The 57,671-nt window shown below is 58.8% G+C and carries 50 protein-coding genes and 2 pseudogenes (2 of these 52 only partly in view); 31 read left to right on the top strand and 21 right to left on the bottom strand.

Going from position 1 to position 57,671, the window contains the following annotated elements; translation table 11 throughout:
* From K290_RS0112000 to K290_RS0111940, 13 genes are all read left to right on the top strand, one after another.
* Positions 1 to 563 carry the 3' portion of a GntR family transcriptional regulator gene (locus K290_RS0112000; RefSeq protein WP_028752155.1) on the top strand. It extends 133 nt beyond the left edge of the window, so only the last 563 of its 696 coding nucleotides appear in the window; the start codon falls outside the window, past its left edge; the stop codon is at positions 561 to 563.
* 448 nt (positions 564 to 1,011) lie between these two features.
* Entirely contained in the window at positions 1,012 to 1,614 is a 603-nt protein-coding gene (locus tag K290_RS0111995; RefSeq protein WP_028752154.1) for an amino acid synthesis family protein, read from the top strand.
* Between the two features lie 16 nt (positions 1,615 to 1,630).
* Positions 1,631 to 2,467, top strand: a complete 837-nt coding sequence (locus K290_RS0111990; RefSeq protein ID WP_028752153.1) for an alpha/beta fold hydrolase — start codon at positions 1,631 to 1,633, stop codon at positions 2,465 to 2,467.
* Between the two features lies 1 nt (position 2,468).
* On the top strand, positions 2,469 to 3,404 hold the full coding sequence (locus K290_RS0111985) for a flavin reductase family protein (protein ID WP_028752152.1): 936 nt from the start codon (positions 2,469 to 2,471) through the stop codon (positions 3,402 to 3,404).
* Positions 3,401 to 4,441 carry an LLM class flavin-dependent oxidoreductase gene (locus K290_RS0111980; protein ID WP_028752151.1) on the top strand — a complete coding sequence of 347 codons (1,041 nt, stop codon included), beginning with the start codon at positions 3,401 to 3,403 and terminating at the stop codon, positions 4,439 to 4,441. The genes K290_RS0111985 and K290_RS0111980 overlap by 4 nt, the downstream gene beginning before the upstream one ends.
* Positions 4,442 to 4,446: 5 nt before the next feature.
* Positions 4,447 to 5,910 (top strand): aldehyde dehydrogenase, encoded by a 1,464-nt coding sequence (locus tag K290_RS0111975; RefSeq protein ID WP_028752150.1) that lies wholly within the window; start codon positions 4,447 to 4,449, stop codon positions 5,908 to 5,910.
* Positions 5,911 to 5,915: 5 nt separating this feature from the next.
* Positions 5,916 to 6,248: an NIPSNAP family protein gene (locus K290_RS0111970; protein WP_028752149.1), complete on the top strand. Its 333-nt coding sequence runs from the start codon at positions 5,916 to 5,918 to the stop codon at positions 6,246 to 6,248.
* 37 nt (positions 6,249 to 6,285) lie between these two features.
* Positions 6,286 to 7,296 (top strand): polyamine ABC transporter substrate-binding protein, encoded by a 1,011-nt coding sequence (locus K290_RS0111965; protein ID WP_028752148.1) that lies wholly within the window; start codon positions 6,286 to 6,288, stop codon positions 7,294 to 7,296.
* Positions 7,297 to 7,415: 119 nt separating this feature from the next.
* Positions 7,416 to 8,288 (top strand): ABC transporter permease, encoded by an 873-nt coding sequence (locus K290_RS0111960; RefSeq protein WP_028752147.1) that lies wholly within the window; start codon positions 7,416 to 7,418, stop codon positions 8,286 to 8,288.
* A gap of 1 nt (position 8,289) precedes the next feature.
* The gene (locus K290_RS0111955) at positions 8,290 to 9,090 is read left to right on the top strand and encodes an ABC transporter permease (RefSeq protein WP_028752146.1); all 801 of its coding nucleotides are present in this window, start codon (positions 8,290 to 8,292) and stop codon (positions 9,088 to 9,090) included.
* Positions 9,087 to 10,163: an ABC transporter ATP-binding protein gene (locus K290_RS0111950; RefSeq protein ID WP_028752145.1), complete on the top strand. Its 1,077-nt coding sequence runs from the start codon at positions 9,087 to 9,089 to the stop codon at positions 10,161 to 10,163. Before K290_RS0111955 ends, K290_RS0111950 begins: the two co-directional genes overlap by 4 nt.
* A 10-nt stretch (positions 10,164 to 10,173) precedes the next feature.
* On the top strand, positions 10,174 to 11,628 hold the full coding sequence (locus tag K290_RS0111945; protein ID WP_028752144.1) for an NAD-dependent succinate-semialdehyde dehydrogenase: 1,455 nt from the start codon (positions 10,174 to 10,176) through the stop codon (positions 11,626 to 11,628).
* A gap of 277 nt (positions 11,629 to 11,905) precedes the next feature.
* Positions 11,906 to 13,552 carry an acetolactate synthase large subunit gene (locus tag K290_RS0111940; RefSeq protein WP_028752143.1) on the top strand — a complete coding sequence of 549 codons (1,647 nt, stop codon included), beginning with the start codon at positions 11,906 to 11,908 and terminating at the stop codon, positions 13,550 to 13,552.
* A gap of 54 nt (positions 13,553 to 13,606) precedes the next feature.
* On the opposite strand, the gene K290_RS0111935 is transcribed toward K290_RS0111940, so the two are convergent.
* Together K290_RS0111935 and K290_RS0111930 are read right to left on the bottom strand one after the other, a co-directional pair.
* A complete protein-coding gene (locus K290_RS0111935; protein WP_028752142.1) occupies positions 13,607 to 14,989 on the bottom strand; it encodes an ATP-binding protein in 1,383 nt (460 codons plus the stop codon).
* The gene (locus tag K290_RS0111930; RefSeq protein WP_028752141.1) at positions 14,986 to 15,708 is read right to left on the bottom strand and encodes a response regulator; all 723 of its coding nucleotides are present in this window, start codon (positions 15,706 to 15,708) and stop codon (positions 14,986 to 14,988) included. The genes K290_RS0111935 and K290_RS0111930 overlap by 4 nt, the downstream gene beginning before the upstream one ends.
* Before the next feature lie 377 nt (positions 15,709 to 16,085).
* Here K290_RS0111930 and K290_RS0111920 point away from each other — a divergent pair, with 377 nt between their 5' ends.
* Positions 16,086 to 16,703, top strand: a complete 618-nt coding sequence (locus K290_RS0111920; protein ID WP_028752140.1) for an outer membrane protein — start codon at positions 16,086 to 16,088, stop codon at positions 16,701 to 16,703.
* A gap of 206 nt (positions 16,704 to 16,909) precedes the next feature.
* Here K290_RS0111920 and K290_RS0111915 read toward each other — a convergent pair whose 3' ends face one another.
* Positions 16,910 to 17,569: an EF-hand domain-containing protein gene (locus K290_RS0111915; protein ID WP_245276523.1), complete on the bottom strand. Its 660-nt coding sequence runs from the start codon at positions 17,567 to 17,569 to the stop codon at positions 16,910 to 16,912.
* A gap of 653 nt (positions 17,570 to 18,222) precedes the next feature.
* Between K290_RS0111915 and K290_RS0111910 the strand changes: the two genes are divergently transcribed.
* Entirely contained in the window at positions 18,223 to 18,981 is a 759-nt protein-coding gene (locus K290_RS0111910) for a hypothetical protein (protein WP_028752138.1), read from the top strand.
* 31 nt (positions 18,982 to 19,012) lie between these two features.
* On the opposite strand, the pseudogene K290_RS36195 reads toward K290_RS0111910, so the two are convergent.
* Positions 19,013 to 19,367: pseudogene (locus K290_RS36195) on the bottom strand (iron chelate uptake ABC transporter family permease subunit); the annotation flags it as partial.
* Positions 19,368 to 19,730: 363 nt separating this feature from the next.
* On the opposite strand from K290_RS36195, the gene K290_RS0111890 reads away from it, so the two are divergent.
* The 3 genes from K290_RS0111890 (at position 19,731) to K290_RS0111880 (ending at position 23,747) form a co-directional block, all read left to right on the top strand.
* Positions 19,731 to 20,114, top strand: a complete 384-nt coding sequence (locus tag K290_RS0111890; protein ID WP_028752137.1) for a response regulator — start codon at positions 19,731 to 19,733, stop codon at positions 20,112 to 20,114.
* Positions 20,115 to 20,307: 193 nt separating this feature from the next.
* Entirely contained in the window at positions 20,308 to 23,337 is a 3,030-nt protein-coding gene (locus tag K290_RS35855) for a PAS domain S-box protein (RefSeq protein ID WP_161631243.1), read from the top strand.
* Positions 23,338 to 23,345: 8 nt separating this feature from the next.
* Positions 23,346 to 23,747: a response regulator gene (locus K290_RS0111880; protein ID WP_245276522.1), complete on the top strand. Its 402-nt coding sequence runs from the start codon at positions 23,346 to 23,348 to the stop codon at positions 23,745 to 23,747.
* A 52-nt stretch (positions 23,748 to 23,799) separates the two neighbouring features.
* On the opposite strand, the gene K290_RS0111875 is transcribed toward K290_RS0111880, so the two are convergent.
* Both K290_RS0111875 and K290_RS0111870 read right to left on the bottom strand, forming a co-directional pair.
* On the bottom strand, positions 23,800 to 24,603 hold the full coding sequence (locus K290_RS0111875; RefSeq protein WP_028752135.1) for a dimethylarginine dimethylaminohydrolase family protein: 804 nt from the start codon (positions 24,601 to 24,603) through the stop codon (positions 23,800 to 23,802).
* Positions 24,604 to 24,934: 331 nt separating this feature from the next.
* Complete coding sequence (locus tag K290_RS0111870) at positions 24,935 to 25,144, bottom strand: dodecin (protein WP_028752134.1); 210 nt, start codon at positions 25,142 to 25,144, stop codon at positions 24,935 to 24,937.
* A gap of 309 nt (positions 25,145 to 25,453) precedes the next feature.
* On the opposite strand from K290_RS0111870, the pseudogene K290_RS34090 reads away from it, so the two are divergent.
* The 3 genes and pseudogenes from K290_RS34090 (at position 25,454) to K290_RS37895 (ending at position 27,934) form a co-directional block, all read left to right on the top strand.
* Positions 25,454 to 26,183, top strand: a pseudogene (locus K290_RS34090) (response regulator).
* Positions 26,180 to 27,448, top strand: a complete 1,269-nt coding sequence (locus K290_RS0111860; protein ID WP_028752133.1) for an ATP-binding protein — start codon at positions 26,180 to 26,182, stop codon at positions 27,446 to 27,448. The pseudogene K290_RS34090 and the gene K290_RS0111860 overlap by 4 nt, the downstream one beginning before the upstream one ends.
* A 315-nt stretch (positions 27,449 to 27,763) precedes the next feature.
* The gene (locus K290_RS37895) at positions 27,764 to 27,934 is read left to right on the top strand and encodes a hypothetical protein (protein WP_154668583.1); all 171 of its coding nucleotides are present in this window, start codon (positions 27,764 to 27,766) and stop codon (positions 27,932 to 27,934) included.
* Positions 27,935 to 28,032: 98 nt separating this feature from the next.
* On the opposite strand, the gene K290_RS34085 is transcribed toward K290_RS37895, so the two are convergent.
* A complete protein-coding gene (locus tag K290_RS34085) occupies positions 28,033 to 28,944 on the bottom strand; it encodes a hypothetical protein (protein ID WP_051264016.1) in 912 nt (303 codons plus the stop codon).
* Positions 28,945 to 29,165: 221 nt separating this feature from the next.
* Positions 29,166 to 29,429 carry an invasion associated locus B family protein gene (locus K290_RS38295; RefSeq protein ID WP_425337591.1) on the bottom strand — a complete coding sequence of 88 codons (264 nt, stop codon included), beginning with the start codon at positions 29,427 to 29,429 and terminating at the stop codon, positions 29,166 to 29,168.
* Between K290_RS38295 and K290_RS37705 the strand changes: the two genes are divergently transcribed.
* The 5 genes from K290_RS37705 to K290_RS0111820 all read left to right on the top strand — a co-directional run bounded on the left by K290_RS37705 (position 29,310) and on the right by K290_RS0111820 (position 33,095).
* Positions 29,310 to 29,735 (top strand): curli assembly protein CsgF, encoded by a 426-nt coding sequence (locus K290_RS37705; protein ID WP_425337590.1) that lies wholly within the window; start codon positions 29,310 to 29,312, stop codon positions 29,733 to 29,735. The two genes, K290_RS38295 and K290_RS37705, sit on opposite strands and share 120 nt — an antisense overlap.
* A 271-nt stretch (positions 29,736 to 30,006) precedes the next feature.
* A complete protein-coding gene (gene queC / locus K290_RS0111835) occupies positions 30,007 to 30,717 on the top strand; it encodes a 7-cyano-7-deazaguanine synthase QueC (RefSeq protein WP_028752132.1) in 711 nt (236 codons plus the stop codon).
* On the top strand, positions 30,717 to 31,073 hold the full coding sequence (gene queD, locus K290_RS0111830; protein ID WP_028752131.1) for a 6-carboxytetrahydropterin synthase QueD: 357 nt from the start codon (positions 30,717 to 30,719) through the stop codon (positions 31,071 to 31,073). The genes queC and queD overlap by 1 nt, the downstream gene beginning before the upstream one ends.
* Positions 31,070 to 31,807 (top strand): 7-carboxy-7-deazaguanine synthase QueE, encoded by a 738-nt coding sequence (gene queE, locus K290_RS0111825; protein WP_028752130.1) that lies wholly within the window; start codon positions 31,070 to 31,072, stop codon positions 31,805 to 31,807. Before queD ends, queE begins: the two co-directional genes overlap by 4 nt.
* Positions 31,808 to 32,051: 244 nt before the next feature.
* Positions 32,052 to 33,095, top strand: coding sequence for a FecR family protein (locus K290_RS0111820; protein ID WP_028752129.1), 1,044 nt, complete (start codon positions 32,052 to 32,054; stop codon positions 33,093 to 33,095).
* A gap of 83 nt (positions 33,096 to 33,178) precedes the next feature.
* Here K290_RS0111820 and K290_RS0111815 read toward each other — a convergent pair whose 3' ends face one another.
* The 7 genes from K290_RS0111815 to K290_RS0111785 form a co-directional block, all read right to left on the bottom strand.
* The gene (locus tag K290_RS0111815) at positions 33,179 to 35,350 is read right to left on the bottom strand and encodes a CHASE2 domain-containing protein (protein ID WP_210311489.1); all 2,172 of its coding nucleotides are present in this window, start codon (positions 35,348 to 35,350) and stop codon (positions 33,179 to 33,181) included.
* Between the two features lie 170 nt (positions 35,351 to 35,520).
* Entirely contained in the window at positions 35,521 to 37,728 is a 2,208-nt protein-coding gene (gene glgB, locus K290_RS0111810) for a 1,4-alpha-glucan branching protein GlgB (protein ID WP_028752127.1), read from the bottom strand.
* On the bottom strand, positions 37,728 to 41,006 hold the full coding sequence (treS, locus tag K290_RS0111805; RefSeq protein ID WP_028752126.1) for a maltose alpha-D-glucosyltransferase: 3,279 nt from the start codon (positions 41,004 to 41,006) through the stop codon (positions 37,728 to 37,730). Before treS ends, glgB begins: the two co-directional genes overlap by 1 nt.
* The gene (locus K290_RS0111800) at positions 41,007 to 44,237 is read right to left on the bottom strand and encodes a maltotransferase domain-containing protein (RefSeq protein WP_028752125.1); all 3,231 of its coding nucleotides are present in this window, start codon (positions 44,235 to 44,237) and stop codon (positions 41,007 to 41,009) included.
* Between the two features lie 296 nt (positions 44,238 to 44,533).
* Positions 44,534 to 45,361 carry a nickel-binding protein gene (locus tag K290_RS0111795; RefSeq protein WP_028752124.1) on the bottom strand — a complete coding sequence of 276 codons (828 nt, stop codon included), beginning with the start codon at positions 45,359 to 45,361 and terminating at the stop codon, positions 44,534 to 44,536.
* Between the two features lie 98 nt (positions 45,362 to 45,459).
* On the bottom strand, positions 45,460 to 46,281 hold the full coding sequence (locus K290_RS0111790; protein WP_028752123.1) for an SDR family oxidoreductase: 822 nt from the start codon (positions 46,279 to 46,281) through the stop codon (positions 45,460 to 45,462).
* 94 nt (positions 46,282 to 46,375) lie between these two features.
* Positions 46,376 to 47,569 (bottom strand): phytanoyl-CoA dioxygenase family protein, encoded by a 1,194-nt coding sequence (locus K290_RS0111785; protein WP_028752122.1) that lies wholly within the window; start codon positions 47,567 to 47,569, stop codon positions 46,376 to 46,378.
* 94 nt (positions 47,570 to 47,663) lie between these two features.
* Here K290_RS0111785 and K290_RS0111780 point away from each other — a divergent pair, with 94 nt between their 5' ends.
* On the top strand, positions 47,664 to 48,686 hold the full coding sequence (locus tag K290_RS0111780; RefSeq protein ID WP_028752121.1) for a LacI family DNA-binding transcriptional regulator: 1,023 nt from the start codon (positions 47,664 to 47,666) through the stop codon (positions 48,684 to 48,686).
* 4 nt (positions 48,687 to 48,690) lie between these two features.
* Here the strand turns inward: K290_RS0111780 and K290_RS0111775 are convergent, their stop codons facing one another.
* The 3 genes from K290_RS0111775 to K290_RS0111765 form a co-directional block, all read right to left on the bottom strand.
* Positions 48,691 to 49,365 carry an HAD family hydrolase gene (locus K290_RS0111775; protein ID WP_028752120.1) on the bottom strand — a complete coding sequence of 225 codons (675 nt, stop codon included), beginning with the start codon at positions 49,363 to 49,365 and terminating at the stop codon, positions 48,691 to 48,693.
* Between the two features lie 111 nt (positions 49,366 to 49,476).
* On the bottom strand, positions 49,477 to 50,457 hold the full coding sequence (locus K290_RS0111770) for a mannonate dehydratase (RefSeq protein WP_028752119.1): 981 nt from the start codon (positions 50,455 to 50,457) through the stop codon (positions 49,477 to 49,479).
* Between the two features lie 107 nt (positions 50,458 to 50,564).
* On the bottom strand, positions 50,565 to 51,638 hold the full coding sequence (locus tag K290_RS0111765) for a LacI family DNA-binding transcriptional regulator (RefSeq protein ID WP_028752118.1): 1,074 nt from the start codon (positions 51,636 to 51,638) through the stop codon (positions 50,565 to 50,567).
* Between the two features lie 185 nt (positions 51,639 to 51,823).
* Here K290_RS0111765 and K290_RS0111760 point away from each other — a divergent pair, with 185 nt between their 5' ends.
* The 3 genes from K290_RS0111760 (at position 51,824) to K290_RS0111750 (ending at position 55,495) form a co-directional block, all read left to right on the top strand.
* Positions 51,824 to 52,651, top strand: a complete 828-nt coding sequence (locus K290_RS0111760) for an ABC transporter substrate-binding protein (protein WP_028752117.1) — start codon at positions 51,824 to 51,826, stop codon at positions 52,649 to 52,651.
* 101 nt (positions 52,652 to 52,752) lie between these two features.
* Positions 52,753 to 54,294, top strand: a complete 1,542-nt coding sequence (locus K290_RS38730) for an amino acid ABC transporter permease/ATP-binding protein (protein ID WP_028752116.1) — start codon at positions 52,753 to 52,755, stop codon at positions 54,292 to 54,294.
* A gap of 73 nt (positions 54,295 to 54,367) precedes the next feature.
* Positions 54,368 to 55,495, top strand: a complete 1,128-nt coding sequence (locus K290_RS0111750) for an NAD(P)/FAD-dependent oxidoreductase (RefSeq protein WP_028752115.1) — start codon at positions 54,368 to 54,370, stop codon at positions 55,493 to 55,495.
* Positions 55,496 to 55,553: 58 nt separating this feature from the next.
* Here K290_RS0111750 and K290_RS0111745 read toward each other — a convergent pair whose 3' ends face one another.
* On the bottom strand, positions 55,554 to 55,949 hold the full coding sequence (locus K290_RS0111745; protein WP_028752114.1) for a hypothetical protein: 396 nt from the start codon (positions 55,947 to 55,949) through the stop codon (positions 55,554 to 55,556).
* A 216-nt stretch (positions 55,950 to 56,165) separates the two neighbouring features.
* Between K290_RS0111745 and K290_RS0111740 the strand changes: the two genes are divergently transcribed.
* Complete coding sequence (locus K290_RS0111740; RefSeq protein WP_028752113.1) at positions 56,166 to 56,528, top strand: hypothetical protein; 363 nt, start codon at positions 56,166 to 56,168, stop codon at positions 56,526 to 56,528.
* A 12-nt stretch (positions 56,529 to 56,540) separates the two neighbouring features.
* Here the strand turns inward: K290_RS0111740 and K290_RS0111735 are convergent, their stop codons facing one another.
* Positions 56,541 to 57,605, bottom strand: a complete 1,065-nt coding sequence (locus tag K290_RS0111735) for an ABC transporter ATP-binding protein (RefSeq protein ID WP_028752112.1) — start codon at positions 57,603 to 57,605, stop codon at positions 56,541 to 56,543.
* A 23-nt stretch (positions 57,606 to 57,628) separates the two neighbouring features.
* Positions 57,629 to 57,671 carry the 3' end of a DUF5060 domain-containing protein gene (locus K290_RS0111730; protein ID WP_028752111.1) on the bottom strand. It continues 1,472 nt past the right edge of the window, so 43 of the gene's 1,515 nt are visible here — the last part of the coding sequence; its start codon lies beyond the right edge, outside the window — the gene reads right to left on this strand; the stop codon is at positions 57,629 to 57,631.

The raw sequence follows: 57,671 nt of genomic DNA, 5'->3' as shown, positions 1-57,671 counted from the left end.
GCGACATGTGTGCTCAGCTCGGCGTGAGCCGGACGATCGTGCGCGAAGTTCTGCGGCATCTGGAATCGGAAGGGCTGGTTGCCAATCTGCCAAACAAGGGTCCGATTGTTGCCCAGCTCGATCTCGACGAGGCCAAGCAGATCTACGAGATCCGCGGCGTGCTCGAAGGCATGGCGGCGCGATTGTGCGCGCAGCGCGGAAGTCCCGAGATCGTCACAGCGCTGGAAACGTCGCTGCAGGGAATCCGCGACAGCTACCGCGACAAGGACATGCCTGGAGTGCTCTCGCACACATCTTCTTTCTATCAAACACTGTTCACCATGGTCGACAGACATGTCGCCTGGGGCGTCGTCAACCTTCTTACGGTCCGCATAAACCATTTGCGGTCAATGACGATCAAGACGAAGAACCGCGACATCGAAGGTCCGCGTCAAATGGCAAAGATCGTGGACGCGATCCGCAATGGCGACGGCGAAGGCGCCTACAAGGCTGCCATGGACCATGTTGCAGCCGCCAGTGCTATCGCGGAAGCGGTTCTGTCCGCAAAGGACTCCGCAGAATAAAGCGGTGACAGCTCCCCGCATATAGCCGGAACGACTGAAAACCTCTTCGACCATCTCTTTCGATCTGCTTCCGCACGCGGGTTTCCTCGCGGGCGTATTGGCGACTCCGGAAACGACGGCAAGCAATATTGCAAGCTTGACACCTAACTTTGCTCAATGTGATGGTATGCCATATTAAGTAATAAGGTGGAGCATCGTATGAAATGCATTGCCGTGCCTCCGAACACCCGCCCGCATTAAGGATATCCGAGCAGACAATACCGGCGCCGGCTCTAACGCCCGCGTCTGGAACGATTATGTTGGAAGGCGCATTGGGAGCCCGGGCAATCCTCTGATTTCACGTCGCTATTTCGAAATCCCTCTTGAATCTTTGTAGCAAGAAGGAATCGGCTTGACACTTTCATATTATGGCATACCATAATACATGACGTCAAAACTGAGGTGTTCGATGACCATTCAAATTCGCAAGACCGGGCTGCAGATCGAGACGACGCTGATCGAGGGTGGCAAGCCGGCACAGGTGCCGCTGAAGCTGTTTACCGCCTACGCCGTCGTGAAGAATCCCTGGGCAGGGCGCGGCTTCGTCGAAGACCTGAAGCCCGAAATTCACGCCGCCGCTCCAATCCTTGGCGAACTGCTCACCAAGATGATCATCGAGGCCGTCGGCTCCGGCGATGCGGTTGAAGGATATGGGAAATCCGCAGTGGTTGGTCTGGATGGCGAGATCGAGCATGCCTCGGCGCTGATTCACACGCTTCGCTTCGGCAATCATTATCGCCAAGCGGTCGGCGCAAAGTCCTATCTCGCCTTCTGCAACACGCGCGGCCCTGCCAATGCGCCGATCATGATCCCGCTGATGGACAAAAACGATGAAGGGCGCCGCTCGCATTACCTGACGATCCAAACGGCAATCCCGGATGCACCGGCAGCCGACGAAATTGTCATCGCGCTTGGCGCGTCCGTCGGTGGGCGTCCGCATCATCGCATTGGTGACCGCTACCAGGATCTCAAGGATCTGGGCCAAGACGTCGCCAACCCTGCCGGCGTTTGAAAGGCCGGGCGCTGACATGCTGACCGTTGGATCAACGACGCCGGGTGCTTCTGCAAAGACCGATTGGGTCTTTGCAAGGAACAAGACTGCAGGTGGAACGGCCTATCATGAAGCCGGCAATGGCGAGCCGCTTGTCCTGATTCACGGTGTCGGCATGCGGCTTGAAGCCTGGGCGCCGCAGATTCTGGCTCTGTCTGCAAGCCATCGTGTGATTGCAGTCGATATGCCTGGCCATGGCGAAACTGCCCGTCTGCCGGCCGGAAGCCGTCTTGAGCAATTCGTCGCCTGGTTCGGGCAATTCCTAGACGAAATGACGATCGAGACCGCAAATGTCGCCGGCCACTCGATGGGTGCTCTGGTATCCGGAGGTGCGGCGGCAACGTTCGGCAGCCGTATCAAGCGTGTGGCATATCTCAATGGCGTCTACCGGCGTGACCCGGCGGCAAAAGCGGCGGTGCTGGCGCGTGCCGCGGCCATACCGCTGACAGGTGTCGATAAGGAAGGCCCGTTGCTTCGATGGTTCGGCGACGATCCCGATAGCGTTGTTGCGCGCGACCTGACGCGGAACTGGCTGAACCTTGTCGATCCGGAGGGGTATGCTGTCGCTTATTCGGCATTTGCCGAAGGAGACGCGACCTATGCGGATCGCTGGAAGGACGTGGCGGGCCCGGCGCTGTTTCTGACGGGATCGGATGATCCCAATTCGACGCCGCTGATGGCGACCCAAATGGCGGCACTAGCGTCCAACGGCTGGGCGCGGATCGTCGAGGGCCACCGTCACATGGTCAATCTGACGGCACCCGACATCGTAAATGCGCTGCTCGCCGAATGGCTTTCAGTAGGGAGGATGTAAAATGACCTTACAGATTGCGGATCCAAGGGCACTGCGCGATGCTTTCGGCGCATTTGCGACAGGGGTAACGGTCGTGACTGCCCAGGATGCCGACGGAAAACCCATCGGCTTTACGGCAAATTCGTTCACGTCGGTGTCGCTCGACCCGCCCCTTTTGCTGGTCTGCCTGGCCAAGACCTCCCGCAACTACGCGACCATGACGGGTGCGAAGCATTTCGCCGTCAACGTTCTCTCGGAAGGTCAGAAGGATGTATCCAACACCTTTGCCCGGCCGGTCGAAGACCGGTTCGCCACGGTCGACTGGCAAGCAGGCGCTGCCGGCTGTCCAATCCTGGGGAATGTCTCGGCATGGTTCGAATGCGCTACCGAAAAGCTGGTCGAGGCGGGTGATCACGTCATCCTGATGGGGCGGATCGAAGCCTTCGAAAACAACGGACTGAACGGATTGGGTTATGCCCGCGGCGGCTACTTCACGCCCATTCTTGCCAGCAAGGCCGTTTCGGCTGCAGCGGAAGGTAACATCGAACTCGGAGCCGTTCTGGAACGTCACGGCGAGGTTCTTCTGATCGGCGATGACGTCTTTTCACTGCCGACCTGCGACGGCAAGGAGGGAAGCCCTGCTGACATACTTCGGGATTATCTGGAGGAACTCACCGGTCTTTCGGTGACGATCGGCTTCCTCTACTCGGTCTACGAGGGCAAGAGCGACGGAAAGCAACACATCGTCTACCGCGCCTTCGCCTCCGAAGGCGAGCCGCGTAGCGGCAGGTTCCTGAAGCCCGACACGCTGGCCAAGAGCCATTTCAAGACAAGTTCGACCGCCGACATCGTTGCGCGCTTCGCGGTGGAAAGCCAGCTCGGCAATTTCGGCGTTTATTTCGGCGACGAGACCGTCGGCACGGTCCGCTCGGTTCCAACAAAGGCAGCACAGCCATGAAATTCTCTCTTTTCGTTCACATGGAGCGCCTCGACGCCGGCCAGAGCCACAAGAGCCTCTATGAGGAGTTCATCGCTCTCTGCGAGATCGCCGACAAGGGTGGCATGCATGCCATTTGGACGGGCGAGCATCACGGCATGGATTTCACCATTGCACCCAATCCGTTCGTGACCATCGCCGATTTGGCGCGCCGCACATCGCGGGCAAGGCTGGGTACCGGGACGGTGATCGCGCCCTTCTGGCATCCGATCAAGCTCGCAGGCGAGGCGGCCATGACCGACATCATCTGTGACGGGAGGCTCGATATCGGTATTGCGCGCGGCGCTTACTCCTTCGAATACGAGCGCTTGCTGCCGGGTCTCGACGCCTGGGGTGCCGGCCAGCGGATGCGCGAGCTCATCCCAGCGATCAAAGGCATATGGGAAGGCGACTACGCCCATGATGGGGAGTTTTATAAATTCCCGTCGACCACTTCTGCGCCGAAACCTTTGCAGCAGCCGAACCCGCCGATCTGGGTGGCTGCGCGCGATCCGAATTCGCATGAGTTCGCCGTCGCCAATGGCTGCAATGTTCAGGTGACGCCGCTTTGGCAGGGCGATGAGGAAGTCGTGGCGCTGATGGGCCGCTTCAACGATGCCTGCGCCAAGAATCCGGATATCGACCGGCCCAAGATCATGCTGCTGCGCCATACCTATGTCGGCTCGACAGAGGCGGACATAGCGCAGGCGGCCCATGAACTGAGTGTCTACTACAACTACTTCTTCGCCTGGTTCAAGAACGAGAAGCCCATTAAGCAGGGCCTCATCGAGCGGATACCCGAAGAGGAGATCGGCGCGAACGCGATGCTTTCCGATGCGGTCATGCGCAGCAACAACGTCGTCGGCAATGCCGAGACCGTCATTGCCCGGCTCAAGGCCTATGAAGCCATGGGCTACGACGAATATTCCTTCTGGATCGATACGGGCATGTCCTTCGAGCGGAAGAAAGCGTCACTCGAGCGCTTTATCGCCGAGGTCATGCCGGCATTTGCGGAGTAAACCCCATGCAGCGTTTCCAGTGTTACATCGATGGCGAATTTCTGGACGGCGAAGCCCGATATCGGAGCATCGATCCCGCCACCGGCAAGGACTGGGCGGATATGCCGGAAGCGCGGGAGGGGGATGTCGATCGCGCGGTCAACGCGGCCGAAAAGGCACTCTATGACGGCCCCTGGCCGAAGATGACCGCCACGCAACGCGGCAAGCTCCTGTATAAGCTTGCCGATCTCGTTGCTGCCAATGCCCAGAAGCTCGCCGAGCTGGAGACGCGCGACACCGGCAAGATCATCCGCGAGACGTCAGCGCAGATCGCCTATGTCGCCGACTACTATCGTTACTATGCCGGCATCGCCGACAAGATCGAAGGATCCTATCTCCCGATCGACAAGCAGGACATGGACGTCTGGCTCCGCCGTGAGCCGATCGGCGTCGTGGCCATGGTCGTGCCCTGGAACAGCCAGTTGTTTCTCTCCGCCGTCAAGATAGGTCCCGCGCTGGCGGCTGGCTGCACGATGGTCGTCAAGGCTTCCGAGGATGGACCGGCGCCGCTTCTGGAATTCGCGCGCTTCGTTCATGAAGCAGGCTTTCCCGCTGGTGTCCTCAACATCATCACCGGTTTTGGCGCATCGTGCGGCGCTGCCCTTAGCCGGCATCCGAAGGTCGCCCATGTCGCCTTCACCGGCGGGCCTGAAACGGCGCGCCACATCGTGCGAAATTCGGCCGAAAACCTTGCCTCGACGTCGCTTGAGCTGGGCGGCAAGTCGCCTTTCATCGTCTTTGCCGACGCCGACCTCGAAAGCGCCGCCAATGCCCAGGTCGCGGGGATCTTCGCTGCCACCGGACAAAGCTGCGTCGCCGGTTCGCGGTTGATCGTGGAGCGAAGCATCAAGGAAAGATTCCTTGGCCTGTTGAAGGACAAGGCCGAAGCGATCCGCATCGGCTCGCCCTTGGACATGGCGACCGAAGTCGGTCCGCTGGCGACGAAGCGCCAGCAGGATCACGTTACAGCGCTCATCCATAAATCCGTTCAAAGCGGCGCCCACATTATCACGGGTGGACAAACGCCAAGCGGCGAGGGCTTTTACTTCCCGCCGACGATTCTCGACTGCGACGGTGTTGCATCGCCCTCGCTTGCCGAGGAGTTCTTCGGTCCGGTGCTGTCGGTCGTGGCGTTCGACACCGAAGCCGAAGCGCTGAGCCTTGCAAATGATACGCGCTACGGCCTCGCGTCCGGTGTCTTCACCCAGAATCTCACGCGCGCCCACCGCCTGATGAAAGGCATTCGCGCCGGTATCGTCTGGGTCAATACCTATCGCGCCGTATCGCCGATCGCTCCCTTCGGCGGCTTTGGCCTTTCCGGCCATGGCCGGGAAGGCGGCTTGGCCGCGGCGCTCGATTATACCCGCACAAAGACGATCTGGCTGAGGACGTCCGACGATCCGATCCCCGATCCTTTCGTCATGAGGTGATGGCGATGTTCTATGAAATCCGGACCTATCGGCTGAAGAACGGTGCGATCCCGCAATATCTGAACGTCGTGGGGGACGAAGGGATCGCCATTCAGAAAGCGCATCTCGGCAATCTGGTCGGCTATTTCTATTCGGAAATAGGGACCATCAACGAGATCGTTCACATCTGGGCCTATGAGAGCCTCGATGATCGCGAGGCAAGGCGCCAGAGATTGGCGGCCGATCCGCAATGGCAGGCTTTCCTGCCGAAAATACGCGACCTGATCGAAGTGGCCGAGAACAAGATTATGAAGCCGGCAAGCTTCTTCCCTCAGGGGACGAGCACGCCAGCCGCATAAGGCATGCCTGTAAGACAACAGACAAGGATAAGGGAACATGAAAAGAAGAATTGCACTCGCGGCTGCTGCCGCAATAATCGCGATGTCCGGGGCTGCGAAAGCCGACACGCTCGTCTTCACAAGCTGGGGAGGGACCACGCAGGACGCGCAGAAGGCCGCCTGGGCCAATCCGTTCACGGATAAGACGGGCATCGTCGTCGCACAGGACGGACCCACCGATTACGGCAAGCTGAAAGCTATGGTCGAAGCCGGCCAGGTCAGTTGGGATGTCGTTGACGTCGAAGGCGACTATGCCGCTCAGGCGGGCAAGGACGGGCTGCTGGAAAAACTGGATTTCTCCGTCATCGACAAGTCCAAGCTCGATCCCCGTTTCGTCACGGACTATTCGGTCGGCAGCTTCTACTATTCCTTCGTGATCGGCTGCAATGCGGATGCCGTGAAAGCCTGCCCCAAGACCTGGGCCGATCTCTTCGATACGGCGAAATTTCCCGGCAAGCGCACCTTCTACAAGTGGTCGGCGCCCGGCGTGATCGAGGCGGCATTGCTAGCTGATGGCGTTCCTGCCGACAAGCTTTACCCGCTCGATCTCGATCGGGCCTTCAAGAAGCTGGATACGATCAAATCCGATATCATCTGGTGGTCCAGCGGTGCGCAGTCGCAACAGCTTCTCGCATCTGCCGAGGCTCCCTTCGGCAGCCTGTGGAATGGCCGCATGACCGCGCTCGCCGCCAGCGGCATAAAGACGGAAACCTCCTGGGACCAGAACATCACGGCTGCCGACTCACTGGTCGTGCCAAAGGGAGCGCCGAACTTTGAATCGGCGATGAAGTTCATCGCGATTGCAACGTCCGCCCAGCCCCAGGCCGATCTGGCGAAGGCGACCGGCTACGCGCCCATCAATCTCGACTCGGCCAAGTTGATGGATCCTGCAACGGCCAAGACCTTGCCGGATCAGCAGACCGCCAGCCAGGTCAATGCGAGCATGGCTTATTGGGCTGAAAATCGCGATGCCATCGGCAAGCGGTGGTATGCTTGGCAGGCCAAATAGTCTGAAAAAACTCCGAGGCAGCACCGCGGGCATCGTTCTGCTCGCGGTGTGTGGCGCAGGTTCTAAATCTTCCTGGGAGCTGGTGCCGTTGTCTGATCCTACGGCGGGAAAGGATTGCCATGTCGACCTATATTGACGTCGCCAATGAAACGGTGACCACGTCCAAGGCCGCCAGGCCTGCGGGCTTCGGCGAAGTCATACCGGCGCTGATTTTCGTCGGAATCTTCTTCATTGTCCCGGTCGTCGCACTTCTGTTGCGAAGCGTGTTGGAACCGGTGGCGGGCTTCGGCAACTATGCCGAACTGCTGGGCTCGGCGACTTATCTCAAGGTATTCGTCAACACCTTCATTGTCTCCGGTCTCGTCACCGCGATTTCGCTGCTGATCGGCTTTCCCGTCGCCTGGACGCTGGCCATCATGCCCACGAGGCTGGCATCCGTGATTTTCGCAGTCCTGCTGCTGTCGATGTGGACCAATCTGTTGGCCCGGACCTATGCCTGGATGGTCCTGCTTCAGCGCACCGGGCTGATCAACAAGATGTTGATGGCAATCGGACTGATCGACCAGCCGCTGCCGCTCGTCAACAATCTGACCGGTGTGACGATCGGCATGACCTATATCATGCTGCCCTTCATCATCTTGCCGCTCTACGGCGTCATCAAGAAGATCGACCCGACGGTCCTGCAGGCGGCAGCACTTTGCGGAGCGAACCGCTGGCAATGTCTTACCCGCGTCCTTCTGCCTTTGGCTGCGAGAGGCATGGTCGCCGGTGCGCTGATGGTCTTCGTCATGTCGCTCGGCTACTACGTTACCCCGTCGCTTCTCGGCGGCACGGCGAACATGATGCTGGCAGAACTCATCGCCCAGTTCGTGCAGTCCCTGGTCAATTGGGGAATGGGCGGCGCTGCGGCCCTGGTTCTCCTCGTCGTTACTCTTTCGCTCTATGCCGTTCAGCTACGGCTGTTCGGCGTGCAGAACACGGGAGGGCGCTGAGATGCTTCTCAATTTCGATCGCCTCGGCTGGTGGAAATACGTGCTGGTGACGGTGACAGTCTTGACGGCTGCGTTCCTGCTGCTGCCTATCCTCTTCATCGCCGCGCTTTCCTTCGGATCTTCGCAGTGGCTGATCTTTCCGCCTCCAGGCTGGACGCTGCAATGGTACAGCCAGCTTTTCGCCGATCCGCAATGGCTGGCATCCGCCTGGACGAGCTTCAGGATCGCCTCGATCGTCACGGTTCTCTCCGTGCTGCTTGGGCTGGTAACCTCGTTCGGTCTGGCGCGCGGAACCTTCATGTTCCGCGACGCGCTGAAAGCGCTTTTCCTGACGCCGATGATCCTGCCCGTCGTCGTCCTTGCCGTTGCTCTTTATGCCTTCTTTCTGAGGATGGGTCTTGGTGGAACCCTGATCGGCTTTGTCATTTCGCATCTCGTTTTGGCTTTGCCCTTCTCCATCCTTTCCATTTCGAATGCGCTCGAAGGCTTCGACAAATCCATCGAGGATGCTGCGGTGCTCTGCGGCGCATCGCCTCTTGAGGCGAAGATCCGGGTGACCCTGCCAGCCATCAGCCATGGACTGTTTTCGGCCGCGGTCTTCTCGTTCCTGACCTCCTGGGATGAAGTGGTGGTGGCGATCTTCATGGCGAGCCCGACGCTACAGACATTGCCGGTGAAGGTATGGTCCACCCTCAGGCAAGATCTGACGCCGGTCATCGCTGCGGCATCGTCCCTTCTCATCCTCTTGACGATCACTTTGATGGCGCTTGTCGCGATCGCACGCAAGGTACTGAAATCATGAACGAATCTTTCCTACAGATCAGAGGCATCCGCAAGGAATACGGTCCTGTCGTGGCGGTGCAAGATGTCAATCTCGAGGTCCAGCGTGGCGAGTTCCTGACCTTTCTCGGACCGTCCGGTTCCGGAAAAAGCACGACTCTCTACATATTGGCCGGCTTCGAAAACCCGACGAAAGGCGACATCCTCCTTAACGGACAAACGCTGCTTTCGACGCCTTCGCACAAGCGCAACATCGGCATGGTCTTCCAGCGCTATACCTTGTTTCCGCATTTGACCGTCGGTGAAAACATCGCTTTTCCGCTCAAGGTGCGGCGCAAATCCAAGGCGGAAGTCGACAGCAAAGTGAAGGAAATGCTGCGGCTTGTCAGGCTTGAGGGATTCGAGGATCGCAAGCCTGCGCAGATGTCGGGTGGCCAACAACAGCGCGTCGCGCTCGCCAGAGCTCTGGCTTACGATCCGCCGGTGCTTTTGATGGACGAGCCACTTTCTGCTCTCGATAAGAAGCTTCGCGAGGAAATTCAGCACGAGATACGCCGGATCCACCAGCAGACCGAGGTGACGATCCTCTACGTCACGCACGATCAGGAGGAAGCCCTGCGTCTTTCCGATCGCATTGCCGTCTTCTCCAAGGGCGTCATCGACCAGATCGGCACCGGGCCGGAACTTTACGCCCATCCCCGCACTCGCTTTGTTGCCGAATTCATCGGCGATAGCGACTTCATTTCCTGCGATCTACTGTCATCGACGGACGGACATGCGACGATCTCGCTTGGTGGGGATTCTGTCTTCAGAATTCCGGTGCATGGCAACGCCATCTCCGGCAAGAGGGGAGCCTTGATGCTGAGGCCCGAACGCATTCGGTTGTCGCGAAACCGGGTGCAGGAAGGCAGCCTCGCAGCAACTGTCAGCGATATCACTTTCCTCGGCAACAACGTTCACGTTGCCACCGAGACCGCCGCAGGCGAGTCATTGGCCGTGCGTCTTCCCTTCGGGCATGAGGCTATCACCGGGCTCAGCCGCGGCGAACAGGTGCATCTGGATTTCGATCCGGATGCTGCTCACGTATTTTGCTGAAAGTCGTCCCATGAAGCTCAATGATCTCTCACTATTTCGTCAAGCGTGTCCGATTGCGGGCAATTGGATCGAAGCGAAGGATCATCAGGCGACGACGATCCGCAATCCGGCCACAGGCGAGGTGCTCGGCGCAGTTCCGGATCTAGGTGCGACGGAAACCGAGGAGGCAATCCGGGCCGCCGTGATCGCCCAAAAGCTCTGGGCAAAGAAGACCGCGGGGGAGCGCGCCACCATATTGAAGGCGTGGCACCGCCTGATGATCGAAAATATCGATGATTTGGCGATGATCCTGACGCTGGAGCAGGGAAAGCCGTTGGTCGAAGCCAAGGGTGAGATTGCCTATGGTGCGAGTTTTATCGAATGGTTCGCCGAGGAGGCGAGGCGCATCAACGGCGAGACGATACCCGGCCATCAGCAGGATAAGCGGATTCTTGTCCTGCGCCAGCCGGCAGGCGTCGTCGCTGCCATCACCCCCTGGAATTTTCCAAATGCCATGGTAACCCGCAAGGTCGGCCCGGCACTTGCCGCCGGCTGTGCGGTCGTTCTCAAGCCGGCGCCGCAGACGCCTTTTTCCGCCATCGCGCTTGCCGTTCTCGCGGAGCGCGCGGGCCTGCCGCCAGGCCTTCTCAATATCGTCACCGGCGATGCCGCGGCAATTGGCGGCGCGTTGACTGCAAGCCCGGCCATCAGGGTTTTGACCTTCACCGGTTCCACGCGCACGGGCGAACTGCTTTATCGGCAATGCGCGCCTTCGATCAAGAAACTCGGTCTCGAGCTTGGCGGCAATGCCCCGTTCATCGTGTTTGACGACGCCGATCTCGACGCTGCGGTCGAGGGTGCGATCATCGCCAAGTTTCGCAACAACGGGCAAACCTGCGTTTGCGCCAACCGCCTGTACGTCCAGGATGGTGTCTATGAAGCTTTTGCAGCCAAGCTCGCCGCTGCGGTTGAGAAACTGACGGTCGGCAACGGGCTGGATCAGAATGTCGTCCTTGGCCCGCTGATCGATGAGAATGCCGTTCTCAAGGTTGAGGCGCATATTCGCGACGCGGTGGCCAACGGCGCTGAGGTCATCTCGGGCGGCAACCGTCATTCTCTCGGCGGCAACTTCTTTGAGCCGACCGTTCTTCGCAACGTCGATGACAGCATGCAGCTTGCTCGCGAGGAGACCTTTGGACCGGTCGCGCCGCTCTTCCGCTTTCGCGACGAGAGCGACGTCATAGAACAGGCAAATGACACCGAGTTCGGTCTTGCCTCCTATTTCTATGCACGCGAATTGTCACGCGTATTTCGCGTGGCGGAAGCATTGGAATACGGGATGGTTGGCGTCAACACCGGCCTGATTTCCACCGCCGAGGCTCCCTTTGGAGGTGTGAAAATGTCCGGTTTGGGCCGCGAGGGTTCACGCCACGGCATCGACGAATATACGGAACTGAAATATGTTTGCTTGGGCGGTCTGGGGTAAAGCTTTCGGACGACCACGCCTAAAGCGCCAATTCAGCTCGCGATAATGTTCCGTCAATCTCGCCAGAAGGCCGAGTTGAGCCCGCTCAATTGGCAGGCACCCAAATTAAAACGCCCGCAAATTCGTCCGGTTACCTGCCCCATTCGACATGGACCCTTCAAGCGCGGGACCAAACTACGATTGGACTACTTCCCAAAAGAAGCTATCTTCAAGGTCTTCTTCTTCCAATTCGGTAAGCCTCGACCGATCGACCGCCAACCAGCACGGACCTCCATCCATGACCAAAGGCTCTGATCTCCTAGTGGCCGCACTTGAGAATGAAGGTGTCGACCGCATTTTCGGCATTCCGGGCGAGGAGAACCTCGACGTCGTCGAATCCATCCGCAGATCGTCGATCCAGTTGGTGCTCACCCGGCATGAACAGGCAGCCGCATTCATGGCAGCGACCTATGGCCGCCTGACGGGAAAGCCGGGAGTCTGCCTGACGACGCTTGGACCGGGGGCCCTGAACCTTTCGACCGGCGCCGCATACGCGCTGCTCGGTGCGATGCCGATGGTGATGATTACGGGTCAGAAGGGTGTCCTCTCGTCTCGCCAGGCGCGGTTTCAGGTCGTCGACGTGGTCGCATCGATGAAACCGCTCACGAAACTGGCGCGGCAGATCGTGTCGCCGCAGATGATACCCACAATGGTCAGGGAGGCGTTCCGGATCGCCCAGGAAGAGAGACCGGGGCCCGTCCATCTCGAACTTCCGGAAGATATTGCAGCCGAAGAATGCCAGGACATCGCACTCATCGCGCCGCACCAGCTCGAACTGCCGACGGCAAGCGACGCGGCGCTGGATCGGGCGGCCGGTCTCATCGCTGCCGCCACGCGTCCGCTTCTGATGTTCGGAGCTGCGGCCTCGCGCCCCCGCTCGACATCAGACATTGCGCAGTTCGTGATACGAACCGGCATTCCGTTCTTCACGACGCAGATGGGCAAGGGAACAGTTCCGGGCGGCACCGAGCTTTACATGGGCACCGCCGCGCTCTCTGAACGCGACTATGTGCATGAGGCGATCGAGCAGGCCGACCTCATCATCACCATCGGTCATGACACGATCGAAAAACCGCCTTTCATCATGGGCAAGGACGGTCCGCATGTGGTCCATGTCGGATATCAGCCCGCAACCGTCGAACAGGTTTATTTCCCGCAAGCGGAAGTTATCGGCGATATCGGGCCGTCGCTCAAGGCACTGGCGGATCGCCTCGAGGGCAGGCTGCCGAACGCGCAGGCACTTTTCCACTTGCGGCAACGCATACTCGAACGTATCACGGCGCGGGCGACGGAGGATCGTTTTACGCCCCAGCGCCTAGTGCACGACATTCGCGAAGTGATGCCGCATGATGGCATCCTCGCGCTCGACAACGGCATGTACAAGATTTGGTTCGCCCGCAACTACCGGACGCGGATGGCGAACACGCTGCTGCTTGACAATGCTCTTGCCACTATGGGAGCGGGACTTCCATCGGCGATGGTTGCCTCGATGCTCTATCCGGAGCGGCGCGTCATGGCGATCTGCGGCGACGGCGGCTTCATGATGAACTCCCAAGAGCTGGAGACGGCTGTCCGCTTGAAACTGAACCTCGTGATACTCGTGATCGAGGACAATGCCTACGGTATGATCCGCTGGAAGCAGGCCGTAGACGAGTTCCCGGATTTCGGGATGACCTTCGGCAATCCGGACTTTGTGAAATATGCCGAATCCTATGGCGCCAAAGGAACCAGGGTCGACGACATCGGCCAGTTCAAGCGAGTTCTTGAAGATGCATTCTCAGGATCCGGCGTTCATCTGGTCAACGTCCCGGTCGATTACTCGGAAAATGAGCGCGTGCTGGTGAAGGAGCTTCGGGAACGGCTTCCTGCAATATTGGAGACGTGAGATGCGCCTCGCCCTGAAGGTCTGAGAGGCTGAAACCCGCGGCGTCAGGCACACTCAGATGATCGAAGCTGTGCTGTCGGAAATCGCCGAAAGGCGGCCATCGCCGCCGTCACGCACGGGCGGAAGAATGATCTCCACCACAAGACCATTCGGCGCCCGATCCAGCAAGGTCAGTTTTCCGCCATGACCTTTCCTGATGATGCCCTCGGCGGTCGGAAGGCCGAGACCAAAGCCGCCTCCCACTCCGGTGGTGCGAGCCTCATCCGCTTTGAAAAAGGGCTCCAGCACCCGAGTCTTGAGCTCATCCGTCAAGCCCGGACCATTGTCGCTCACTTTTACAAATATCCCTTCGTCGCCCCGGTCCTGCAAATCGATATCGATTTGGGTCGCGTAACGAGAAGCGTTTTCAACCAGATTGGATATCGCCCTCGTAATCGCCTCGGATTTGCACATATATTTTAGCCGCCGAGGCCCGGAAAACCGGACATCGATGCCGGTTTCCGAGAAGTCCGTCGCAATCGTTTGCAGCAGGCTCGAAAGGTCCACTTTCCGAGACGGCACGTTGTGACCAGCGTTTGTGAGAAACGCCAGACTTTCATTGATCATGCCATCGAGCACTGTCAGATCGTGGAGCATCTTGCCCTGGAGCTCCGGCTGCTCGCAGCGCTCCACGCGCATGCGCAATCGCGTCAAAGGTGTCCTGAGATCGTGGCTGATCGAACTCAGCATTCGCGTCCGACTTTCCGCCATTTGCAATATGCGGCTGCGCATTGTGTTGAGCGATGCGGCGAGGCTTCGGATCTCGGAGCTGCCTTCCGCCACGAACGGTTTTTCCAGACTGTCGTCGGTACTTGCGCGTTCCGCTGCCGCCGCAAAGCGGCCCATCGGCCTGATGATCAGCCAACTGCTGACATAGGCGAGCACGATCAGCGGAATGACGATTTTCAGAATTCCGCTCGCCACCGCAGGGAAGAACCACAAGGACCGAGAAAAGGTCGGCATATGGAAAACAAGAGCCCGTTCCTGATCGATTTTCACGATGAGGGGAACGGATGCTACTTCCTTATCGAAGAGGTGACGCAGACCGTCGAAGAAGTCGTCTTCCAGAGCGCGTCGCGTTCTCTGAAGAATGTCGGCCGATGACGCCTCCGCCTCGTCGCGCGGAGATATCTGGCTCGCCGGCAGTTTCTCCACCGAGATCTGCAGTCTCGTGGCCAAATCCAAAGCTGCCGCCTCCTCTTCAGGAGATCGAGCGTCTCGGAATTGGTCGACCACGCGCTCGATCCGTCCCGCCAGCAAACCGATCGCCATGCCTTTGTCGTGACGACCGTAGATAAACGGCTCGGTCGTCGCAGCGACCACGGACACGAGAACGATCAGCAAAAGCGCCAGCACGAGGATCTGCGTGCGGATGGAGGCCGTGCGGAGGCTTTTCACGGCAATTTCTCCACCGCGGCTGCGAACAGGTAGCCGCCCAGCCGGACCGTCTTGATGAACGCCGGATCCCTCAGGTTCGGTTCGATCTTCTGCCGTATCCGGCTGATGTGGACGTCGATGCTGCGTTCAACGGGTCCTGCCGATCCGGCATGCGTCATGGACAGAAGCTGGTCGCGGGTCAGCACCTTGTTCGGATTGGTGCAGAACGCCCAGAGAAGGTCGAACTCAGCGGTTGTCATCGACACTTCATCGCCTTCGGCGTCGAAGAGCTGCCGGCTGTTGGGATCGATGCGCCATCCCGTAAAAGTCAGTGGCCCGGATACTTCTTCTTCTCGCCGGGAAAACGATGCCCTACGCAGAATGCTTTTGATGCGGGCGAGCAGCTCGCGAGAGTTGAATGGCTTGGTGACATAATCGTCGGCACCCAGTTCAAGCCCAAGAATGCGATCGATATCCTCCCGCCGTGCCGTCAGCATCAAAATGGGAATGGACCGCGTGGCTCTCAGACGCATGCAAATGCTGAATCCATCCTCACCGGGCAGCATGCCGTCGAGAACGATCAGGTCGAACTTGTGAAAACGGAGCAGCCGGTCCATTTCGGCGCCGTTGGCAACGGTTTGGGCAGTGAAGCCGTTGTCTGTCAACAACTCGACAAGCATGGCCGCGATATCGGCGTCGTCTTCGACGATAAGGATGTTGGATTGCTCGTAAAGAGCCATTTCAAGTGCCTTTCCGTGGTTCGAGTGAGCCCTCGAACCTCCGTCGTTTCAGCAATGATTATGTTTGCATGCGGGTAGGTCACGCCAGCAACTCCGATGACTGGAAGTCATATAGATAGCAAAGGAATTCGTGGCGCTGTGTTTGGAAATGTTGAGATATGTTGCGGCGCTGATGGATTCGGCGCCCATCGAGAAGGGGCATTGCACGAAAATCGCGATCTGGTTCGGCCATCGGACAGCCTTCGCAAACGTCCTCGCAACATAACTTAACATCAAAAGACACTGCGCAATCTCCGCTCGAGGCATGGTGCATCGTCACGAGCGGGTCGAGCGTTTTGCCTCGCCCTCTCCCTTGCAAAACAAGATGGGGCATCCCTATGGATTTCAGAATATTCGCTTTCGGCGCTTTCGTTCTCTCCCTGGCCGCGCCGGCTATGGCTGCCGACATAACCTTTGAGCAGTCTACACCGCAGCCGGAGCAACAGAACTTTTCGGGCTTTGATTGGTCTGGCTTTTATCTGGGTGCCCAGGGCGGGTACACTCGGAACAAAGCGACCTATTTGGGCCTGGATCAGAACCTCAACAGCGGATCGGCCGGTGTTCATGCCGGCTACAACTTTCAACATGGAAATATCGTTTACGGCATTGAGAACGACTTCAACTACAACTTTGAGAAAGGCAACGAAACCAATCTCGAATGGGACGCCTCCGGCCGCGCCCGCGTGGGCTACGCGCTGGATCGGAATCTGATTTTCGCGACGGCGGGTCTTGCGGCTGCAGGCGGCAAGATCGACGTACCCGCAGTCGGCAAAAAAGATGATATCCTAATCGGCTGGACGGCAGGCGGCGGCATCGAGCACGCGCTCACCGACAATATCCTCATTCGCGGCGAATATCGCTACTCCGATTTCGGAAACAAGGACTTTGGCACTGGAATTGGAAAAGTCTCGGCCGACCAGCAAAAGATTACCATTGGTGCAAGCTACAAATTCTGAGGGAACTGCTCAGCAGATTTTCTAATCGCTGCTTCGCCCAAATTATCTTGGGCGAAGATGATGGACGTCGAGCTGCCGATTATATGGCAGGCAACTATCCGTAAAAGAACGGCCGGCAAACTTGAGCGCGAAGGTGATAACCCTTCTGGCTCAAGTTTGCCGACAGATAGAAACTACGAAGTTTAAACTGCTGCCGTCATTTCCAATCAGACGGTCAGCAGGTCGCTCGTCGTCGTATCATCCTGGTAGTTCGAGCTGAACAGCGAGCTGAAATCCGGAGCCGGCGGCGGTCCAGCCTTCATCGCGGTCTCGAACTGGCTCTCCGTCAGGGAACCCGAACCTGACGTATCGAGGCTATCGAACATATTGGTCGCCTGGTCCTCGCTCACGTCGGACGGACGCGCGGCGACGAATTCGGCTTCGCTGACGCTGCCGTTACCATCCGTATCCATTGCGCTGAACATGCTGGAGATCTGGCTGTCATCAGGCGTTTCCCCAGAAGGTGGTGCCGGCGGCTGTCTATTGGCCTGCATTGCGCTTGCCAACTGGTCCGTCGTCAACGATCCGGTATCGCTGGTATCGAAGCTTTTAAATAGCGAAGTGGCCTGATCCTCGCTGACATCGGACGGACGCGCGGCGACAAATTCCGCTTCGGTGATGCTGCCGTCGCCATTCGTATCCATCGCTGCGATCATATCGCTCTGGCTGCCGCCTTGACCGATACGGCCGCTAGCCTGTTGAGTAGACGATGCGCTGCTGGAGCTGTCATCCGAATCCGAGGTGGAATCGTCGCCCGAAGCGTTGGCCTGCAGATTGAGCATGATGTTCATGAGCTGCGAAACGAGCTGCTCGGCCGTCGATATCAAGGACTGATCGTCTGTCGAAGAAGACGAAGAGGAGGAGGATGATGAGCTTTTGCTGGACGAACTGCTGCCGAGAATGGACGCCACAGAATCGTCCGATGAGGACGATGTCGAGCCGGATCTTTGATATTGATAATAATTATTGGATAAAACAGAGGAAATGCTCGTCAAGGGGGCCTCCAGATGCGAGCGTTGCACGGACTCTGGTTTTTACGCTTACATGGTTCTACGCTTGCCATGCCGCATTCGATGGACGCGACAGTGCCTCTTTCGAGATCAATGCAGACGGATAAAGTTGCCGAATACTGGAGGCCAAGCTTGTTCTGGGTCCTCGCTTGCGCCGATGCGCGACCGAAGACGGACGAACGGATAGGCCATGACAGTTGCCGCCCTCATGGCGTCATCGGCAGTCCGCATTCTCGATCTGGTACTCCCCAACAGCCCGACCCTGCACAGGCAAACTTGCGCGAACCTTGTAAAGTGCCGCTACATTCCATCCATTGCCGCAGTGTCGCGCCTGAGAGAGTGAAGGGCGACATCAGGTCGCCAAGCCGAATTCGCCAGAAACAAAATTCAATAATTCGGCACACACAGAAACAACGAATCTCCCTAGATTCTGCCGGGGGCGCTTTCTGCGGAAAAGGGATATTTGGCGAATGACGGAAAATCGGCTTGTCTTCATAGCCACCCCTTGTTTTGGCGGCATGGTCGCCAAGGACTATATGCAATCCATCATTTCGCTGATGCAGGCCGGTGGGCAGTTCGGTGTGCAATTGACGCTGGCGTTGCTCGGCAACGATGCGCTGATCACCCGCAGCCGCAACACGCTGGTCTCGCATTTTCTCAATGATACGGCGGCGACCCATATGCTGTTCATCGATGCGGACATCAGCTTCGAACCGGAGCAGGTGATGCGGCTGTTGAATGCCGACAAGGATGTCGCCGCCGCCATGTATCCCATCAAGGACTACGACTGGAGCAATGCCGCGAAGGCACCCTCACGGAGCGCTGAAACTCTGGCGGAAGCGGCGTTGCATTATGTCGGCACGCCGCTGACCGGTCCGGGTGCCGAACGGGATGGCGATTTCATCACCGCTATCTATGCGGGCACCGGCATGCTTCTCATCAAGCGCGCCGTCATCGAAAAGATGATCGCCGCCTATCCCGACCTGCGCTACGACGCGATCCACGCCTATCCCGGCACCAAACGCACGCCGGCCACGCAATATGCGCTCTTCGAGTGTCTCATCGAGGAGGAAACCGGCATCTATCTCAGCGAGGACTTTGCCTTTTGTCATCGCTGGCGAGCTCTTGGCGGAGAGATTTGGCTCGATACCGGCAGCAAGCTCAGCCACACCGGCGCCCATCGTTTCGCCGGCAATCCTCGGCCGCGCTATGACGCGATGGGGGCCTGAAAAAGGCAAACGATCCGTCCACGATTGCTTCTCAGCCTTTTCTTCGCATCATCATCATGAGGAAAGGTGCGCCGGCGATCGCCGAGACGAGGCCGGCCGGTATTTGGTATGGCCAGACGATGGCCCGGCCGATGAAGTCCGCAAACACCATCAGCGCGCCGCCGATGGCGGCTGCTCCCACCATTTGCGGAAGAGCGCACGAGCCCCGCTTCCCTTGCCAGATGCGGCCCCATAAGGCCGATGAATGTCAGCGGGCCGACGCTCAAGGTGGCGGCCGCGCTCATCGGGCCCGCAAGGCCGAACAGCGCGAAACGGGATTTGCGTACCGGAACGCCAATGGCTGCGGCCTGTGATGGGCCGAGCGGCAGGATGTCTTGCCAGCGCCGGCGAGGAAAGCAGCGGCGGATGCGGTCTTAGCTGCCCGCTGCCGCAGCGACGGCGATAGGCCGCAACCAAATTACTCGTCTTTGTCTGATTGAAATCGCCGCCGGGCGTTTCGCAAACGCGGGCCTCCCCGCAGCGACACAAAGGTGGCATTATGTCTGAAGTGCGTCTGGTCGACCGGCAATTCCGCATCCATGCCGTCCGAACATACAAGCCAGATGGCGGCAATATCTGCGGCGGCACCGTTCTTGCGTAAATCGACGTGACGGAACCATCCTGACGGATGAATACTTCCAGATGAATGCTTCCATAAATGGAAAAACGGCTGACAGCGCCTAGATAATTATGGAGGAGGAAAATGCACGATGAACGTATTGATTGTCGAAGACGAGGGACTCGTCGCCCTACAACTTAAGAAAATAGCCGCCGATGCAGGGTTTGCGGTGCTCGGCCCGGCATCCGGAGTCGAGCAGGCTTTGGCCTATGCCAGGCGGGCCGACATTGCCTTGGTCGATGTCGGCCTTTCGGAGGGAAAAAGTGGCCCTCAGCTCGCCCGCAGGCTTATCGATCGCTTTCATACAACGGTTATTTTCGTAACCGGAATACCCGAGGCGATCCGGCACGGATTCGGTGGGGCCTTCGCAATTATTCCAAAGCCGTTCAGCGATAAGCAAGTTGCCGAAGCTCTGGTGCGTGCCCGCGACATGCGGATGGGCCGGGAAAATCAAACCACGTCTCACGGGACGTGATGCTGCGCAGCGGTCGATTATTTCGACAAAATGCTTCGACGATCAAAAGATAGTCGAAGTCCGCTCCTGTGATGTCGTCTAACTTTATGGCCGTGTTGAGGAATTTACTTTCTCCATAAGTGGCTCGCGCAAATGGAACCTTTCACCGGCACCGGCATTATCGTCATTATTCTGCCTAGGCGGGGGGATGGCGATGAGCATAGAACAAAATTCAGCGCCAGCCTCGCCAAGTTTCCTGTCCTTTGTCGGGAATGCAACTGCATTGCAGGTCAGCCAAGACTTCATCGAAAGGCTGCCCGTGGCAATTTATGCCTGCGATGCCGACGGTCGTATTCTTTGGTTCAATTCCCTTGCCGCAACGTTATGGGGCCGCGCGCCTCTCACTGGCGATGACAGCGAGAGATATTGCGGTTCATACCGTCTCTACATTGGTGGCCAGCAAATTCGCCGGAATGAAACGCCGATGGCAGCCGTGTTGCGCACCGGCATTCCGATGCAGGGAGCCGAGATAAGGGTAGAGCGACCTGACGGCTCTTCGGTTTGGGCCATGGTTCACATCGAGCCGGTGGAAGATGAGACGGGCAAGTTGATCGGGGCCATCAACTGCTTTCATGAAACCACAGCCCTTCACAACGCAAAGGAAGATCTCTCCAAATTTTTCGAGAACGGCGCTGTCGGTCTGCATGTTCTCGCGGATAATGGAACCATACTGCGCGCCAATCAGGCCGAACTTGCGATGCTTGGCTATGCTGAGAGCGAGTATGTCGGTTGCAACATAAGGGATTATCATCTCGACCAGTCAGTTGCCGGCGACATTCTCGATTGCCTGCGCAATCACCGGCCGATCAGGCAGTATCCGGCGAGATTGCACGCAAAGGACGGTTCGGTTCGCCATGTACTGATAACGTCGAACGGCCGCGTACGCGATCGCGGAACAATCGGCACACGCTGCTTCATGATCGATGTTACCGATCGGGCCGCGGCCGAAGCTCTCCTCCACGAGCAGGAGCGCAGGCTTGCGACCACGTACGAGCACGCGGGCAGCGGCATTGCAGAGATCGATGCCGACGGACGATTGTTGCGCGTCAACTTGCGGCTTTGCGAACTGATGGATTTAACCGCCGATCAACTCATCGGCCGCTCGATCTTTGACGAAGCGTTTTCCCAGGACGTCGAGCACGATCGCGAACAGTTTCGGCGCCAGGTTGCAGGTACCATCGATCGATACTCCGTCGAGAAGCGAGTTTCCCGGAAGGACGGCAGTTTCTTCTGGACGTCGGTCACATCATCGAGCGTGCGCGATGCAGACGGGCGCTTTCTCTACGCCGTGCGCGTCCAGCACGACATCAGCGAGCGCAAGCAGGTGCAGGAAGAACTCGCCGCCCGCATCCAGGAGCAGGCTGCACTTTACCGGCTGACCGATAGGTTGCAGCATGCGCGATCTTTGGGCGATGTTTACGAATTGGCTCTGGATGCGATTCAAGAAGCGTTGCGCTGCCAGCGCTCATCTATCCTTTTGTATGACAGCGCCTCCATTTTGCAATTCGTGGCTTGGAGAGGGTTGTCAGATGCCTATCGCGCGGCGGTCGAGGGCCATTCGCCTTGGAAGGCGAATGAGGAAAATCCTCAGCCCATCTATATCGCAGACATCCGGCAAGCTGCTCTTCCGGAAGTTCTCAAGAACACCATTCTCGCTGAAGGGATACGAGCAATAGCCTTCATTCCTCTGATGGATAGCGGGAAGCTCCTCGGCAAGTTCATGGCATATTTCGATCAGCCGCACGTCTTCATGGATGGAGAGACTGATGTCGCCTTGGCGCTCGCGCATCAGCTTGGGTTCGGCATCGAACGCATGCGGGCGCAGAAAGCGGCCCAGCATTTGGTCTCAATCGTCGAATCTTCGCACGATGCGATCGTGAGCAAGAATCTCGATGGCATCATTACCACCTGGAATCGCAGCGCTGAACGACTTTTCGGTTATACGGCCGATGAGGTGGTCGGCAAGTCGATTACCATCATAATCCCGCCGGACCGGATGGATGAAGAGACGGAAATTCTAAGGCGTATCCGCACCGGCGAGATGATCGACCACCTCGAAACCGTGCGCCGCCGCAAGGACGGCAGCCTTGTCGATATTTCGCTCACCATATCCCCGGTCCGTGACGCCAAAGGGCGGATCGTTGGAGCCTCCAAGATCGCCCGCGACATTACCGAGCGCAAGGAAGCCGAGACCAAGATTCGAGCCAGCGAGCAGCAGCTTCAAGATCTCCTCGCAGCCATTCCGACGGCAATCTATACGACGGATCCAAAGGGCAAGATTACATATTTCAATCAGGCGGCGGTGGACTTCGCCGGCCGCGTCCCGAAGCTCGGCAGCGACAGGTGGTGTATCAGCCCGAAGCTCTATTGGCCGGATGGAACACCGCTGCCGCATGACAAGTGCCCCATGGCGGTCGCCCTTCAGGAGAAGCGGGCGGTGCGCGGTGTCGAAGCCGTGGCGGAACGGCCCGATGGCACGCGTGTTCCGTTTATTCCGCACCCGACGCCGATCTATGACGCGGATGGCAACATCGTTGGCGGCATCAACATGTTGGTGGATATCAGCGAGCGCAAGCAAGCCGAGACACAGCAGCGAATGCTGCTCAACGAACTTAACCATCGGGTCAAGAACAACATGCAGATGCTGCAGTCTTTGCTTTCAAGTGCCGCAAGGCGCAGCCAGAGCGAAGAGGCGCGCCACATTCTTGAGGATGCGACCGGCAGGATCAGCGCGATGGCCGCCGCCCAGCGTGTATTGTACGATACGATCGACGCAACACGATTCAGCCTGCCGCAGTTTCTCGACGCCGTCTGCGTTGCCGTGCAGCAGACCCTTCCATCATATGCCAAAATCACCCGCAAGGCTGATGCCGGCGAGCTTCCCAACGATGCCGCAATGCCGCTTGCTCTGATTATCAACGAGCTGGTCACCAATGCCTTCAAGCACGGAGGGACCGGAGATGCCGAGCTCAACATTCGGGTCTCACTTCTCCAGGAAGGGGACGCCGACATTCTTTCAGTCGAGGACGATGGGCCGGGCTTCGAACTGAACTCGGTGCGCCACAGATCATCGGGCCTTCGGCTGGTCGAAGGCCTTGCCCGCCAACTCGGCGCCACCTTTGCCGTAAGTTCAGGTTCGACGACGCGCTGCAGTGTCGCGTTTTCGCGAATGGCGGAGAGGTAGGCCTGGCCTTGAGCAATAGTACCATTCTCATTGTCGAAGATGATTTTTTTATCGCCATGGACGTCGAGGCTACCCTCGTTGCTGCGGGATATTCATTGGCGGGCATCGCCGCCTCGGCCGAGGAGGCGATCCGCCTTGCCGTTTCGCGTCAGCCGGCCCTGGCGATCATGGACATAAGGCTTGCGGGCAAACGCGACGGCGTAGATGCGGCGCTGGAGCTCTTCAAAGACCACGGTATTCGCTGCATTTTCGCGACGGCTCACGCCGACCACGAGATCGTCCAGCGGGCGGGCCCGGCCTGCCCGCTTGCCTGGCTTCAAAAACCCTATTCGATGACATCCTTGGTTAACGCGGTTCAGAAGGCTTTGAGCGAGGTCGCGTCAAAGTCCGGTGACCAGGAAGCCAGTTAAGGCCGCCGGGCACGAGTGCCATGCGTAGGAGATCGCTGCGACTCCATCGAGACTATTCGCCCTTGCGATACCAGCGCAGCGACAGGCAGGAGAGCCCGGCATCGATCCTGCCGATTTCAGCGGTCTTCATCGCCACGATCCGATAGCCCAGCCTATCGAGCATATCGAGCGTACGCGGATGCTCGGCAGGAACCATGAGGACGTCATTGACCCTCAGCGCATTCGCAGCCGCCTCTTCGCCTTCCGGAATGATGATCTGCTTGAAATCCTTGAAGACGCCGGATCGTGCAAGGCGGGCGGTCGAGAGCACCGTTTCCTCGTCCAGCAGCGAGCAGTCGGTCTTGAAATGAAGCACGCCTTCGGGCGTGGCAACCAGCTTCGCCTTGCGGCCAAGCTTGTCGATGCAGACGGCGAGAGCTTCGGCGCCGGTCTTGTCGGTTCGTGCCGAAAGGCCGATCATGACACCTTGCGGCGTCGTCAGAACATCGCCGCCATCCACATATCCATCACCTGGGAGATCGAGGACGGTGTCGAACATGTCACGCAAGGCGGGTGCGATTGCCGCGGCTTCGCCCATGCGGCTTGCAGCACCTGGACGAAGCAGGATCGCCCCTTCGGTAAATACGAGTGCGGGGTCCTCGACGAAGATGGAGTCGGGAAAGGCTTCGAGTGCCAGCAGGATGGTCACGCGAACGCCAGCGTCGCGCATGGCGGCGATATAATCATCATGCTCCGCCTTAACGCGCTCATAGGTCGGACTGGCGTGCTCCCCGGCACGCAGGCCGTCAACGACCGAGCGCGATGGTTCGCGAACGATGGCGGAGTTGAAATGATAAACCGAATTGCCTGAGGACATTTCCAAAAATACCTTATTTTGTCGTTCAGCGGGTTTCTATCGTGCTTATCGACGGCGGTCGATAGCTCCTGTCCGCAGCCCGCATCTGCCGGAGCCAGCTCGTGTTTCGTGCTCGGCCGCTTCACGCCGACTAAGGCAGCAATTCTCGGATGACAGTTGCGGATGGGCGCTTCGAACCAGCTTTACAGACAGAGCGCGTCACCCTCTGCCAGTAAGGATGGTATCGGTCTAAATTTTCTGCGACGTTTGAAATTCAAACGCACGCATCCCGGGGGGCGGCGCGAGCCCCCGCGGCCAATTCGCGCGCAGCAGGAACGAACTGTTCAGCGCATCAATCGTCGATCCGGAAACCGACCTTCATCACCACCTGATAATGAGCGACCGCGCCATCCCGGATGTGCCCTCTGATTTGATCCACCTCGAACCGGTCGAGATTTCTCATGGTCTTCGAGGCTCGCGAAATCGCAGTTTCGATCGCGTCGTTCACCGAGGTTTTGGAACTGCCGATAAGTTCCACTTTCTTATAGACATGATCGTTCACGTTATCCTCCCAGCGTCGTAGAGACTATGTTTGGCTCGAACTCCGGACCGTGTTCGTGTGGCCGGCTCACGAAACGTCTGCTGTTGCAGGCGCCTCGCACTCACGATCCGGCAACAGTGGTCCTTTGTCAAACGGTCGGGGCCGCGCTCAAGGCAGTTGAGAACCAGACCTGTTTTTTGCTCAACATTTCCGACGTCAGGATTTTTGTAAACCAATGTTTCCGGCGCGAGATTTCGCTGGTTTCGTCCGCGAAAAACCTTCTTTTGGAGAGGAGTTCGTATAAAAGCCTTAAGAAATGGAACGATGGCTATGACTGTGACCGCCGCGTCTGACATCTTGATTGTCGATGACGACCATGAAATTCGCGCGCTTCTGAGCCGATATCTCGAGGAGCAGGGCTTTCGCGTCTCGACGACAAGTGATCTTCGCGGCTGCAATGACGTGCTCAATCGGCGCGCGCCGGATCTTCTCGTTTTGGACGTCATGCTGCCCGATGGATCGGGCCTTGATCTTTGCCGCGATCTGCGAAACCGCCGCCCCCGTGTCCCGGTCATTCTCCTGACTGCTCTGAAGGAAGACATAGATCGGATCTTGGGGCTTGAGATCGGTGCGGATGACTATCTCGGCAAGCCGTTCAACCCGCGAGAGCTAGCAGCGCGCATCCGCGCGGTCCTGCGCCGTAAATGAGGACATCTCTTCGGAGCCGGAGCAGCGCCGCTTTCATTTTGCCGAGATGACGCTCGATCCGCAGCTTCGCCGCGTTACGAGGGATAATGGCGAGATTATTTCGCTGACCGGAGCTGAATTCGATCTGCTCAAGGCCTTTATCGAACGAGCCGGGCGGTTGCTGTCCCGAGACCAACTGCTCGACCTGACGCAGGGACGCGATCGCGATCCGGCCGATCGTTCGATCGACGTGCTGATGAGCCGATTGCGTCGCAAGCTGGGAGAGACGGCCGAAGAGCCGGTGTTCAGAACTGTTCGAAACGGCGGTTATCAGCTCGTTGTCCCGGTAACGGCTGTCAAGAGCGATCCATGAAGTCTCTCGGCGCCCGCCTGGCGCTTCTCTTGCTGACGGCCATTGTTCTGGTGGTTATCACCTCCTCCTTCGTGGCGAGCCTTGTGATGCGAGGGCCCAAGCCGGAAAGCACCATGGAGCCGATGGCGCGCCAGTTATCCATACTTGCAAAACTTGCGGAGGCCGACAGGGCTGCGGCGATCTCTGCTGGCGTAGTTATAGCTGCTGTTCCCGCCGGCGGGCACAGCGATGAACCGCTTTCCGGATTTCTGATGGAAAGCCTGCTTCGCACTGGGGACCCCCGGCCAGCGATCGTATCCCGCCCATCGTCCCGTGCCACGATTGCCTCTCTGAGGCTCCCAGACGGCAATTGGATGGTGATGCCGATCCCGGAACTCGGTCCACCGCCCGGCGGATGGAAGAATCTCGCGGGCTGGCTCGGCCTCATCATCACGGGAAGCGTGCTGATTTCCATATTTGCCGCATCGAAGATCATGAAGCCGCTTCGCCTGCTTGAGCGGGCCTCGGCCGAGATCGGCCCGGACGGAACGCTGCCGCACGTTCCGGAAACCGGTCCGGGTGAAATTCGCGTCACGGCACGGGCGCTCAATGAACTGTCAGCCCGAGTGAAAGCTGCCACCGAGAGCCGAATGCGACTGGTCGCGGCCGCCGGACATGACCTTAGAACACCCATGACGCGCATGCGGTTGCGTGCTGAATTCATCAAGGATGACGAAGATCGGCAGAAATGGCTCGCCGACCTCGAAGAACTCGACACGATCGCCGACAGCGCCATCGGCTTGGTGCGGGAAGAAATCTCCAGGGACAGCCTGCAGTGCGTAAGGCTCGATACGATCGTCGCAAATATCGTGACGGAGCTCACATCGATGGGCATGGCAATCAAAGCCGGCGAACTGCAGACCGTAACGATTTGCGCGGGCCGTTTGGCGATCACGAGGGCGCTGCGCAATCTCCTGATCAACGCTGCGACGCATGGTGAATCGGCAATCGTCGCGGTCACGCACACCGGCGACAAAGCCATGGTCACCATTGTCGACACAGGACCTGGTATTCCCGAAGGCCGCCTGAGCCAGGTCTTCGAGCCCTTTTTTCGCATCGATATCGCACGGCAGCGGTCTTTCCCAGGCGCCGGCCTCGGAATGGCCATCGCCAAGGAAATCGTTTCCAGGTTCGAAGGCGAGATCACCGTGCGCAATCGGCAGCCGAGGGGATTGGAGCAGGTGGTCACATTCAACAGCCGTGGCGATAAACTCGCCGCCGGTTGAGAGCCGCCGTCATCCAATATCGGGCGACCGTTTCAGTCTCAGCGCCGATTGTCAAACATAGGCTGCCCGTTCGCGCGCCGAATCTCCATCGAAATTGGTTGACCCTATGCCGTCACTTTCGTCCGAAAGCGATGTTGGGAGCGCAATAAATAAATTCGGGAAATCCTTAAGGCGCATTTCTAATTAGCATTTCTGCAAGTATTCACATCTTTAATCGATTAAAATAAATTCAATCGTTTAAACGTTTTAATACTCTAATTTACAAAGCATTTCTGCCGTGGCATTCAAAGAATATCAACGGCAGGGGAGGCCTCGATGCAAGAGCGTGAAACCGTACGGAAAGAAATACCCGTACATGTAGTCGATCGTCTGGAAAATGAATGGCGGCTGATGCAGGTCGAGCGCTCGCCTGTAAAGCTGGTGCCTGGGCTCGATGGGGCCGACAAGATAACCTCTGTGCCGGGCACCGGCCTCAATACGCGCTGAGCACCATCGAGCTTTGCCGCGCTTGGGCAGGCTTCATCTCCTTGAAGCCCTGCGCTTGGGATCCGAATCCATCGGATCCCGTTCGGCGCCCTCTTCTTTTATGCGGAAATTGCCAGCGCGCGGGGAAGAAGCTCTTCGCCGAATTTGGCTGAATAACCAAGCTGGCCGAGCACTGTTTGGCTGACTGTATCGACGATTGCGTATTTCTCGGCTTGATAGTTCCAGTATTCGGAGACGAAGTTTCGGGAAAGCCAGAAACTGCTTTTTCCAGGGGCACCGGCCCAGCCGACGCTTCCGAGTTCTGTCGCCTGTTTCAAAAGTCGCTTCAAATGCGCGCTCGAAATCATGAACTGACTCTGGATGACCTTCGGTGAGATCGGGCCGATCAGGACCTTGTCCGAGGTGGGATCGAGCTTGCTGATTCGGGAGATCAGATAGTCCATCACCACGCCGCCGGAGGTCGCCCAGTTGAACAGAGCGAAGGTTACGCCCGGGTTCTTCAGGCTTTCGCTGTCGAGGATCATCTTGGCGATCTTAGGCTGCATGCGCAGCACCGAACTGGGATCGACGGTCGTCCTTGCCATCCTGTCGCCGCCGTCAAGCGCATCCAGAACCAGCAGATGCGTATAGATCCAGCGGGCCATGTATTCGCGGGTCGTTTCGGTGGGCTCAAGTAAGGTGATGCGGCGGTCGGAGCTGCCGGCGACCGGCCGTACGAAGCGATAGGCGATCATTTCCTTCAGGAATGCCGCCGCCGTATTATGGCTCGCGATTTTATACTTGACCGCGAAATCGACAAACCGGCCGCTATAGAGCCCCGGCGTGGGATCGTCGGGATAGCCGAGAAAGAGAGCATAGCCGGCATGCGCCAGAAGCCACCTTTGCTGCGCGGCAAAGATCGAGGCGATGCGCGGGTTCTCATCATAGATCGCCATAAGTTCATGTGCGCTGTGCAATATAGCGGACAGGAAATCTTCGTCTTGACTGAGTTCTTTTGCTGTGAAGGCCATAAGCGCCAACATTCTTTCAATAATTTAGGATTGGCTAGGTCATGCCTTAATATTCGATAATTATAGGCTTTAAATACTAAATATTTGTTTGCCTTGCCTGATAAGAGTTTAGCTTAAGAATAAAGCTTAAGGCGTCAAGCGAGGTTATATACCCAAATAGGATTACCCGCCTGCCGCTATTGCGATGCAGGCGGGATCATGTGCGCTTGGCGGGGGTGGAGTTACTTGCCGCGGTCTGCGGCTTTCATCGCCGCGAATGCTTCGGGAAAGCCGTCGAGCGACAGCTTGATCGGTATGTTTTTCCCATCCGGAGTCGTCACGGTCACGGTGGCGGCGGGTTTCGTCTTCATGGCATCGAGGAGGGCATTCTCGACATTGGTTTCGACGAGGCAGCCCTGCAACGTACAGCGGCTTACGTCCATCGTCGCACTGGAGGCGCTGTCATCGCGATCGCATCGATTGCCAGTGCTGCTTCGGCTTCCCAGTTCGTCTACAAGCCAATCAATCCCGCTTTCGGCGGCGATCCTCAGAATGGAAGCTGGCTGCTGTCGCAGGCGAGTGCGCAGGGCAAGGCCGCGGAAGGCTCCAGCAGCCCGGGATCCTCCATCGATTTTCCCAACTTCGGCAGCACGACCCAGCCGACGTCCTCGTCGACGACAACGCTGCCTGACGTCAACACCAATACCAACACCACGCCAACGAACCGATCCTATCCGGACTGTATCGACGCTCGGCGTGGCGGCAATCATTTTCAGAACAGGTTTCGTGATCGAGGCAGTGTCGAGCGTTGAAAAGCCGGAACGGCTCGCCTGCTTAACAAAAGCTGGCGAAGTCCAGATAGGTTTCTGCGGCAAAACTTGTCTGAGCAACAAAAATGCCAATAATCACGGTCGAGATCGATTTAGATGGAGCAGCGGCCGTCGCCGACACCGGCGGCGAACTCATTTTGGTGATCGCGCGCCTTGCTTCTGACAGGGTCTGCTGCTAGTGACCCCGGCATAGCTTTTGAAAGCTCAACTATCCGGTCGCAGCCCACCCGGTCAAAACAAGGGACCTCAAATTATGAAGACTATCGTCATCTGCTCCGGCGGATTGGATTCCGTTTCGCTCGCCCATAAGGTCGCTGCCGAACATCACCTTATTGGCCTCGTCTCGTTCGATTACGGCCAGCGGCACCGCAAGGAGCTGGATTTTGCTGCTGCCTGCGCCGCTCGCCTTGGTGTGCCGCATCACGTCATCGATATCACGGCCATCGGCGCACACCTGACAGGATCGGCCTTGACAGATAACGTCGAGGTGCCGGACGGACACTATGCCGAGGAAACGATGAAGGCGACCGTCGTCCCGAACCGCAATGCCATCATGCTCGCGATCGCCTTCGGCCTTGCCGCCGCGCAGAAAGCGGATGCGGTCGCCGTTGCCGTTCATGGCGGCGATCATTTCATCTATCCGGATTGCCGGCCGGGTTTCATCGACGCGTTTCAGCAGATGCAGAACCACGCTCTCGATGGTTATGCCAGCGTTTCGCTCTATGCGCCCTATGTGAACATCTCCAAGGCGGACATCGTGGCCGACGGCGCGAAGAACGGCACGCCGTTTGCCGAGACCTGGTCTTGCTATAAAGGCGGCATGCGGCACTGCGGCCGCTGCGGCACCTGCGTCGAACGGCGCGAGGCCTTCCATCTCGCCGGTGTCGACGATCCGACGGAATATGACGATCCGGATTTCTGGGTGGCTGCGACGGCCGGCTATTCGGCCGAGGAGGCGAAGTAATGTTCCGCATCACCAAGCAATTTCATTTCTCCGCCTCGCATCAACTCACCCATCTTCCGGCCGATCATCAATGCGCCCGGCTGCACGGGCACAACTATATCGTCGAGGTGGAGCTTTCGGCTGCCGAGCTCGATGCCGACGGTTTCGTCCGCGATTATCATGAGCTTGCGCCGCTGAAGCGCTATATCGACGAGCATTTCGATCATCGTCATCTGAACGAAGTTCTCGGTCATGACCGTGTGACATCGGAATTTCTGGCCAAGCACTTCTATGACTGGTGCAAGCAGCGTCTGCCCGAGACATCGGCGGTGCGCATCAGCGAAACGCCGAAGACCTGGGCGGAATATCGGCCATGAGCGAGGCACGCGAAACCACGATCCGCGTCAGCGAGATATTCGGACCGACAATCCAGGGCGAGGGGGTACTGATCGGGCTTCCGACCGTGTTCGTCCGGACCGGCGGCTGCGATTATCGCTGTTCCTGGTGCGATACGCTGCACGCGGTCGACAGCGAATATCGCGATCAATGGCAGCCGATGTCGGTCGATGAGATCTGGCAAGAGGTGATCCGGCTTTCCGGGGGGAAGCCGCTGATGGTGTCGCTCTCGGGCGGTAATCCGGCGATCCAGCCGCTCGGGCCCCTGATCGCTCGCGGCCATGATCAAGGCTACAGGTTTGCGCTGGAAACGCAGGCGAGTATCGCAAAGGCGTGGTTTGCCGATCTCGATGTGCTGGTGCTGAGCCCCAAGCCGCCTTCGAGCGGCATGGCAACGGATTGGGATGTGCTCGCCGACTGTCTCTGCTCTGCGGCCGACGGACCGCAGATTGCATTGAGATTCGTCGTTTTTGACGATCGCGACTATGCCTATGCACGCGATGCCGCCACTCGCTTCCCGCATCTGCCGGTCTATCTGCAGCCCGGCAATCACACGCCCCCTCCGCCTGAAGCGGATGACGCGACGATCGATATCGACGGCATTATGGATCGAATGCGCTGGCTCGTGGACAAGGTGACATCAGACGGATGGTTCGAGGCGCGGGTCTTGCCGCAGTTGCACGTCCTTCTTTGGGGCAACAAGCGCGGCGTTTAGTGCCGCTGCCTCAAATCCTTCGATTTCGCAATGGGCGCATAGTACAAACCTGCTCGTCCCAGGCTTCTCCGAAAAAATCGGCAAGATTTTCTATCGGAAAAGTTGCGTAGAGTGTTCTTTCGCGCTTGTTTTTCGGCTAAGCCTAATCCGGAAATAGCTCATACTGTATCGATTGTAGTCAGAAAGGATGATGGGACGTTCAAGATTATCCTATGGTAAAACATAGATAATCTTGGAGGATGGGATGTTGTATCCGCGTGACGCCGCGATCGCTGTGCTGAGCGTCATACTGCTTGCTCCGTTGCCTTCGAATGCCGCCGAGAAGGTCGGCGAGGCGGTACTCATTAAAACCGAAGTCACGGGCGCGGGCGGTCCACTGGCGGTCGCTGATCCCGTGCATCGGGACGAGCAAATTCGCACCTCCATTTCGGGCTTAGGACAGTTCACGTTTCGCGATGGCACGAAATTGGCTGTCGGAGCCGGCTCTTCGGTTGTCATCGACAAATTTGTCTTCGACGACTCAGGCGCGGTCAAAAAACTCACCATAAATGCGGCAAAGGGTACTTTTCGCTGGATGAGTGGAAATTCGAACCACTCGGCCTATCAAATCGTGACGCCGGCCGGAACGATCGGCGTGCGCGGAACCGCGTTTGATTTTTATGTCGGCGCCAACGGCACGACGGCAATGGTTCTGTTGAACGGCGCCGCTCAATTTTGTGGCGCGGGCGGCTGCCGGCAATTGAAGGCACAGTGCGATTGTGTGGTCGCCAAACGCAATGGCGAGATAAGTGATCCGCGCCGGGTCAATCGCGATATTCTCAAGACGCTCGGAAACCAGAAAGCCCTGCCGTTCCTGTCCGGTGATCAGACGCTTTCGGGCAGAATGGCTTTTGCCGGCGGTGGCGATTGTGGTTTATCGACGGCGATGAGAGACCGGCCCAACGGCATATCGCCGCGCAGCGCTCCGGCAAACAATCCGGCACCGTCACCGCCTGATACGCCTGGCCCACCCAGCACGCCGGAATCGCCGCGCGCCGAGGCGCCCGCTGCACCAAGTACCCCCGAAACTCCCAGTACGCCGAACGTCCCCAACACGCCAAGCACGCCTGACAAGCCTGGCAAACCGCACGAGCATGATCACGACGAAGGCAAGCATCATGATCATCACGATCACCATGGCAGAGGCGACCATGGCTGGGGTGATCACAACTGGGGCGACGACGACGGTCATGACGGCGATCATGGCGACCATGGCGACCATGATGACGGCGGGCATCACCATCGGTAGCATGGACGCTTTTGGAGCCTGAAATCCAGTCCGCTTTCAATGATGTCATTTGAAAGCAGCATGGGCGACGGCGGCGAAATCAGCTAGATGTCGGCGGCCTTGTCGGCAGGTTCGTCGACAAAGTGTCCGGCCCGGCGCGAAATCTGCCTATAAAAATCCTGCAGCAGTCCCGTCGCCGCAACCTGCGCCTTGAGCTTTGCGGCGCTGACGAGTTTTCGGCTATTCGTCGATCGTACGCGCAGGGCATCGACAAGGCGCCTGTGCACGGCTTGAAGTTCGACAAATTCGGCAGATCTCGCCAGGCGCGCATCGCCGACCACCGCAAAGAGTTTGGTTCGCATGCTCTTACCCTTCAGTGTCAGCGCTCCCGCTTCGAGCAGAGCACAATCGGGCAGCAAGCCTGCTGTCGGCTCGGATACCAGAATGTCGAAATTGATATCCTTGCAGGCAGATTCGATACGCGCGGCAATGTTCACGGCATCGCCGACTGCGGAGTAATTGAAGCGTGTCTCGGCGCCCATATTGCCGACGCAGGCAAGCCCGGTATGGATGCCGATCCCGATGCCGACCTTCCGCTCGTCTCCGAAACCGAATGCGTCGCTGTTGTTGAGGCGGGTGAGCGTTTCCCGCATGCCGAGAGCCGCATGCACTGCCTTACCGGCATGGTCGGAGACATCGACGGGAGCGTTCCAGAAAGCCATGATCGAGTCGCCGATGAACTTATCGAGCGTGCCGTCGTTTGCGATGACATGGTGGCTCAGCGCATCGAGCAGCGTGTTCAGAAATGCAACGACGGCGCTTGGCGTCATTTCCTCGCTGATCTGAGTGAAGTTTCGCACATCGACGAACATGACAGTCAGCTCGCGCTCATCTCCGCCAAGGCGCAGGGCATCGCGGGTATGCTCGATGCGATAGAGCAGCGATGGCGAGAGATAGTGGCCGAATGCCCGCCGCACATCGCGCCGTTCCCGGTCGGTGACGAGAAAGCGGAATGCCGTGGCAGCGAAATGCGTGATCGATCCCGCAACGATCGGTGCCAGCGGGTCGAAGAGAAGTCCGCCATAGAGGAAGGCGATCCAGGAGGCGACAAGGGCAAGGAAGGTGATCAGCAGGCCGCAGGCGAGGGCGACGGCCGGATTGACGAAGGTGGTGAGGATTACCAGAAGGCTGCCCAATACGGCGATGGACAGGATTTCCAGCCCATCCGCCCAATCCGGCCGGGATAGGAAACGGCCGGAAAGGATCTGCTCGACGATCTGCGCATGGATGGAGACACCCGGAACGTTCTCGCCAAGCGCCGTCGTGCGGACATCCTGAAGGCCGGAAGCAGAGGTTCCGACGAAGACGATGCTGCCTTCGATGGCGTTTTTGATATCGGCGGAGGGCGCTCCGTTCGCGAGCACCTTGCTTGCGGAAATATACCGTTCCGAAGTGTCGTGGCTGACATAGAGCCAGAGCTCCCCCGCCGCTGTTACCGGCACCACGAAATCCCCGATCTTGACCCGCGTCAGCGTGTTCGGCTTGTCCGGCGCCGCGTCGAGGATGTAGGTGGAGGCTCCCTGTGCGACACGGAGCGCTTCGAGCGCGAGATTGGGATAAAGCCTCTTGCCGTCGCTGAGGAAAAGCGGGACCGCGCGCACCACCGCCGATGATGCGCCCGGATTGAGGCTGATATGGCCGATGCCGGCGGCATTAGCCTCCAATAGCGGCTGCAGAGGCGTCGCCGCCTTGATTGCCGGCGGCGCGCCGAAGGGATTTTCGCCGGTATAGGCAAATCCCGCCTTGACCGGCGGCAGATAGTTTCCTTCGTTGGAGAGGCCGACGCCCAGCACCACGGGCCGTCCGGACAGCGATCGGGAAAAGATTTCGTCATTGTCCGGCAGTTTGCCGAGCAATGTGGGATCGACCCCGGTGACGTCACGAACGACATTGCGAGGCGAGAGGCGATCTGGCTCGGCGAAAAGGACATCGAAAGCGATGGCGGACGCGCCCATATCGGAAAGCCTGTCCACAAGGGCGGCAATCCGGTTCCTTGGCCAAGGCCATTGACCGAACTCGCGCAGCGACGCTTCGTCTATGTCGATCACCCGAACAGGCTGGTTTTCGAATGTCCGGGGCACCAGGCGCTGATACTGGTCGAATGTCAAATCACGGGCGAGCCTCAGCAACTGAGGGTCGCTGGCCCGCAGGACCGTAAGCGCTGTGACAATCGCCAGGCCGATAACGACGCCAATTTGCTGCGCGCGCGTCACCATTACGGTGTCAGTCCCTTTGCCTCTTATCCTCGGCAACAAGTAGCAATTCGGCGAAATACAAATCTACTGGTCTGCTGCTGCGCCAAGGAAGAGCATGCTGCCTTGTTCGCGTGAACGATGCAATGATCAAAGTCTCGAAGAGACGCAGGACGGGATTTCCGCGATTGCAATCATCGAGGGCTTTTGACGAAGATGGTCGCGAGCGGCGGCAGTTGCAGGGATAGCGAGGCGGGGCGGCCGTTCAGCGAAGACGAGGTCGCCGGCACTGCCCCGTTCACCAGGCCGGTGCCGCCATATTCAGGTGCATCGCTATTGAACTCCTCGACCCATATGCCTTCCGTCGGAACGCCGATGCGATAGTCGTAGCGCGGAACGGGCGTGAAATTCGACACGACGAGAATCGAATAGGAGCGGTCTTGCGGAAACCGTAGCATCGCGAAAACGGAATTGGCCGCGTCATCGACCACGGCCCATTCGAAGCCCTGTGGATCGAGATCTCCGAATTGCAGGGCGTCCTCCCTGCCATAAATGCCGTTCAGATCTCTGACCAGACGCTGCATGGAGGCATGTCGCGGTTGGTCGAGGACATCCCAGGTTACGGATTGATCGTGCTGCCACTCGCCGGGCTGCGCGATTTCCCCGCCCATGAAAAGCAGCTTTTTGCCTGGATAGCCCCACATGAAGGCGAAATAGGCCCGAAGATTGGCGAATTTCTGCCAGTCGTCGCCCGGCATTTTCGCCAGAAGGGAGCCTTTTCCGTGAACAACCTCGTCGTGCGAGAGCGGCAGCATGAAGCGCTCGGAATAGGCATAGATCATGCCGAAGGTCATCATGTCATGATGATGGCGGCGATAAACGGGATTCTTCGACATGTAAGTGAGGCTGTCATGCATCCAGCCCATGTTCCATTTGATGTCGAATCCCAGGCCGCCTTGCTCCGGTGGTCTCGTCACGCCGGGCCACGCCGTGGATTCCTCGGCAATCATGAGTGCATCGGGGCATCGCTGATGAATGATGCTGTTCAGGTGCTTGAGGAATTCGACCGCTTCCAGATTCTCCCGGCCGCCGTACCGATTGGGAACCCATTCGCCTTCGTTGCGGCTATAGTCGCGGTAGAGCATCGAAGCCACCGCATCCACCCTCAGGCCATCCACATGGTAGCGCTCCAGCCACTCCAAGGCGCTGGCGATCAAAAAGCCTTTCACCTCGTTGCGGCCGAGATTGTAGATCAGGGTGTTCCAATCGGCGTGGAAACCTTCTCGGGGATCCTCGTGCTCGTAGAGGGCGCTCCCGTCGAAGCGGGACAGGCCCCAGACGTCGGTCGGGAAATGTGCGGGCACCCAGTCGAGGATCACACCCAGACCTGCCCCATGGCACCGATCGACGAAATAGGCGAAATCTTCCGGTGTGCCGTAGCGTCCAGTAGGGGCGAAAAGGCCGAGAGGCTGGTAGCCCCAGGAGCCGCCGAACGGGTACTCCATTATGGGAAGCAACTCTATATGGGTGAACCCCATGTCGCGCGCATAGGGTACAAGCCGCTGACTGAGTTCGATCCAATCGAAAGACCTGTTGCCGTCCTGAAGATTTCGAAGCCACGAACCCACATGGACTTCGTAGACCGACATGGCGCCTTCCAGACTTTTTCGCGATTGCCGGGTATGCAGCCACGTGTCGTCGCTCCAGCGGAACGGTGTTGACGACGCGACGATGGAGGCCGTTGACGGGGCAGCTTCGCTCGCCCGCGCGACCGGATCGGCTTTCTGCGGAAGGCAGGTACCGTTTGCATCGACGATCTCGAACTTATAGCGTTCGCCGGGCGTCAGCCGTGGAATGAAGATCTCCCAAACGCCGGCGGGTGCCCGCAGGCGCATGGGGTTGCGCCGGCCGTCCCATGAATTGAAATCTCCCACGACCGAAACCCGTCGTGCGTTCGGTGCCCACACGGCGAAGCGAACGCCGGCGATTCCGTCGACTTCCATTGCGACCGCGCCGAGTGTCCGACTTAGGTTGTAATGGGTTCCCTCAGCAATCAGATGGAGATCGAGTTCGCCTAGCAAAGGTCCGAAGCTGTAGGGATCCTCGGTCACTTGAATCGCGTCCGGCCATTTGATCCGCAGGCAACAGTCCAATTTTGAAGCAACGGCGGCTGCAAACAATCCAGCCGGGTGAACAAGCTGGCAGGCGGTCAGGACATTGCCGCTGGCGGTATCGATGATATCCACCGCATCCGCGCCGGGCATGAATATCCGCACGATCGTGAACACGCCGTGCCTGTGGATTCCGAGGACCGCAAACGGATCGCCGTGGCGTCCTTGAGTCAGCGCTGCAATCGCGTCCTGTCCGATGCCGGCGAGAAGGTCGGAGCGTTCGATATCCATTAGCGGGCCTCCAGAAGATTGGACAGGATGCCCGAAAGCCCTGCCAATGGAATGGGCAGCCATTTTGGCCGGTTGCGCGCCTCGTAGGCGACTTCATAAGCAGCTTTCTCCAGAAGAAAGGCGTCCAGAATCCTGCGTCGTTGTTCGGGCGGCATCGACAATGCCTCCGACTTCGAAATCGCTTCGAAATAGGCGTCGAGAAAAGCGCGCTCCGCTTTTAGGGCGAAGCCGGCGATGGCTTTCCGTCGGCGCTCATTTTCGTGCTCGATGACTGCATCATTATCGAGGTCGGCGGTCGCGGCCAGATAGCTCAGCGACCGCAACAGTCCTGCCACATCGCGCAACGGACTGGTCTTGGCGCGGCGCTCGGCAAGGTTTCGCGCAGGCTCGCCTTCGAAATCGATGATTACCGCATCGCCTTCGCTCACGAGAATCTGGCCGAGATGGAAGTCGCCATGCACACGTGTCATGAGCGTACCGCGGACGCTTTCCGCCAGCGTGTCGGCCAGATCGATAATCGCTGCCTTGCGCTGCAGAAGCGGCTTGGCCAATGCATCGACAGCCGGATCGGCGGTCTCGTCCAGTTCCGCAAGCTTTGAGAATGCGTACGAAACTTCGCCGGCGATCGTCTCTTTCAGCGATGCGATTTCCGGTTCAGCCGCAGTGACCGGTTTGAAAGCTTCTTCTTCGGTATGTTGAGCAAGCACCACATGCAGCTCACCAAGCCGCTGGCCAATCATGGCGACGAAGTTCGTCAGCGACTGGAAGAAATCGTCCCGCGGCTGAGCGGCCGGATCACTTAGGGCGAATTCATCGGCGGCGCGGCGAAGATTGCTCAGCATCCAATCCCAAGCGTCACCCTGGTTTCGGATTGCGCCCTGCACGATGATGAGCGTGGATCGGCGTCCGCTGGGATCGGTATGCGCGACCTCGCCGAGGAAGGGGGCGGTGTGATCATAGCCGGCCCGGGTCAGGAAGCGCGTCATCTCGACCTCCGGATGCATGCCGGGAAAGATATGCCTGATCAGTTTGATGATGACCAAGTCGCCGATGATCAGCGAACTATTCGACTGCTCGGCCGAGAGCCAATGGATCGGCATGTCGGGCGTCATGTCGAGATGATCGAGCTGATCGGTGCCGATGAATTCTATGGTTCCGGTGCGGCCAGTGGTGTGGGACCGTTCGCAAAGGCCGCGCACGATTCCGCGCGCCATCGCATCCACGGCAAAACCATCCGTCAGGAAGCCGACGCGCCTGCCCTGGCGGAGCCTGGCCAGCGCGAGCTGTTGAGCAAGTACGGGAGGCTGCGTGTCATCCCACGCCACGGCAAGCGGTAGCTGATAGGATTCCGTATGGTTCGGAAGCTCTGCCTCTAGTTCACCGAGCACGACACCTTCAGCAAAGGGAATGGGTGTCGCGGAAATGAGCCGGGCTGCCTGCAATGGCTGGTCTTTCGCCCCAAACCAGCGGCGCTTGGAAAGATATGCCGGCAGGATTTCGGAATTCAAGATCTTCGAATGCCTTGGCTCGTCCACTAATTCCAGCAGGTCCCGGCGGATGACCATCGTCAACAGATCGGGGAGTTGCTCGGGCGGAGCCGTCCGCCAGGCGGGCCCATCGGCATCGGCGACCAACTGGAACCAGAAGAAGCCGTAAGGCGGTAGCGTCAATAGATAGGTCAATTGGCCGATGGGTGGAAATGGCGACATGCCCGTCAGTTCTATCGGCACACGCATCTCGAACTGCGATAGGTCGAGTTCCACGGCCTGCGGCAGGCGGGAAAGATTGGCAACGCAGAGAAGCGTTTCGTCTTCGTGTTCGCGTAGATAGGCGAGGATCTTCCGGTTAGTCGGCGAGAGGAAACGCAGCGAGCCGCGACCGAATGCCGGATGTTTGCCGCGCAGCGCCAGCATCCTGCGCATCCAGTTCAGGAGCGAATGTGCATCCGTGCTTTGCGCCTCGACATTGACGGCTTCAAATCCATAGAGGGGATCGGCAACCGGAGGCAAAACGAGGCGCGCAGGGTCAACGCGCGAAAAACCGCCATTGCGGTCGGGAGACCACTGCATCGGCGTCCTGACGCCATCCCTGTCACCCAAATAGATGTTGTCCCCCATGCCGATTTCGTCGCCATAATAGATCACCGGCGTTCCCGGCATGGAGAGGAGAAGCGCGTTCATAAGCTCGATGCGGCGGCGGTCGCGCTCCATCAGCGGCGCAAGGCGCCGCCGGATACCGAGGTTGATGCGTGCGCGCTTATCGGAGGCATAGGTTTCCCACAGATAATCGCGCTCGGCGTCGGTCACCATTTCGAGCGTCAGCTCATCATGATTGCGCAGGAATATCGCCCATTGGCAGATGTCTGGAATTTCGGGCGTCTGGCGCAGAATATCGGTGATCGGAAAACGGTCTTCCTTGGCGATCGCCATGTACATGCGCGGCATCAGCGGGAAGTGAAACGCCATATGGCATTCGTCGCCGTCGCCGAAATATTCGCGCGTGTCTTCCGGCCACTGGTTCGCCTCGGCGAGCAGCATCACGCCGGGATGGGTCGAATCCAGCGCCGCGCGTATCCGCTTGAGGATCGCGTGGGTTTCGGGCAGGTTCTCGTTGATCGTGCCGTCCCGTTCGACGAGGTAGGGGATGGCATCCAGACGAAAACCGTCGATGCCGGTTTCCAGCCAAAAGCGCATCACCTTCAGCAATTCTTCCATCACAAGCGGGTTGTCGAAGTTCAGATCCGGCTGGTGCGAGTAGAACCGATGCCAATAGTAGGCGCCGGCGACCGGATCCCATGTCCAGTTGGATTTTTCGGTATCGACGAAAATGATGCGGGTTTCCGAAAACCTCTGATCAGTATCCGACCAGAGATAAAATTCCCGTTCGGGCGATCCTGCCGGTGCTTGCCGGGCGCGTTGGAACCACGGGTGCTGGTCCGAGGTGTGGTTGATCACGAGTTCGATGATGACGTGGATATTGCGCTGATGGGCGGCGTCCACGAAGGCTCGAAAATCCTCCATCGTTCCGTAATCTGGGCTGACATTGCCATAATCGGCAATGTCATAACCGTCGTCGCGGCGCGGCGACGGGAAGAAGGGAAGCAGCCAAATGGCGTTGATTCCAAGTGACGCGATATGGTCGAGTTTTTGGTGCAGCCCAGCAAAATCGCCGACGCCGTCATTGTTGGCATCATAGAACGATTTGATATGGAGCTGATAGATCATCGCGTCCTTGTACCAGAGTGGATCGCGCTCTCTGTCGCGGTGCGTCGTGTCCATTCATGCCTCCCTTGACCGGACGCGCCAGATGGCGAAGGGCAGGCTGTGCGGATCGAGCCAGACCCTCTGCCGTTTGCCGGTCCAACTGAAGCGACCGCCGCCGATGAGATCCTCGGCGTCCAACGTACCGTCATCCCCGAGTGACCAGAGCCACAGCGGTATCTCGACCTCGCTCTCCTGTGGGTGGTGAGGATCGAGGGTAATGGCGACGAGCAGGACATTGTCGCGGGCAGGGCTTGCTTTTTCGAAAAACAGAATATTGTCGTTGGCTGCGTAAAGAAGCGTCAGCCCCAGGTGCGAATGCAGGGCGCTGTTTTCGTTTCTGATCCGGTTCAGCATCCGGATCTCGGCGATGATGTTGCCGGGCCGATCGTGATCCCAGGCGCGAATTTCATATTTCTCGCTGTCGGCATATTCCTTGCGCTTGGCGTCAGGACGTCCCTCGCAAAGTTCAAAACCGTTATAAACACCCCAAAGACCTGAAAGCGTCGCCGCGAGTGCCGCGCGGATCAGGAAGGCGGGGCGGGGCGCGTTCTGCAGAAAGTCCGGATTGATATCATGCGTGTTGACGAAGAAATGCGGGCGGAAAAAATCCTTCACCTCCGTCTGGGTGAGCTCTCGCATATAGTGTTCGAGCTCCCATTTGGCATTGCGCCAGGTGAAGTATGTGTAGGATTGGGAAAAGCCGAGCTTTGCGAGCCGGTACATGACTTTCGGCTTGGTGAACGCTTCCGACAGGAAAACCACATCCGGGTGACGCGCCCTGATATCGTCGATCAGCCATTCCCAGAAAGGAAATGGTTTGGTGTGAGGATTGTCGACGCGAAACAGCTTTACGCCCTGATCCACCCATACTTGGACGACCCGCCGCAGCTCGAGCCATAGGCCGGGCAGGGAATCCCTGGTGTAAAAATCGACGTTAACGATGTCTTCGTATTTTTTCGGCGGGTTCTCGGCGTAACGGATCGTTCCGTCCGGCCGCCAATCAAACCAACCCGGATGCTCCTTCAGCCAAGGGTGATCGGGCGATGTCTGGATTGCGAGATCGAGCGCGATCTCAAGGCCATGCTCCTCGGCCGCTTTGATTAGGCGACGAAAATCATCGAACGTGCCGAGTTCCGGATGGATGGCATCGTGCCCGCCGGCGGGCGAGCCGATGGCATAGGGACTTCCAGGATCGCCCGGGCCCGCTTGCAGGCTGTTGTTGCGCCCCTTCCTGTTGGTCGAACCGATCGGATGGATCGGCGGAAAATAGAGCACATCGAAACCCATGTCGCGAATGGCCGGCAGTCTTGCGACAACATCGTCGAAGGTGCCGTGCCTGCCTGGGTCGCCGCTCTGCGAGCGTGGAAAGATCTGGTACCAGCTTGCGTATGCCGCAGCCTTCCGCTCCGCATCCACTATGCTCGCTTCCGAGCGAACTCGGAAGGGTCGCTTATCCGCTCGCGCCATCAGTTCGGACGTATGCAGATTAAGCAGAATTGCAGTCCGGTCCGCCTGTGAGGAGGATTCAAGCTTTTCAAACAGTGCCTGCAGCTCGGTGCGAAGCGTGTCCCGCGCCTCGGCGAGTGCTGCGCGAACGAGGTTCATTCCTTCCTGGATTTCCAACTTGAGATCGAGCCTCGCCTCGTTCTTCTTCGACAGCTCATAGCGAAAGACCGCAAACAGGCTCTTCCAGGCCTCGACTGCGAATTCATACCGGCCGACCCGCTCCAGCGGAAATTCGGCCCGCCACCGGTCGTTCTCGACCAGCCGCATCGCCACTTCGTTCCATGCAGTCGCATCCGCGGAGCGCCATAGGAGGGCTGCGGCGATCGGATCATGTCCGTCGGCGAAGATATCAGCCTCGACCGAGACGACGTCGCCGACGATCCGCTTGACCGGAAACCGTCCGTCATCGACCCGAGGCATGATATTTTCGATTGCCAGGCGCGGCGAGGCGATAGCCTTTGTAATGTCCAGCGTGGGAGCGACCGTGATCGGCGTCGAGGCCGTCGCCTCGAACGCGATAATTTCTCCGGCCCGCAGGCGCAGGGCCGCATCAACGCCCTTCTTAAAGGGGAGAAAGCGCGAGGCTGCCTCGCGCAGCGCCGTCAAAGGAGCAGGAGCGCTTCGCCGGAGGTCTCTGTTGAGAAGGATGATCTGTACGCGGTCTGCATCCCGAAGGTCTTCTTCGTTTGAATGAAGGAGTGCGGATACCGGGCTGCTTGCGCTGCGGATAAGAGAAAGCGACGAATGAAACTTCGCGCCGTTCGTGCCTAGTTCCATGTTGGCAGCGCGAATTTCGGACGAGATATCGAAGGCCAGGTCATATCGGAGGCCCCGCAATCCCGATCCGTCTCCGTGGGTGGGATCGAGCGGCAGGGCGGCGCCATATTCGAATCCCATCGGGATCATGAGCCCGCCGCCCAATGACGTGGCAAGGCGCAGCGCCCTTATGGACCGTCGTTCGCGTATTTCCCGGCTTTCCGTACCGTGAGCCATCCGTTTGGCAAATGGTGGCTCCGGAAAAGCGATTTGCCAGCCAAGCGGTTGCTGAACGCGATGCTCCTCTATGAACCACCTTTCGTCGAAGTCCCACCAGGCCATCGAGGAAAAGCAGCCATCAAAGCCGAGACCGGCTAGTGCAGCCCTCGCCTCGAAGGCAGTGCCGGGCGTCCAGGCCATGAATTGCACGTTCGGCGCCTGTTCCCGGATCGCCGTGATCAAAGATCGCCATAGCTCCGGTGGTATGCGATCGGTGCCCAGACAGCGATAGCCCGATATTCCAAGCCCGCTCAGCGTCTGCAGCCGTTTCGTCCATTCGGCCAGGAGCTGTGATTGCCGATCTTCTGCGGTGAGGGTAATGAGGGAGCTGCTTGCGTCCAATGGCGAGAGCCTCGGATCAATCGGACGCAAATCCCGCGACGGATCGCGTGCCTTTCTATCGAGCACGAGATCCATCATGAGGGCCACACCCCGCTCTCGCGCAGCGACTGCCAAAGCCCCTAAGCCGTCGACGAGAGATGTCCCAAGGGAGAGTTCAGGGTCAAGATTTTCGAAATCCTGAGCCGCGAACACGCTGTTGCCGCCTCGATCGAAAAGCGGCGCCGTCAGAACCGTATCGAAACCAATATCCTTTGCGTGATCAAAAAGCTCGCGCCATGCGTCGATCCCTCTGAGAAGCAGGGGATTGACGTAGTAAATTTGGGGTGGAGTGCTCGGCAACCCCTCGTTCGCAGTTGATGTCATCGCCGCTGCTCACGTTGGTTCGACATGAGAGTTCGACATGAGAACTTTCGCCGCCGCTGCTTTGTTCCCTTTTTTATGCCGCAGGAATGCTCGCCGACATGTTCTCCTTTGAAGTAGCATGAGGTCGCTGCAGATGGTCGCGCCAGATTTTCCCGCCCTTATAAGCAGTTATCGCGGTCTCTGCGGCGATAGGGAAAGCGCCACTTAAGGGCGAAAAATAATTGATGGAGAGCGTCCGAAATCCGCCCATCGAAGGGACATAGGAACGAATTTTCGCAATGGTCACGAGAATTCGATCATTGGATGGCGGCTTTGCACCAGTCACATTGGAGGACCAAGACAGGCTTCAAAAAACCTTTCAGCCGCCGGTGGGTCGCATGTGCGAAGAAATCGGCGGTGCCGTATTCTCGAAAAATGCTTTCCGACACGAGGATCTGATCGGCAGAGGCCGAGGCACACAATCGTGCTGCCAGTTGAACCGTTGAACCGAACAAGTCGTTGCTGTCCTCGACGGGCTCGCCGCAATCCAGGCCGATGCGTATATGAAGCGGTTCGAGATTGTCCTGATTGTAACGCTTGAATTCCTGCTGGATCGCGATGGCGCAATCGACGGCTGCAGTTGTCGAGACGAACATTGCCATGATCCCGTCGCCGGTGTGCTTTACCTCGCGGCCTGACGATCGGGCGAGGCATCTGCGCACGACAGCATCGTGCGCCCTCACCAGTTCAGTCGCCATGCGGTCACCGAGACGCGATGTCATCTCGGTCGAGCCGACGATATCGGTGAACAGAATGGCCCTATGACCGGCATCCATTTCGACAGCGGACTGTCCGGATGCCGGCTCGGGATCATGAATTCGGCCGAGAAATGCCTCGACTGCCGACAGGGCGACTTCGACAACCTCGGCGGCGATGAAGCCATGCGCCTCGCGGTGCACGCATTGGGCGGTTTCCATGTCCGGCGCATCCATCAGGCAAAAAGCAGTTCCGCGCCGCTCGTCGAACCAATAGGTGAGGAACTTGACCCCGTACCGATCTTGAATGTCGAGATCCTTACGATGTGCTTCGGCAATATCGGCCGCAGTGATCCCCGCAAGATCATGTCGGTCCATGAAGATAGCCATTATGCGCCCCCGCTGGAATCTCCCCAAGCATATAAGCTTACCCTAAAGTTTCGACGGAGCCCAGCCTATCCGATAGGGCGATCCGATTTCGCGTTTTCTCAGAGGGCCGCAACCGGATGCGGCGATCCGTCGTAAGCGCCCCAGATCGACTGGTCGAAACAGATGACCGAGCCGGTCATGAGGCCGGATTCGGCTGATGACAGATAGGCGCAGGCGCGGGCCACTTCCTGCGGGTCGACCAGACGGCCGAAAGGCTGGCTCGCCGCGGCCTTTTCCAGCCAGTCGGACGGTGCATCGTGATATTCCCTCTGGATCCGGTCTTCGCCTTCCGAGGCCATCCAGCCGATGTTAAGGCCGTTGACGCGGATACGGTTGCGCAGCAGCGCGTAGGCAGTGTTTTTCGTCAGGGTTTCCAGCGCGCCCTTGGAGGCGCAATAGGCGGCGATGAAGGGTTGGCCAGCCTTGGCCGACATCGAGCCGATATTGACGATGGTGCCTTCGATCTTCTCGCGCCGCATGATTTTCACCGTTTCCTGCATCAGGAAGAACGGCGCGCGGACATTGACGGCGAACATGGTGTCGAAAAGCTCGGGGCTGGTGTCGAGAATGTTGCCGCGGTCAGTAATGGCGGCGGCATTCACCAGTGCATCCACGCGACCGAAGGTCTGGTCGCAGACATGCACGACGTTCCGCGCCTCTTCGACATTGCCGAGGTCGGCTTTGACATAGACGACCTTCGTGCCTGTTGCCGCCGAGATCTCTTCAGCCTTGGCCTTGCCCTTCACGTCGTTGCGTCCGCAAATGACGATGCCTTTGGCGCCCCGATCTGCAAAGAGACGCGTGATGGTGGCGCCGAGCCCCTGCGTGCCGCCGGTGACGATGGCGATCTTGCCGTCGAGACGGCTGTGGTCTGTGCTCATTTGGTTCCTCCCGGAAATGATTTGATAGAATGTGCGGAAAGCCCCTCGCACTGCGAGAGGCTTCGTTTTGTTGGATGATGCGCCTTCAATACTGTCAGGTCAGCTTCTTTTCTGCCTGTTCGGCAAGCGCCTCGCTGAAAGCCTCGTCGCTCCAGTTTCCTTCCAGCGCCTCATGCATCAGTTGCGCCTGCGTCTTCGGCGCGAGGCCTCCGATGGGCGGGTCTCGGTCGAGATTGGTGGGGAAGGAATAGCCCTCGGCGCAGGCGGCAATGGCATTCGACACTTCCGCCTCGGAGAGCTTACCGGCCGATTTCAACGCCTTCAGCGCGGGAAACAGATTGGCGCTCATGCGCCGGCGATTGACCGTTTCCATGGCGCGGCCGAAGGCGGAGGAAACCTGCAACAGGTTTGCCACGCGCTTGATATCGGCCGAGCGGTTGTTACCGGCCGCATGGAAAAGGGCAGGATTGAAGAAGGCGACATCGCCTTTTTCGAGCGGGAGCTGAACATGGTTGCGATCGAAATAGTCGCGGAACTCCTGGCGCTTTAATGCGAGATAGCCGGGTACGTAGGTCTGGCTGTGCGGCAGGAAAAGCGTCGGACCGCTTTCGAGCGGCATGTCGCAATGGGCGACCGCGCCCTGCAGCGTCAGAACGGGCGAGAGCCTATGCACATGGGCCGGAAACTGCTCGATCACCTTCGATGATTGGAAACCGAGATGGTAGTCGCGGTGAGCGGATTGTGCCGCGCCGCCGGGGTTAACGCGGTTGACCTGCGCCGTCATCTGATAGCTCGGCCCGAGCCAGGCTTCGCTGGCAATCGCGACAATGGCATTGCCATAGTATTCCGCGAAGTTTTCGGGATCGGCGAGGCAATGCTTCTCCAGCGAATTCCAGATACGGTCGTTAGCGCCGGGCTTGGCGAAGTGGTCGCCGCCGCCGGTCGCGGTGCGATGCTGCTCCTCGATGATCTCGTTGAAAATCGCGCTGGCGCGATCGATGACGGATGTATCGTCATAAGCACGCTTGAAGACGACCACGCCCGGACCCTCGCCGAAGGCTTCGCAGATTTCTGCGAGCACGGCGCTGCGGCCTTGCGGGGTAGCAATGTCAGCCAGAACCTTGCGGCTGTCGTAGATCAGCACATTTTTTTCGACGTGATCGGCGGTCGGGTAGTCCGAAAGCAAGGTGGTTTTTTCGGCGAGCGCGCGAAAATCGTCGAGGTCACAGGCGTCTTCGGTCAGCCAGACGCGGTCGGCGCGTAGTTTTTGAAGATTGTCTGATTTCATCGGATGCTCCTCCATCTCTGATGAAGGCACTATACGGCAGATGCCGGTGTGTTATAGATCACAAATCCATCAAAAAACCATCAGAACGAGCCGCATGTCGCATCCCTTTCTCGTCAAGGACATCGCCTTTCAAGCCGGGCTCAGCACCGCCACGGTCGACCGGGTGCTGAACGGACGGGCAGGCGTGCGGCGGCAGACCGAAATGCGGGTGAAAGCGGCGATTGCCGAACTGGAAAAGCAGCAGGCGGGTGTTGCGGCGAGTGGGCAAACGCTGGCGATCGATATCGTCATGGAGACACCGGAGCGCTTTTCCAATGCCGTGCGCGCCGCCTTCGAAGCAGAGGTCGCGACCTTTTTGCCGACGGTCTTCCGCTGCCGTTTTCATTTTGCGGAAGTCATGAAGCCGGTCGAGATGGTGCAACTGATCGATCGTATCCGTCTCAGAGGCACCCACGGGATAGTGCTGAAGGCGCCCGATATTCCCGAGATTGCCGCTGCGGTCGAGCGTGCGACCAATGCCGGCGTCACCGTCGTCACCCTAGTGACCGACCTGCCGAATTCGTCGCGCGCGGTCTACGCAGGCGCCGACAACCGAGCCGCCGGCGAGACAGCGGCCTATCTTGTCGGGAATTGCTTTGATGGGGCCGCCGCTAGGGTGCTCGTGACGCTATCGAGCGGACGCTTTCGCGGCGAGGAGGAGCGGGAGATCGGCTTTCGCCGCATACTTCGCGAGCACTATCCCCAGATCGGCGTTGCCGAAATCAGCGAAGGTCACGGCGCCGACGCGGCCACAGGCATTCTTGCCGCCCGCGCCATCGCGGCAGATGCGACGATCAATGCGGTCTATTCCATCGGCGGCGGAAACAGGGCCGTGCTCGCCGCCTTCGCGGAGGCTCGAAGGAAAATCCGCGTTTTTGTCGCGCATGATCTCGATGCCGACAATCGCGCACTGCTTGCCACGGGTAAGATCGATTTTGTGTTGCATCACGACCTGCGAACGGACGCGCGTTCGGCATTTCGAGCAATTATGAGCGGTCTGCTGAAAGAGCGTGTCGCGCCGGCCGTGCTGTCCGCAGTGGAAATTATCACGCCCTATAATATGCCTGCGAGGAGCTGACCCGTCAGCGCCGTCCGCCCACTTCATCGATATGATAGAGCAGATCGGCCGGATCTTCGTAGACGCGGATCGCCCCTGCATCCCTAAGTTCTTCCTGGCCATAGCCGCCGCTCAGCAGGCCGACCCCGAGCGCCCTGCAACGTGTCGCCGCAAGCATGTCCCAGATGGCATCTCCTACGACAATCGAATTCTCTGTCGCAACCCCCAGCGCTTCGGCTGCGGCAATGAACAGGTCCGGGTCGGGCTTGGCATATTTGACCTTGTCGCGAGTGATGACTGGAAACGCGTCCGGATCGATCCCCAAGGCGGCAATATTGACCGCCGCCGTCTCCATGCGACCGCTTGTGGCGATCGCGAACGGAATCTTGGCGTCCGAAAGCCATCGGAGAAGTTCGCTCGCGCCGGGTAGAGGATGTATCTGAGCGCCAAGCCGACGATAGGCTTCGGCGTGAAGCTGCCGCAGCCGCTCATTTTTCTTATCGGTTATTTCGATGCCGGTTTCACGGAGCAACTGGTTGGTGAACAGTCCACCGCTCATTCCGATTTTTCGATGAATGCGCCATATCGAGAGGTCTATGCCCTCGGCATCCAAGGCCTCTTTCCACGCAAGCACATGCTGATAGACACTGTCCACCAACGTGCCGTCAAGATCGAACAGAAAGGCATGTTCAATGCGCATCGAGCTCTCCTCACCCCTGATCTAGGGGAGGAGCGAAAGGCATCAATGGCAACATTGTGCAGAAAAACCGTTCCCCTGTTGACCATCCTCTGAGCGACGGGCTCACCGCCACTAACGTTTGTCGTTCTCCAGCACCTGCAACATGGCGGCAATGTAGCCATAGGTGAAAGCGAAGGCGGTGTTTTCCGGGTCACGCCCGGAAACGCGCGGCACATGATCCGGCATGATCATATATCGGTAGCCGACATCGGCGTAGGTTTTCAGCGAACGCCACATATCCATGTCGCCTTCCTCCGGAAAGGTCTCCATGAACGAAAGCTTCCGGCCGCGGATATTACGAAAATGGACGTTGAAGAGCTTGCCCCTCTCGCCAAACCAGAGGATGACGTCGAAAATTTCCTCGGCCGGATTGTCGAGCATCTCGCCGACCGTGCCCTGGCAGAAATTCAGCCCATGATAGGGGCTCTCGTGCATCTGAACGAACTTCTTCAGGCCATCCACGCTGCCGAGAACTCGCGTCACCCCGCGATAGCCGGGCGGCGTGTAGGGATCGTGCGGATGACAGGCAAGCCGCACCTTGCAGGACTCGGCGACCGGAACGACGCGTGACAGGAAATAGTCGATACGCTCCCAATTTTCCTCCTCACAGAGGATGCCGACGATCGAAGGCGGCGCATCGTGATCGGCCTTTTCCCAGCGAAAGGCCTCGTTTCTCGATCCGCCGCGGCCGATTTCCAATTCGGTGCGAGGGATGCCGATAATATTGAGATTGTATTTGACGGAGGGAATGCCGACGGCGGCGGCATTTTCGATCAGACGGCAGATGGAATCGATTTGGCGATCACGGTTCGGTCCGGCAGTCAGGATATCCGGGCTATATTGCTCTTCGATCACCCGTGAGCTCATGGGGAGCTGGATCATATCGAGGATGAGGCCGAAACTTTCGATGTGCTCGCGGTGGGCCTTCAGAATATCGAGCGTCCAGTCGTGCGGATTGCCGGCGGGATCGGCATTGACGTGCCTGACGCCCAACTGTGCCATGACGCGGTAATCATCATCGTCCCGAGCCTCAAACTGCGTACCGAGATACATCTGAAATCCTCTCCTCGAATCTCTCGAATCCTAAGCAACGGGCATGCGAATTCATCCCTACAAAACGCTTTCGCGGCAATCCGCCGCGGCCGAAGCAAGGCTTTGAGTTACTTTCGACGCGGCGGCGCTACGGATCCACGCTGGATCAGACTTGTCTTGACGGTTGTGCGCTCCGCGGCCAGCTCTTTGCCGTTCAATCGGGAAATAAGTCTTTCAGCCGCCTTTTTGCCCATCTCATAGACCGGCTGATCGATGACGGTGATCGGCGGCGTGGTGACGGTCGTCCAGTCCGCATCGAGGAAGGAGATCATCGATATGTCCTGTGGGATGGACAGGCCGAGAGATTGGAGTGATCTGAACAGTCTGAGCCCGACGAGGCTGTCGGATGCCACCAGAGCCGTGGGGGGCGATCCCTCCTCAAGCAAATGCTTCAAAACGGCATTCGTCCGTTCCTGGTCGGTCGCGCCGAGCCTGACATAGTGCTGCGGGTTCTTCAGTCCCGCCTCTGTCAGCACGCTCAAAAAACCTTCCACGCGCTCCCGCACCGCGGAGTTGGAAAGATGCCGGCTGTCCGCGATGTGCTCGCCGTCGGCCTCAAGGGCGGATACATAGGCGATGCGGCGATGTCCTGCCTCGAGCAGATGCCGTGTCGCCGCAACGGCGGCGTCGCGGTCGTCGCCGGTCACGGAATCGACCCCGAGTTCCGGAATGCTTCTGTCGAACAGGACCAAGGGGACGCCGACGCGGCGAACATCCTGCAGGTGATCCATACGATCGCACCGCGAAGGGGTCACGATGAGGCCGTCGACGCGCTTGCCGATGAGCAGGTCAACCGCCGATTTCTCGGCATTAAGCTCTTCTCCTGAATTCGCAATGATGACATTGAAGCCCGCGATGCGCGCGGCATCGCTGATGCCGCGGACTGCGAGGCTGAAGAACGCGTTCTCGATATCGCCGACCACGACCCCGATAATGCCGGATTTTCCGGTGGTCATACTGCGGGCGAGCTCGTTTGGCCGATACTCAAGCGCTGTCGCCGCGGCCATTACCTGCGCGCGGATCTTGTCGCTGACCACACCATAGCCGCCCAGAACGCGGGCCGCGGTGGCCTTCGAGACCTTCGCCGCCCTTGCGACATCGGCGACGGTGACTGAGCGTTTCGAAGCGGCGAAATTTTCCATGCGACGACGACTACAAGAGTTGTTGACGGGAGGTCAATCTCAAGTTACCAAATATCAATGAGACCGGTCTCTTTCTAAATGAGACCGGTTTCTTGTCCACATATTCCTTCAACGGCGCCCGGTGGAGGAGCGGACAAGCACGTACAAATGCCGATAAGAGCACCCTTACAGAGCGGAGAACGAACATGAACAAATCTGGTATAGTCTCGGCCGTCATCGCTCCAGTGCGCGCTGGCGTCCTGGCATATCTTTTGGCAGTCGGCATCGGGTCTGCTGCTGCAGCCGACAACCCCTATAATCTCATCGATCCGAATGTTATCAGCGTCGGCACGATGGGAGATGCAAAGCCCTACACATTTGCGACCGCCGACGGTCAGTTTACCGGTTTCGATATCGAACTTTTCCTGAATGTCGCATCCCGCATCGGCTTCCCGAAGGATAAGGTGACCTTCACCGGACAGGAATTTTCGGCATTGCTGCCTTCCGTCGCGAATGAGCGGTTCGACGTAGCGGTTGCCGCGATTGGAACCACCGATGCACGCAAGAAAACGGTAGACTTCTCGGACGGCTACCTTGCCGGCTATCTGTCGGTTCTGACCCCCGATGCCGATATCAAGGACGCGAGTGGCCTCAAGGGCAAGCGCCTCGGCGTGGTACAGGGTACTCTGCAGGAAGGCTACGCCACCAAGAATTTCGCCGGCACCGATCTTGTCAAATTCCCCGACAACAACTCCGCAGTTGCCGCGCTCAACAACGGCACGATCGACGCGCACTTCCTCGATTACGAGGCGGCCAAGCAATATGGCGAACGCTATCCGGCGCTGAAGATCGCGGTGAACATTCCCTCCTTCGATGCGCCTGCCGGCTTCGTGGTGAGGAAGGGGAACGACGCCTTCCGTACCGCATTGAATACCGCGCTTCATCAGGCGATGCAGGACGGCACCTGGAAGACGCTTTACGAAAAGTGGTTTCCCGGCTCGCCGATGCCGGACCAATATCTTCCCAAGAAGTGAAGCTGCGAGCCGCCCGCGCTTGCCGGGCGGCCCTTTAACGGCACTGCTGATTTCCGGCCGGACAGCCGCATCCGCTTGCCTGCAAACTCATGGGGAACTGAATGGACTGGCTTGAAAATCTCCGCCGCAGCTTCCTGGATTGGGACGCCATGGCGGAAGTGTTGCCGAGCATGATCAGCGTCGGCCTGAAGAACACGCTGATCCTGGCTGCCGCCTCGACCGTGCTGGGCGTCATCATCGGCATGGTGCTGGCCGTCATGGGCATCTCGCAATCGCGCTGGCTGCGGCTGCCAGCGCGGATCTATACCGATATCTTCCGGGGTCTGCCGGCCATCGTGACGATCCTGATCATCGGACAGGGTTTTGCCCGCATCGGGCGCGAAATATTCGGACCTTCCCCATTTCCGCTCGGCATCATTGCCCTCAGCCTGATCGCCGGCGCCTATATCGGCGAAATCTTCCGTTCGGGCATACAAAGCGTCGAGCGCGGCCAGATGGAGGCGTGCCGCGCACTCAGCATGAGCTATGGACAGGGAATGCGGCTGATCGTCATCCCGCAGGGTGTACGCCGTGTTCTTCCCGCCCTCGTCAATCAGTTCATCGGAAACGTCAAGGATTCGAGCCTTGTCTATTTTCTGGGACTTCTTGCCTCCGAGCGCGAGATTTTTCGCGTCGGACAGGATCAGGCCGTGGTCACGGGAAATCTGTCGCCGCTGCTGCTCGCGGGCGCGTTCTATCTCGTCATTACCGTGCCGCTCACCCACTTCGTCAACTATATCGACGCGCGGCTGCGGCTCGGCAGGCAGGGCCGCGGTTCCGGTGCAGCCAGCGGGCTGGTCGAAGTGAGCGAATTGCAAGCCGCCTCCGGCGCGCAGACCGAAGCAGGTGTGGTGATCGGCAGCCATAGGCCGCGCTTCAAGGGAGGCGCTCTCAAGATCCGTGATCTCAGCATGGCCTATGGCGAGCTTGAGGTGCTGAAGGGTGTCGATCTCGACATCGCTCCCGGTACGGTCACCTGCATCATCGGTCCGTCGGGCTCGGGCAAGTCCACGCTTCTGCGGTGTCTGAACAGGCTGGTGGAACCGAAGCGCGGCGAGATCCTGCTCGATGGGGAAAGTATTCTGGCGATGAAGCCGGAGAGCCTGCGCCGGCGGGTCGGCATGGTGTTCCAGCACTTCAACCTGTTTCCCGACCACACTGCCCTCGAAAACGTCATGCTCTCGCTGACGAAGATCAAGAAGATGCCGAAGAGGGAGGCGCGGCAGATCGCGAAAACGCGGCTCGGCGAGGTGGGGCTTGCAGGACGTAGCGATCACCGGCCTGCAGGCCTGTCGGGGGGACAGCAACAGCGCGTCGCCATTGCGCGTGCGCTGGCGATGAATCCCGAAGTCGTCCTGTTCGACGAGGTGACGAGCGCGCTCGATCCGGAACTGGTCAAGGGCGTCCTCGATCTGATGGCAAACCTCGGCAGCCAGGGCATGACGATGGCGGTCGTCACCCATGAAATGGGATTTGCTCGAAAGGTCGCGGATCAGGTCGTCTTTATGGACGAGGGGCGAATCATCGAAGCGGGCAAGCCGCAGGAGATCTTCGACAATCCGCGAAGCGAGCGGCTGCAGCGCTTCCTTGCGGAAGTCCTTTGACATCCGCCGTCTCACGCGCCGCAACGGCGACAGCTTTTTCACCGTCAAGCAACGTCAACAGAGGTTACCCGATATGCATGCTTCCACTAAGCCTTCAAAGGTCATCGTCGTCGGTGGCGGGATTTTTGGGGCCTCGACAGCCGTTCATCTGGCGCGGCTCGGTGTTCGCACCGTTCTCATCAATGATGGCCCGCTGGCGAACGGGGCATCCGGCCGCTCGCTCGCCTGGCTCAACTCGGCGCGGAAGCGTTCCGACGCCTATCACCGGCTGCGCCTGGCGGGTATCGACCGTTATCGCACACTTGCCGCCCGATATCCGGATGCGCCATGGCTGCGCTTCGATGGTGGCTTGACCTGGGACGCGGACGATGCCGGCAACGAGATCGCCGAGGTCTTCGAATATGAACGCAATCTCGGCTATCATGCCAAATTGCTTGCTCCCGCAAAGATCGCCGAAACGACACCCGGCGTCGACGCAAGCACGGTGACGCCGCAAGGCGCTATCTTCAACCCCGGTGAAGGCTGGGTCGATCTGCCGTCGCTGATCGGCGTTCTCGCCGAGGAGTTCAAGGCCCTCGGCGGCGAGATCGTGACCGACGCGGGGCGTGCAGCCGTCAATGTCGAAGAGGGGCGCGCTCGCGGTGTCACAACATCCAATGGCGCCCGCTGGGACGCGGATGCCGTGCTGCTTGCCGCCGGCGGGGACGTTCCCGCAATTGTCGCTCAGACGGGGCAGCGTATCGCCGACGGAACGCCGGTTGCGCTTCTCGTCAGAACGAAGCCGGTCAAACATGCGCTGAAAGCAGTCTTGAACACGCCGCGCGTCGCCATCCGGCCGACACCGAACGGTGGCTTCGCGCTCGATTCCGCCTGGTCGGAGGAAGAGGTGGGCGTGAAGCCGGACGGCAGCTATGAGGTCAGATCGTCCACGCTCGAAGGCTTGCTGCAAGAGGCATCCAAGGTGCTCGAAGGCAATCCGGTACTGGAACTGGCCGATTACGGCGTTGGCCCAAAACCTATTCCGGGTGACGGCGATCCCGTGTTCGGCGAATTGCAATCCATTCAAGGCTATTTCGTTGCCTTCAGCCACAGCGGCGCGACGCTCGGCCTGATCGCCGGCGAATTGCTCGCGGATGAAATCGCCACCGGTAAGCGTCACCCGCTGCTCGCAAATTTCCGGCCGGAACGCTTTTCCAGGTAGGATATGGGTGTGAAAAAATGAAATCTCATCCGTTCGGCGAGGTATTTTCGGACGGAATTCATTGGTGGATCGAACCGAGCAGTGTCGGGCTTGCGGCAAGATTGTCGACAAGCACGGTCATCGCATAACAGGCGGCCAGTAGTTGCACTGAAAAGCTCAGTATAGGTCTCCAGTCGCGGGCAGAGGGAGGCCGATTGCCGATTGCGACGGAGGGGTTCTCGGTCTCGACGGGCATGGCCTTCAGGGTCCTAGCGGCGAAAGCCAGAAGCACGAGAATGTTGAAGACGATGAACTGACGCGGGCTTGCCCCGATAGTGCAGAAAATCACATTGCAGCACAGGGAGATGGCAGAGAGATAAACGCGTTTCTGCCTGCCGAGAAAGCGGTCTAAAACAGTCGATCCATTCAAATTTCGTCCCGGATTGCTCTGTCCGGCATTGCTGTTTGGCTTCACATTCTGCCTCCTTGCTCGAATCGGGCAGGCAAAGGAAACCAGCTTTCGCCGACCGCATGTGTTGCATTACATTGCGGCAAATTCTTTTAGTTTGCGGCGGCCAAGTTCGCTCGCTGCGGACAGCGCTACGCTGCTGAAACAAAACGCAACAAGATACAACACTGCGTTACACCGAAAAGCTCTATGGTCGGCCGAGTTTGAATGAGAGGTCGCTGGATGCTTTTAGATTCTCCTTCAGAGCCTGGTCAGGCGGATGTGCTGATCTGTCTCGACAATCAGCAGGTTGCCACGCATATCGGCTCGGTCCTGTCTGCCCGCGGGCTGACGGTTGCGGCCGTTCCAGCTTCTAGGATGGATGTGGAATTCGAGCCGAGAGGTTGCCAGGTTGTCGTCACGCACACAGCGATGATCGGACGGGTGCGCAGCCGCCTGCACCTGCCGGTGGTCAATGTCGAGGCGTTCATATTCGAGCGGCCGGATCATTCCACCACCGGCGCGCCGAAGCAATTCGATGGCGCTGCCTTCGTAAAACGCGTCCTGACGGTGATGAGCGACGCCGAAAGGCGCGGGCCGCGATAACGGCGCGAATTCTTATAGGCGCTGCTGGGTCTGCTTGTCGAAAAAGTGGACGTTCGACGATCTGAGGGAGAGGTTCACCGTTTGGTCGGGTGTCAGTTCCGCGCGCTGGCGCATGACCCATGTCAGTTCGCGCCCTTCGAGATCGAGCGCCACATGGGTCTCCGAGCCTGTCGGCTCGACGACGGTAACCCTGGCTGGCACGCCGCCGTCGCGGGCAAAGGATAGGTCCTCCGGACGGATGCCGATGATCACCTCCCGGCCGTCCGATTGAACCGGAGCCGCCGATAGTTCGATCGCCGTGCCGCTCGGCAGTCGCAGCCTCGGATTCGCGCCGCCCGTAAGCTTGCCCTCCAGGAAATTCATCGCCGGCGACCCGAGGAAGCCGGCAACGAAGACGTTTCTCGGCCGGTCGTAAAGCTCGAGCGGCGTGCCGATCTGTTCGACTTTCCCGCCCTGCAGCACGACGATCTTGTCGGCCATGGTCATCGCTTCGATCTGGTCGTGGGTGACATAGACGATCGTTGTTTTCAGCCGCTGATGCAGCGCCTTGATTTCGGCACGCATCTTGACGCGCAACTTGGCGTCGAGGTTGGAAAGCGGTTCGTCGAACAGGAAGACCTTGGGATCGCGCACGATGGCCCGTCCCATGGCGACGCGCTGGCGCTGGCCACCGGAAAGCTGCGCCGGCTTGCGGCCCAGCAATGGCTGAAGTCCGAGGATCTTTGCTGCCTCGCCGACTTTTCGGTCGATGTCTGCACGCTTTGCGCCGGCAAGCTCCAGCGCAAAGCCCATATTCTGGGCGACCGTCATCTGCGGATAAAGCGCATAGTTCTGGAAGACCATGGCTATGTCGCGATCCTTCGGCTGCAGGTTGTTGACCGTGCGGCCGCCGATCGAGATTTCTCCGCCGGTGATTTCCTCCAGCCCGGCAATCATCCGGAGAAGGGTGGACTTGCCGCAGCCGGACGGACCCACGAGAATGACGAATTCGCCGTCCGAAATATCGACATCGACGCCATGGATGATATCCACCGCTCCATAGGATTTCCTGACGTTCTTGATGGCCAATCCGGACATGACATTCTTCCCTTGAGGATCGATCAGTGCTTCTTGCGAATACGAAGGGCCTGGTATGGCCTGCCC

This window comes from Rhizobium leucaenae USDA 9039 (assembly GCF_000426285.1).
GTDB classification, from domain to species: domain Bacteria; phylum Pseudomonadota; class Alphaproteobacteria; order Rhizobiales; family Rhizobiaceae; genus Rhizobium; species Rhizobium leucaenae.
Note: the sequence above shows the minus strand (reverse complement) of the source record. Positions and strands in the feature narration are given on the sequence as shown.

Bases quoted from the DNA above. Each gene is read 5' to 3' on its own strand.
- K290_RS0111995 (WP_028752154.1), top strand. From the start codon at position 1,012: ATGACCATTCAAATTCGCAAGACCGGGCTGCAGATCGAGACGACGCTG.
- K290_RS0111990 (WP_028752153.1), top strand. From the start codon at position 1,631: ATGCTGACCGTTGGATCAACGACGCCGGGTGCTTCTGCAAAGACCGAT.
- K290_RS0111985 (WP_028752152.1), top strand. From the start codon at position 2,469: ATGACCTTACAGATTGCGGATCCAAGGGCACTGCGCGATGCTTTCGGC.
- K290_RS0111980 (WP_028752151.1), top strand. From the start codon at position 3,401: ATGAAATTCTCTCTTTTCGTTCACATGGAGCGCCTCGACGCCGGCCAG.
- K290_RS0111975 (WP_028752150.1), top strand. From the start codon at position 4,447: ATGCAGCGTTTCCAGTGTTACATCGATGGCGAATTTCTGGACGGCGAA.
- K290_RS0111970 (WP_028752149.1), top strand. From the start codon at position 5,916: ATGTTCTATGAAATCCGGACCTATCGGCTGAAGAACGGTGCGATCCCG.
- K290_RS0111965 (WP_028752148.1), top strand. From the start codon at position 6,286: ATGAAAAGAAGAATTGCACTCGCGGCTGCTGCCGCAATAATCGCGATG.
- K290_RS0111960 (WP_028752147.1), top strand. From the start codon at position 7,416: ATGTCGACCTATATTGACGTCGCCAATGAAACGGTGACCACGTCCAAG.
- K290_RS0111955 (WP_028752146.1), top strand. From the start codon at position 8,290: ATGCTTCTCAATTTCGATCGCCTCGGCTGGTGGAAATACGTGCTGGTG.
- K290_RS0111950 (WP_028752145.1), top strand. From the start codon at position 9,087: ATGAACGAATCTTTCCTACAGATCAGAGGCATCCGCAAGGAATACGGT.
- K290_RS0111945 (WP_028752144.1), top strand. From the start codon at position 10,174: ATGAAGCTCAATGATCTCTCACTATTTCGTCAAGCGTGTCCGATTGCG.
- K290_RS0111940 (WP_028752143.1), top strand. From the start codon at position 11,906: ATGACCAAAGGCTCTGATCTCCTAGTGGCCGCACTTGAGAATGAAGGT.
- K290_RS0111930 (WP_028752141.1), bottom strand. From the start codon at position 15,708: ATGGCTCTTTACGAGCAATCCAACATCCTTATCGTCGAAGACGACGCC.
- K290_RS0111920 (WP_028752140.1), top strand. From the start codon at position 16,086: ATGGATTTCAGAATATTCGCTTTCGGCGCTTTCGTTCTCTCCCTGGCC.
- K290_RS0111910 (WP_028752138.1), top strand. From the start codon at position 18,223: ATGACGGAAAATCGGCTTGTCTTCATAGCCACCCCTTGTTTTGGCGGC.
- K290_RS0111890 (WP_028752137.1), top strand. From the start codon at position 19,731: ATGAACGTATTGATTGTCGAAGACGAGGGACTCGTCGCCCTACAACTT.
- K290_RS35855 (WP_161631243.1), top strand. From the start codon at position 20,308: ATGAGCATAGAACAAAATTCAGCGCCAGCCTCGCCAAGTTTCCTGTCC.
- K290_RS0111875 (WP_028752135.1), bottom strand. From the start codon at position 24,603: ATGTCCTCAGGCAATTCGGTTTATCATTTCAACTCCGCCATCGTTCGC.
- K290_RS0111860 (WP_028752133.1), top strand. From the start codon at position 26,180: ATGAAGTCTCTCGGCGCCCGCCTGGCGCTTCTCTTGCTGACGGCCATT.
- K290_RS37895 (WP_154668583.1), top strand. From the start codon at position 27,764: ATGCAAGAGCGTGAAACCGTACGGAAAGAAATACCCGTACATGTAGTC.
- K290_RS34085 (WP_051264016.1), bottom strand. From the start codon at position 28,944: ATGGCCTTCACAGCAAAAGAACTCAGTCAAGACGAAGATTTCCTGTCC.
- queC (WP_028752132.1), top strand. From the start codon at position 30,007: ATGAAGACTATCGTCATCTGCTCCGGCGGATTGGATTCCGTTTCGCTC.
- queD (WP_028752131.1), top strand. From the start codon at position 30,717: ATGTTCCGCATCACCAAGCAATTTCATTTCTCCGCCTCGCATCAACTC.
- queE (WP_028752130.1), top strand. From the start codon at position 31,070: ATGAGCGAGGCACGCGAAACCACGATCCGCGTCAGCGAGATATTCGGA.
- K290_RS0111820 (WP_028752129.1), top strand. From the start codon at position 32,052: ATGTTGTATCCGCGTGACGCCGCGATCGCTGTGCTGAGCGTCATACTG.
- K290_RS0111815 (WP_210311489.1), bottom strand. From the start codon at position 35,350: ATGGTGACGCGCGCGCAGCAAATTGGCGTCGTTATCGGCCTGGCGATT.
- glgB (WP_028752127.1), bottom strand. From the start codon at position 37,728: ATGGATATCGAACGCTCCGACCTTCTCGCCGGCATCGGACAGGACGCG.
- treS (WP_028752126.1), bottom strand. From the start codon at position 41,006: ATGGACACGACGCACCGCGACAGAGAGCGCGATCCACTCTGGTACAAG.
- K290_RS0111800 (WP_028752125.1), bottom strand. From the start codon at position 44,237: ATGACATCAACTGCGAACGAGGGGTTGCCGAGCACTCCACCCCAAATT.
- K290_RS0111795 (WP_028752124.1), bottom strand. From the start codon at position 45,361: ATGGCTATCTTCATGGACCGACATGATCTTGCGGGGATCACTGCGGCC.
- K290_RS0111790 (WP_028752123.1), bottom strand. From the start codon at position 46,281: ATGAGCACAGACCACAGCCGTCTCGACGGCAAGATCGCCATCGTCACC.
- K290_RS0111785 (WP_028752122.1), bottom strand. From the start codon at position 47,569: ATGAAATCAGACAATCTTCAAAAACTACGCGCCGACCGCGTCTGGCTG.
- K290_RS0111780 (WP_028752121.1), top strand. From the start codon at position 47,664: ATGTCGCATCCCTTTCTCGTCAAGGACATCGCCTTTCAAGCCGGGCTC.
- K290_RS0111775 (WP_028752120.1), bottom strand. From the start codon at position 49,365: ATGCGCATTGAACATGCCTTTCTGTTCGATCTTGACGGCACGTTGGTG.
- K290_RS0111770 (WP_028752119.1), bottom strand. From the start codon at position 50,457: ATGTATCTCGGTACGCAGTTTGAGGCTCGGGACGATGATGATTACCGC.
- K290_RS0111765 (WP_028752118.1), bottom strand. From the start codon at position 51,638: ATGGAAAATTTCGCCGCTTCGAAACGCTCAGTCACCGTCGCCGATGTC.
- K290_RS0111760 (WP_028752117.1), top strand. From the start codon at position 51,824: ATGAACAAATCTGGTATAGTCTCGGCCGTCATCGCTCCAGTGCGCGCT.
- K290_RS38730 (WP_028752116.1), top strand. From the start codon at position 52,753: ATGGACTGGCTTGAAAATCTCCGCCGCAGCTTCCTGGATTGGGACGCC.
- K290_RS0111750 (WP_028752115.1), top strand. From the start codon at position 54,368: ATGCATGCTTCCACTAAGCCTTCAAAGGTCATCGTCGTCGGTGGCGGG.
- K290_RS0111740 (WP_028752113.1), top strand. From the start codon at position 56,166: ATGCTTTTAGATTCTCCTTCAGAGCCTGGTCAGGCGGATGTGCTGATC.
- K290_RS0111735 (WP_028752112.1), bottom strand. From the start codon at position 57,605: ATGTCCGGATTGGCCATCAAGAACGTCAGGAAATCCTATGGAGCGGTG.